At 58.9% G+C, this 49382-nt stretch carries 49 protein-coding genes, 2 tRNA genes and 1 pseudogene (1 of these 52 only partly in view); 29 read left to right on the plus strand and 23 right to left on the minus strand.

From position 1 onward, the window contains the following. From AC1Q6Y_RS12785 to AC1Q6Y_RS12800, 4 genes are all read left to right on the plus strand, one after another. Window positions 1–472: the 3' portion of a LysR family transcriptional regulator gene (locus tag AC1Q6Y_RS12785; RefSeq protein ID WP_349733363.1), read on the plus strand. Its footprint begins 437 nt before the window's first position; only the last 472 of its 909 coding nucleotides appear in the window; its start codon lies off the left edge, out of view; it ends in the stop codon at window positions 470–472. Window positions 473–708: 236 nt separating this feature from the next. Then, window positions 709–1902, plus strand: a complete 1194-nt coding sequence (locus AC1Q6Y_RS12790; RefSeq protein WP_154861774.1) for a CaiB/BaiF CoA transferase family protein — start codon at window positions 709–711, stop codon at window positions 1900–1902. Next, window positions 1899–2825 carry a hydroxymethylglutaryl-CoA lyase gene (locus AC1Q6Y_RS12795; RefSeq protein ID WP_492624646.1) on the plus strand — a complete coding sequence of 309 codons (927 nt, stop codon included), beginning with the start codon at window positions 1899–1901 and terminating at the stop codon, window positions 2823–2825. Before AC1Q6Y_RS12790 ends, AC1Q6Y_RS12795 begins: the two co-directional genes overlap by 4 nt. Window positions 2826–3009: 184 nt before the next feature. After that, the gene (locus tag AC1Q6Y_RS12800; RefSeq protein ID WP_492624647.1) at window positions 3010–4341 is read left to right on the plus strand and encodes an MFS transporter; all 1332 of its coding nucleotides are present in this window, start codon (window positions 3010–3012) and stop codon (window positions 4339–4341) included. A gap of 78 nt (window positions 4342–4419) precedes the next feature. Here the strand turns inward: AC1Q6Y_RS12800 and AC1Q6Y_RS12805 are convergent, their stop codons facing one another. Further along, complete coding sequence (locus AC1Q6Y_RS12805) at window positions 4420–4908, minus strand: DMT family transporter (RefSeq protein WP_492624648.1); 489 nt, start codon at window positions 4906–4908, stop codon at window positions 4420–4422. Window positions 4909–4985: 77 nt separating this feature from the next. On the opposite strand from AC1Q6Y_RS12805, the gene AC1Q6Y_RS12810 reads away from it, so the two are divergent. Beyond that, window positions 4986–5894 (plus strand): LysR family transcriptional regulator, encoded by a 909-nt coding sequence (locus AC1Q6Y_RS12810; protein ID WP_492624649.1) that lies wholly within the window; start codon window positions 4986–4988, stop codon window positions 5892–5894. Window positions 5895–5913: 19 nt separating this feature from the next. Here the strand turns inward: AC1Q6Y_RS12810 and AC1Q6Y_RS12815 are convergent, their stop codons facing one another. Further along, complete coding sequence (locus AC1Q6Y_RS12815; protein WP_492624650.1) at window positions 5914–6198, minus strand: type II toxin-antitoxin system RelE/ParE family toxin; 285 nt, start codon at window positions 6196–6198, stop codon at window positions 5914–5916. Continuing rightward, complete coding sequence (locus AC1Q6Y_RS12820; RefSeq protein WP_492624651.1) at window positions 6188–6427, minus strand: CopG family ribbon-helix-helix protein; 240 nt, start codon at window positions 6425–6427, stop codon at window positions 6188–6190. The genes AC1Q6Y_RS12815 and AC1Q6Y_RS12820 overlap by 11 nt, the downstream gene beginning before the upstream one ends. A gap of 153 nt (window positions 6428–6580) precedes the next feature. Here AC1Q6Y_RS12820 and AC1Q6Y_RS12825 point away from each other — a divergent pair, with 153 nt between their 5' ends. From AC1Q6Y_RS12825 to tam, 5 genes are all read left to right on the plus strand, one after another. Next, entirely contained in the window at window positions 6581–7219 is a 639-nt protein-coding gene (locus tag AC1Q6Y_RS12825; RefSeq protein ID WP_090453620.1) for a LysE family translocator, read from the plus strand. 79 nt (window positions 7220–7298) lie between these two features. Then, window positions 7299–8645, plus strand: a complete 1347-nt coding sequence (locus AC1Q6Y_RS12830) for a sensor domain-containing protein (protein ID WP_407514074.1) — start codon at window positions 7299–7301, stop codon at window positions 8643–8645. 118 nt (window positions 8646–8763) lie between these two features. Then, a complete protein-coding gene (locus AC1Q6Y_RS12835; protein WP_007976786.1) occupies window positions 8764–8922 on the plus strand; it encodes a KGG domain-containing protein in 159 nt (52 codons plus the stop codon). A gap of 72 nt (window positions 8923–8994) precedes the next feature. Continuing rightward, window positions 8995–9498: a DUF4142 domain-containing protein gene (locus tag AC1Q6Y_RS12840; protein ID WP_150814268.1), complete on the plus strand. Its 504-nt coding sequence runs from the start codon at window positions 8995–8997 to the stop codon at window positions 9496–9498. Window positions 9499–9711: 213 nt separating this feature from the next. Next, window positions 9712–10482 carry a trans-aconitate 2-methyltransferase gene (gene tam / locus AC1Q6Y_RS12845; RefSeq protein ID WP_492624652.1) on the plus strand — a complete coding sequence of 257 codons (771 nt, stop codon included), beginning with the start codon at window positions 9712–9714 and terminating at the stop codon, window positions 10480–10482. Between the two features lie 370 nt (window positions 10483–10852). Here the strand turns inward: tam and AC1Q6Y_RS12850 are convergent. Further along, window positions 10853–11107 (minus strand): annotated as a pseudogene (locus AC1Q6Y_RS12850) (type II toxin-antitoxin system HicB family antitoxin); the annotation flags it as partial. A gap of 77 nt (window positions 11108–11184) precedes the next feature. Further along, complete coding sequence (locus AC1Q6Y_RS12855) at window positions 11185–11454, minus strand: hypothetical protein (RefSeq protein WP_057716042.1); 270 nt, start codon at window positions 11452–11454, stop codon at window positions 11185–11187. A 1087-nt stretch (window positions 11455–12541) separates the two neighbouring features. Between AC1Q6Y_RS12855 and AC1Q6Y_RS12860 the strand changes: the two genes are divergently transcribed. Further along, window positions 12542–14755: an AAA family ATPase gene (locus AC1Q6Y_RS12860; protein ID WP_492624653.1), complete on the plus strand. Its 2214-nt coding sequence runs from the start codon at window positions 12542–12544 to the stop codon at window positions 14753–14755. 612 nt (window positions 14756–15367) lie between these two features. Here AC1Q6Y_RS12860 and AC1Q6Y_RS12865 read toward each other — a convergent pair. From AC1Q6Y_RS12865 to AC1Q6Y_RS12890, 6 genes are all read right to left on the minus strand, one after another. Next, complete coding sequence (locus AC1Q6Y_RS12865) at window positions 15368–16888, minus strand: Fic family protein (protein ID WP_492624654.1); 1521 nt, start codon at window positions 16886–16888, stop codon at window positions 15368–15370. Between the two features lie 321 nt (window positions 16889–17209). Then, window positions 17210–17283, minus strand: a tRNA-Gly gene (locus tag AC1Q6Y_RS12870). 181 nt (window positions 17284–17464) lie between these two features. Next, complete coding sequence (locus AC1Q6Y_RS12875; protein ID WP_057716040.1) at window positions 17465–18349, minus strand: alpha/beta fold hydrolase; 885 nt, start codon at window positions 18347–18349, stop codon at window positions 17465–17467. A 313-nt stretch (window positions 18350–18662) separates the two neighbouring features. Continuing rightward, a complete protein-coding gene (locus AC1Q6Y_RS12880) occupies window positions 18663–19355 on the minus strand; it encodes a pseudouridine synthase (RefSeq protein ID WP_102672061.1) in 693 nt (230 codons plus the stop codon). A 34-nt stretch (window positions 19356–19389) separates the two neighbouring features. Next, complete coding sequence (locus AC1Q6Y_RS12885) at window positions 19390–19608, minus strand: cysteine-rich CWC family protein (RefSeq protein ID WP_154947601.1); 219 nt, start codon at window positions 19606–19608, stop codon at window positions 19390–19392. Next, window positions 19595–21088, minus strand: a complete 1494-nt coding sequence (locus AC1Q6Y_RS12890; protein ID WP_340316631.1) for a sensor domain-containing diguanylate cyclase — start codon at window positions 21086–21088, stop codon at window positions 19595–19597. Before AC1Q6Y_RS12890 ends, AC1Q6Y_RS12885 begins: the two co-directional genes overlap by 14 nt. Before the next feature lie 287 nt (window positions 21089–21375). Here AC1Q6Y_RS12890 and AC1Q6Y_RS12895 point away from each other — a divergent pair, with 287 nt between their 5' ends. Next, complete coding sequence (locus AC1Q6Y_RS12895; protein WP_492624655.1) at window positions 21376–21639, plus strand: hypothetical protein; 264 nt, start codon at window positions 21376–21378, stop codon at window positions 21637–21639. Between the two features lie 167 nt (window positions 21640–21806). Then, a complete protein-coding gene (locus tag AC1Q6Y_RS12900) occupies window positions 21807–22259 on the plus strand; it encodes a DUF1517 domain-containing protein (protein ID WP_150814277.1) in 453 nt (150 codons plus the stop codon). A gap of 129 nt (window positions 22260–22388) precedes the next feature. Here the strand turns inward: AC1Q6Y_RS12900 and dspII are convergent, their stop codons facing one another. Next, window positions 22389–23501, minus strand: a complete 1113-nt coding sequence (gene dspII, locus AC1Q6Y_RS12905; RefSeq protein ID WP_057716035.1) for an enoyl-CoA hydratase/isomerase DspII — start codon at window positions 23499–23501, stop codon at window positions 22389–22391. 132 nt (window positions 23502–23633) lie between these two features. On the opposite strand from dspII, the gene ung reads away from it, so the two are divergent. Then, a complete protein-coding gene (ung, locus tag AC1Q6Y_RS12910) occupies window positions 23634–24326 on the plus strand; it encodes a uracil-DNA glycosylase (protein ID WP_218495106.1) in 693 nt (230 codons plus the stop codon). A 102-nt stretch (window positions 24327–24428) separates the two neighbouring features. Here the strand turns inward: ung and AC1Q6Y_RS12915 are convergent, their stop codons facing one another. From AC1Q6Y_RS12915 to AC1Q6Y_RS12935, 5 genes are read right to left on the minus strand one after another with little or no spacing between them, the layout of a single operon-like run. Continuing rightward, window positions 24429–25469, minus strand: a complete 1041-nt coding sequence (locus AC1Q6Y_RS12915) for an AbrB family transcriptional regulator (protein ID WP_492624656.1) — start codon at window positions 25467–25469, stop codon at window positions 24429–24431. Further along, window positions 25462–26976: a tripartite tricarboxylate transporter permease gene (locus tag AC1Q6Y_RS12920; protein WP_492624657.1), complete on the minus strand. Its 1515-nt coding sequence runs from the start codon at window positions 26974–26976 to the stop codon at window positions 25462–25464. The genes AC1Q6Y_RS12915 and AC1Q6Y_RS12920 overlap by 8 nt, the downstream gene beginning before the upstream one ends. A 1-nt stretch (window position 26977) precedes the next feature. After that, on the minus strand, window positions 26978–27436 hold the full coding sequence (locus AC1Q6Y_RS12925; RefSeq protein ID WP_492624658.1) for a tripartite tricarboxylate transporter TctB family protein: 459 nt from the start codon (window positions 27434–27436) through the stop codon (window positions 26978–26980). 58 nt (window positions 27437–27494) lie between these two features. Further along, window positions 27495–28472, minus strand: coding sequence for a Bug family tripartite tricarboxylate transporter substrate binding protein (locus AC1Q6Y_RS12930; protein WP_090453661.1), 978 nt, complete (start codon window positions 28470–28472; stop codon window positions 27495–27497). 39 nt (window positions 28473–28511) lie between these two features. Beyond that, window positions 28512–29801, minus strand: coding sequence for an OprD family porin (locus tag AC1Q6Y_RS12935; RefSeq protein WP_492624659.1), 1290 nt, complete (start codon window positions 29799–29801; stop codon window positions 28512–28514). A 237-nt stretch (window positions 29802–30038) separates the two neighbouring features. On the opposite strand from AC1Q6Y_RS12935, the gene AC1Q6Y_RS12940 reads away from it, so the two are divergent. Both AC1Q6Y_RS12940 and AC1Q6Y_RS12945 read left to right on the plus strand, forming a co-directional pair. Next, the gene (locus AC1Q6Y_RS12940) at window positions 30039–30710 is read left to right on the plus strand and encodes a response regulator (protein WP_007979804.1); all 672 of its coding nucleotides are present in this window, start codon (window positions 30039–30041) and stop codon (window positions 30708–30710) included. Further along, window positions 30703–32091: a sensor histidine kinase gene (locus tag AC1Q6Y_RS12945; protein ID WP_057716029.1), complete on the plus strand. Its 1389-nt coding sequence runs from the start codon at window positions 30703–30705 to the stop codon at window positions 32089–32091. The genes AC1Q6Y_RS12940 and AC1Q6Y_RS12945 overlap by 8 nt, the downstream gene beginning before the upstream one ends. Window positions 32092–32134: 43 nt before the next feature. On the opposite strand, the gene AC1Q6Y_RS12950 is transcribed toward AC1Q6Y_RS12945, so the two are convergent. Beyond that, a complete protein-coding gene (locus tag AC1Q6Y_RS12950) occupies window positions 32135–32956 on the minus strand; it encodes an HDOD domain-containing protein (RefSeq protein ID WP_057716028.1) in 822 nt (273 codons plus the stop codon). A gap of 34 nt (window positions 32957–32990) precedes the next feature. Continuing rightward, window positions 32991–33932, minus strand: a complete 942-nt coding sequence (gene ygfZ, locus AC1Q6Y_RS12955) for a CAF17-like 4Fe-4S cluster assembly/insertion protein YgfZ (protein WP_492624660.1) — start codon at window positions 33930–33932, stop codon at window positions 32991–32993. Window positions 33933–34081: 149 nt separating this feature from the next. Here ygfZ and AC1Q6Y_RS12960 point away from each other — a divergent pair, with 149 nt between their 5' ends. Together AC1Q6Y_RS12960 and AC1Q6Y_RS12965 are read left to right on the plus strand one after the other, a co-directional pair. After that, window positions 34082–34336, plus strand: coding sequence for an FAD assembly factor SdhE (locus AC1Q6Y_RS12960; protein WP_057716026.1), 255 nt, complete (start codon window positions 34082–34084; stop codon window positions 34334–34336). After that, complete coding sequence (locus tag AC1Q6Y_RS12965) at window positions 34320–34772, plus strand: protein YgfX (RefSeq protein WP_492624661.1); 453 nt, start codon at window positions 34320–34322, stop codon at window positions 34770–34772. The genes AC1Q6Y_RS12960 and AC1Q6Y_RS12965 overlap by 17 nt, the downstream gene beginning before the upstream one ends. Here the strand turns inward: AC1Q6Y_RS12965 and nadB are convergent. After that, entirely contained in the window at window positions 34741–36357 is a 1617-nt protein-coding gene (nadB, locus tag AC1Q6Y_RS12970) for an L-aspartate oxidase (RefSeq protein ID WP_090453671.1), read from the minus strand. The two genes, AC1Q6Y_RS12965 and nadB, sit on opposite strands and share 32 nt — an antisense overlap. Before the next feature lie 552 nt (window positions 36358–36909). Between nadB and rpoE the strand changes: the two genes are divergently transcribed. The 4 genes from rpoE (at window position 36910) to AC1Q6Y_RS12990 (ending at window position 40681) form a co-directional block, all read left to right on the plus strand. Beyond that, window positions 36910–37491 carry an RNA polymerase sigma factor RpoE/AlgU gene (rpoE, locus tag AC1Q6Y_RS12975; protein WP_003172477.1) on the plus strand — a complete coding sequence of 194 codons (582 nt, stop codon included), beginning with the start codon at window positions 36910–36912 and terminating at the stop codon, window positions 37489–37491. A gap of 31 nt (window positions 37492–37522) precedes the next feature. Beyond that, entirely contained in the window at window positions 37523–38110 is a 588-nt protein-coding gene (locus AC1Q6Y_RS12980; RefSeq protein ID WP_057716023.1) for a sigma-E factor negative regulatory protein, read from the plus strand. Window positions 38111–38118: 8 nt separating this feature from the next. Then, the gene (locus tag AC1Q6Y_RS12985; RefSeq protein ID WP_489339938.1) at window positions 38119–39078 is read left to right on the plus strand and encodes a MucB/RseB C-terminal domain-containing protein; all 960 of its coding nucleotides are present in this window, start codon (window positions 38119–38121) and stop codon (window positions 39076–39078) included. Between the two features lie 178 nt (window positions 39079–39256). Continuing rightward, window positions 39257–40681: a DegQ family serine endoprotease gene (locus AC1Q6Y_RS12990; protein WP_090453675.1), complete on the plus strand. Its 1425-nt coding sequence runs from the start codon at window positions 39257–39259 to the stop codon at window positions 40679–40681. 76 nt (window positions 40682–40757) lie between these two features. Here AC1Q6Y_RS12990 and AC1Q6Y_RS12995 read toward each other — a convergent pair whose 3' ends face one another. Beyond that, a complete protein-coding gene (locus AC1Q6Y_RS12995; RefSeq protein ID WP_150814285.1) occupies window positions 40758–42191 on the minus strand; it encodes a M48 family metalloprotease in 1434 nt (477 codons plus the stop codon). 98 nt (window positions 42192–42289) lie between these two features. Between AC1Q6Y_RS12995 and AC1Q6Y_RS13000 the strand changes: the two genes are divergently transcribed. Then, complete coding sequence (locus AC1Q6Y_RS13000) at window positions 42290–42529, plus strand: sulfurtransferase TusA family protein (RefSeq protein ID WP_007979782.1); 240 nt, start codon at window positions 42290–42292, stop codon at window positions 42527–42529. Between the two features lie 31 nt (window positions 42530–42560). Beyond that, the gene (locus AC1Q6Y_RS13005) at window positions 42561–43631 is read left to right on the plus strand and encodes an AI-2E family transporter (RefSeq protein WP_057716019.1); all 1071 of its coding nucleotides are present in this window, start codon (window positions 42561–42563) and stop codon (window positions 43629–43631) included. A gap of 143 nt (window positions 43632–43774) precedes the next feature. Here AC1Q6Y_RS13005 and AC1Q6Y_RS13010 read toward each other — a convergent pair whose 3' ends face one another. Beyond that, window positions 43775–44248, minus strand: a complete 474-nt coding sequence (locus AC1Q6Y_RS13010; protein WP_154909696.1) for a peroxiredoxin — start codon at window positions 44246–44248, stop codon at window positions 43775–43777. Window positions 44249–44258: 10 nt separating this feature from the next. Then, complete coding sequence (locus tag AC1Q6Y_RS13015) at window positions 44259–44819, minus strand: glycine cleavage system transcriptional repressor (protein WP_007979776.1); 561 nt, start codon at window positions 44817–44819, stop codon at window positions 44259–44261. 328 nt (window positions 44820–45147) lie between these two features. Here AC1Q6Y_RS13015 and dapA point away from each other — a divergent pair, with 328 nt between their 5' ends. From dapA to AC1Q6Y_RS13040, 5 genes are all read left to right on the plus strand, one after another. Then, window positions 45148–46026, plus strand: a complete 879-nt coding sequence (dapA, locus tag AC1Q6Y_RS13020) for a 4-hydroxy-tetrahydrodipicolinate synthase (protein WP_090453679.1) — start codon at window positions 45148–45150, stop codon at window positions 46024–46026. Between the two features lie 17 nt (window positions 46027–46043). Continuing rightward, window positions 46044–47159, plus strand: coding sequence for an NlpB/DapX family lipoprotein (gene bamC, locus AC1Q6Y_RS13025; protein WP_057716016.1), 1116 nt, complete (start codon window positions 46044–46046; stop codon window positions 47157–47159). 4 nt (window positions 47160–47163) lie between these two features. Beyond that, complete coding sequence (locus tag AC1Q6Y_RS13030; protein WP_057716015.1) at window positions 47164–47922, plus strand: MBL fold metallo-hydrolase; 759 nt, start codon at window positions 47164–47166, stop codon at window positions 47920–47922. A 28-nt stretch (window positions 47923–47950) separates the two neighbouring features. Further along, window positions 47951–48664, plus strand: a complete 714-nt coding sequence (gene purC / locus AC1Q6Y_RS13035; protein ID WP_007944067.1) for a phosphoribosylaminoimidazolesuccinocarboxamide synthase — start codon at window positions 47951–47953, stop codon at window positions 48662–48664. Window positions 48665–48747: 83 nt separating this feature from the next. After that, window positions 48748–48837: transfer RNA gene (locus AC1Q6Y_RS13040), tRNA-Ser, on the plus strand. Window positions 48838–49382 lie beyond the last annotated feature (545 nt).

Genomic DNA, 49382 nt, shown 5'->3' on the forward strand with positions numbered 1-49382 from the left:
CGACGGGGTGGCCGACCTCGGGATCTGTTCCATCGACAGTGACATCAAGGGCCTGCACAGCGTGCTGTATCGCCAGGACAAACTGGTGGTGTTGATGCCGCCGCACCATCCATTGGCGAGTCGCTCCAGCGTGGCGTTCGCCGATACGCTGGAGAGTGATTACGTTGGGTTGCATGCCGCCAGTTCGATCAACATGCGTACCCACGCGGCGGCGCGCCAGGCCGGAAAGGTACTGCGGGTTCGTATTCATGTGCCGGGGTTTGATGCGATGTGTCGGATGATCCAGGCCAACATGGGCATCGGCATTTTGCCGCACAAGGCTTATGAATTGTTTGGCCGGGCGCTGGGTTTGCATGCGGTGCCGTTGACGGACGAATGGTCGGACCGGGCGTTGATTCTGGTGGTGCGCGATGAAGCTTTGTTGTCGCCGGTGAGCCGGATGTTGTTTGAGCATTTGCGGGGTACAGCCTAATAGTTCTCGGCTGAATGGGCGGGCCTCATCGCGAGCAAGCTCGCTCCCACACTGGGTCGGCGCCGCACTGAGGATCCCTGTGGGAGCGAGCTTGCTCGCAATGGCGGACTACAGGTAACGATAATCTCCCCGGGCGTTCGCATTTCGCGAACGCCCGTTGCCAACTGAAGGTTGGATTCCCGAGCTACCTGTCCTCTAGCCTTGGCACATATTCCAAGAACAAGAGGTACCCCGCGATGACTGCCCCTTTGAGTGCGATCAAAGTGATCGAGATCGGCACGCTGATCGCCGCGCCGTTTGCGGCGCGCATGCTGGCCGAGTTCGGCGCCGAAGTGATCAAGATCGAAGCCATGGGCCAGGGCGATCCCCTGCGCAAATGGCGCAAGCTGCACGAAGGCACCTCGTTGTGGTGGTACCTGCAATCACGCAACAAGAAGTCCCTGGCGCTGAACCTCAAATCCCCTGAAGGCATCGAACTGGTCAAGCAACTGGCGACCAGCGCCGATGTGCTGATCGAGAACCTGCGCCCCGGCGCCCTGGAAAAACTCGGCCTCGGTTGGGACGTGTTGCACGCGCTCAACCCCAACCTGACGCTGGTGCGGATTTCCGGATACGGCCAGACCGGCCCGTATCGCGATCGTCCGGGTTTCGGTGCCATAGGCGAAGCCATGGGCGGGATTCGCTACACCACCGGCACGCCTGGTTCGCCGCCGGCGCGGGTCGGCGTGAGCCTTGGCGATTCCCTGGCGTCACTGCATGCGGTGATCGGTGCGCTGATGTCGCTGCTAAGGGTCAAGACCGGGCAGGGCGGCGGGCAAATCGTTGATGTGTCCCTGGCCGAAAGCGTGTTCAACGTCATGGAAAGCCTGGTGCCGGAATACGACATGCTTGGCCATGTGCGCGAACGCAGCGGCGGTGCCTTGCCGGGTATCGCGCCGTCCAACACCTACCTGACGGCCGACGGCGCCTACGTGGTGATCGCCGGCAACAGCGATCCGATCTACAAACGCCTGATGCAAACCATCGGCCGCGCCGATCTGGCCGAGGCGCCGGAGTTCGCCCACAACGACGGGCGTGCAGCCAAGAGCAACCTGCTCGACGCCGCCATCACCCACTGGACCAGCAGTTTGCCCATCGACGAGGTGCTGGCCGCGCTGGAGGCCGCCGAAGTCCCGGCCGGACGCATCTACTCGGTGGCCGACATCGTCGCCGATCCGCACTATCAGGCGCGGGACATGCTGCTCAATGCCGAGTTGCCCGGTGGCGCCACGGTGAAGATGCCAGGCATCGTGCCGAAACTCTCCGAGACGCCCGGCGGCGTGAACTGGTCCGGCCCCGGGCTGGGCCAGCACACCGACGGCATCCTCGCGCAATTGGGCCTGACTGCAACAGACATCGAACGCCTGAAAGTCGAAGGAGTGGTGCAATGATCACCGATTATTCCAACAGCCTGATCGTGCAGGAAGTGTCCCCGCGCGACGGTTTGCAAATCGAGCCGACCTGGGTTGAAACCCACGACAAGATCGCTCTGATCGATCAACTGTCGCTGGCCGGGTTCAGCCGCATCGAAGCCGGTTCGTTCGTGTCGCCCAAGGCGATTCCTGCGCTGCGCGATGGTGAACTGGTGTTCAAGGGCATTACCCGGCAACCGGGGGTGATCTACGTCGCGCTGATCCCCAACCTCAAAGGCGCGCAACGGGCATTGGCGTGCCGTGCCGATGAGCTGAACCTGGTGATGTCCGCCAGCCAGACCCATAACCTGGCGAACATGCGCATGCGCTGTGAAGATTCGTTGGCCGCGTTCGGCGAGATTGTGCAGTTCGTCGGCGACAGCCCGGTGCGACTCAACGCCAGCATCGCCACCACCTTCGGCTGCCCGTTTGAAGGCAAGATCGATGAGGACCGGGTACTGCAAATCGTCGACGCCTATCAGGAGCTCGGCATCCAGGGCATCACCCTGGCCGATACCACGGGCATGGCCAACCCGCGTCAGGTCGACCGGCTGGTGCGCCGGGTGCTGCAAAGGGTTTCCCCATCGGACCTGACCCTGCATTTTCACAACACTCGCGGTCTTGGCCTGTGCAACGTGCTGGCCGCTTACGAGGCCGGTGCCCGTCGCTTCGACGCGGCCCTCGGCGGCCTCGGCGGCTGCCCGTTCGCACCGGGGGCATCGGGAAACATCTGCACCGAGGATCTGGTGAACCTGTGCGATGAAGTCGGCATTCACACCGGCATCGATCTGCCGCTGCTGCTGAAACTGTCCCGGGGACTGCCGGCGCTGCTCGGCCATGAAGTGCCCGGTCAACTGGCCAAGGCTGGGCGCAATTGTGACCTGCACCCCGTGCCCTCCTGAGCAAACTGCCCTCCTGTAGGAGCGAGCATGCTCGCGATGGACGTCAACGATAACGCTGGATGCCAGATACCCCGCGGCGATCTCAGGTTCATCGCGAGCGAGCTCGCTCCTACAGTGAAATCGAACATTTACCAGACAACAAAAACAATCGGACACCCACGGGAAGTCCGCCTGGAGAAACGCAATGAGCCTTAATGCACTGGAGGCCGGCGCGAGCCCGGCCGTTAGCCACGACACCGAAAAAGCCCTGGTCAGCAAAGTCGCCTGGCGCCTGATGCCGCTGATCATGGTCTGCTACCTGTTCGCCTTTTTCGACCGCATCAACATCAGCTTCGCCAAGTTTCAGCTGCAGGCCGACCTGAGCCTGAGCGACACCGCTTACGGCCTCGGCGCCGGGTTGTTCGTGGTCGGTTATGTGATTTTCGAAGTGCCCAGCAACATGATGCTGTACAAGGTCGGCGCCCGGCGCTGGATCGCCCGGATCATGATGTCCTGGGGCCTGGCCACGGCGGCCATGGTGTTCGTCAACAGCGAATGGCAGTTCTACGTGCTGCGCTTCGTGATCGGCGCGATGGAGGCGGGTTTCGCTCCGGGCGTGCTGTATTACCTGACCCTGTGGTTCCCGCAGCACTATCGCGGGCGCATCACCTCGATGCTGTTCCTGGCGTCGGCGTTCGCTGGCCTGGTGGGCGCGCCGTTCTCGGGCCTTGTGCTGCAACACCTTGACGGTGTGCTGCAAATGCGTGGCTGGCACTGGCTGTTCCTGCTCGGTGGCGTTCCGTGTATCGGCCTCGGTTTGCTGGTGCTGACCCTGCTCAAGGACCGCATCGAAGACGCCCATTGGCTGACGCCTTCGGAGAAGACTTTGCTGGCCAGCCGTATCGCTCAGCATGAGCCGCACAAGAGCGGTGGTTCGCTGCTCGCCGCCCTGCGGATTCCGGGCTTCCTGACTTTGGGGCTGATCTATTTCCTGATTCAGGTGGCGTCCTACGGCTTGAATTTCTGGGCGCCGCAACTGATCCGCAGCGCAGGTACCGAGAGTCCGGTGATGATCGGCTTGCTGACCGCTATCCCTTATATCTGCGGCGCCATCAGCATGGTGGTGATCGGACGGCTGTCCGATGCTTCTGGCGAGCGACGCAAGTTTGTCGCCGGTCTGGTGGCGGTCGGTGCGGTCGGGTTCTTCTGTGCGGGGATCTTCGCCAGTCACACGACCTTCCTGATTATTGCGTTGGGCCTGCTCGGTGCCGGGATCATCGCCTCCATCCCGAGCTTCTGGACCCTGCCGCCGAAACTGCTGGCCGGTGCCGGCGCGGGCGCGGCCGGCGGGATTGCGGTGATCAACACCCTGGGCCAGTTCGGCGGCATCGTCAGCCCGGTGATGGTCGGCCGAATCAAGGATCTGACCGGCAGCACCACGCCGGCGCTGTATGTCATTGGTGTGTGTGCGCTGATTGCGGTGGCGCTGTTGTTGTGGGGGTTGCCGCAGAAGTTGCGCACACTCGATAAGTTTTAAAAGATCGCAGCCTTCGGCAGCTCCTGCTCGGACCACGCATCCCCGTAGGAGCTGCCGGAGGCTGCGATCTTTTGATGTTCAAGAAGTCGCTGTCATCGCTTTTCCCGCAGATTCACTAAATTGAATCAACACCACCCCGGCCATCAACAGCACCACCCCGAACACCTTGGGCAAGCTGATCGGCCGCTCCGCCAACCCGAACCAGCCGAAGTGATCCAGCAACAACGACGCCACCACTTGCCCCGCCAGCGCCAATGCCATGAACCCCGCGGCACCCAGCTTGGGCAGCAGCACCAATGCCAGGGAAATGAATATCACCCCAAAAGCGCCACCGGCCCACATCCAGAGCGGCGCCTTGCTGATGAATGCCAGTGATGGCAACGGCAAGCGCATCGCAACGATGATCGGCATCAGCACCACGACGCTCACCAGCAACGAGGCGAGTGTCGCCCACAGCGGATGGCCCAACCCGCGCCCGAGATTGACGTTGATCGCGCTCTGAAACGGCACCACCGCCCCGGCGATCATCGCCAGTCCAATCAGACCGGCCCAATGCAACGTACTCATGATCGATCTCCAACAGGTTTTGCTGGACTCTAGGGTATTCGTCGCGCAGATTTAAATTCCGTTTTGTTATCCAGAACATGCAGCAGATGAATAATCTTCGCCGTATCGACCTCAACTTGCTGGTGATCCTCGACGCCTTGCTCAGCGAGCAACACGTGACCCGGGCGGCCGAGCGTCTGCACTTGAGCCAGCCAGCGGTCAGCCATGCGCTGGCGCGCTTGCGTGACCTGCTCGGCGATCCGCTGCTGGTGCGCGCCGGTGCCGGTCTTGTGCCGACTCCGCGAGCGCTGGAACTCGTGGTACCGCTGGCCGCAGCCCTGGCCCAGGTGCAAGCGCTGCTGGCGCCGAACGCCTTCGATCCCGCGACCACCCAGCGCACCTTCCGTCTGGCGATGTCCGACTACGGCGCCGCCATTGTCTTGCCGGGACTGATCCGAACGTTGCGCCGCGAAGCGCCGGGCATCGACCTGCAAATCAGCCATGGAAGCCGCGAAAGCATGCTCGAAGGGGTGCTCAACGGTGACATTGATGTCGCCGCCGGTGTATTCCCGGAAATGCCCCATGAGTTGCGCAGCACGCCCCTGTTCGAAGAGCACTATGCCTGCCTGGTGGACCGCAACAGCCTGCCCGCCGATGGTGTCCTCGACCTGCCCACTTACCTGGCTCGGCCTCACGTCCTGCTGGAAATGCGCGGCAGCGGCACCCCGGAAATCGAGCGTGCATTGACTGCATTGCGCGAACGCCGGCGTGTGGCTGTCAGCCTGCCGCACTGGAGCGTCGCCCCGCAGCTCATCAGCGGCACCGACCTGATCCTCACCGTCGCGTCGCGCGGCTTGCGCGATATCGATCAGTCTTCATTGGTTGTCGTGCCACCGCCGTTTCACATTCCGTCGTTCACCTTTGTGTTGGCGTGGCATAAACGGCGGGGTGGGGATCAGGCGTTGAACTGGTTGAATCGCAGGATTGGGGAGGGGATCGAACGCTAGAGGCTTTTCCAAATGGCCTTTACCAATTGGAAGGTTGCAGGCGACGCGTATGAAAAATCCGCAGTACCTGAAGCCGACCTTGGCGAACCCGGTAGGGAATCAAATAGGGGCGATCAGGCATGACCCATTCCCGGGTACCGGGTAGGCGTCCTTCACGGCCCGTCGCTGGAAATCGGGCAAGGTGATCGACACTGGCGAGAATTGCCTGGACAAAATCTGCTGCAGCTTTTGGATGCTCGATGGGAATGTACGCGGCTTCGTCATCCAGATTCTTTAACGCCGTACGCAACCACTCAACGCGCATTCGCCGTCCACTTGTCTGCAATTGCGTTCACTTGTTCTTGTGTCGCGAAGTCACCTTCATCGGCTTCTTTCAAGGATTTCTGAATTTCCTCGATTTGCCACGCTTCACGGGCCAGGTACTCACGCAGCGCATCCACGGCCAGAAATGATTTGCTGCGGCCCGTTGCTTTGGAAAGACTCGCGAGAGTATCGGCGATTTCGTCTGGTATGCGCAGGGACATAACTGACATGGTGGTCTCGATGTAGTGGTTTGTAATACAACATGTTACACCGTCATCAGTGAAGCGGGGCCAGCCCGTTCGTCTGTCGAGATGTTTCAGTCGACAGGCAATGACCTGATATAGACTGGCCACCATTCACCAAGCCGTTCAAAAGGACTCCCCATGACCCCATCGTTGCTAATGGCCGTGCTTGCCTCGGGTTTTATCTACGGCATCACCCCGGGACCGGGTGTGCTGGCGGTGTTCGGCATTGGCGCGGCCCATGGGCGACGGGCCGGGGCGGGGTTTCTGTGCGGGCATTTGCTCGGCGATGTGGTCTGGTGCAGCACGGCGCTGATTGCGATTGTCGGTGCGCGGGAGATCGGCAGTACGGCGTTTGACGTGCTCGGTGTGCTCAGCGGCCTGTACCTGTTCTGGCTCGGCTGGCGTGCGGTGCGCGCCCGCCGCAGCAGCGCTGATGCGCCGCAAGGCCCGGCGCGGCAGCCGTTCTGGCACGGCATCCTGTTTGGCCTGACCAATCCCAAGGCCTATCCGGTGGCGGTGGCGACGTTCACGGCATTGCTGTCGAGTCGCGCGGAACTGCTCAACTGGTCAATGCTGCCGGCGCTGATCGCCCTGAGTTTCGTCGGCGGGTTGCTCGCCTACGCTATTCTCATCGGCATCGTCGGTGCACGGCGTGTGCGCACCTTGTACCAGCGTCATGAACTGGCAATCACCCGGTTGTGCGGGGTAATGTTCATCGGTTTCGCCATTAATGCGCTGGTCCATGCGTTGCCGGGGCTGATGCCGGAAAAGGCTTGAATGTAATCACAGGGATGCAAGGCTGACGGGGCAGGGATGATTGAAGAGCGCTGCATTATCGGGGCACCCACGCTGAACCATGGAAAACCGAAATTCCGCGCCGCTGGCGAGTTATATCGATCTGTTGCTGGACGCCGTCTGTGCGGTGGATAAGCAGGGCCGCTTCGTCTTTGTCAGCGCGGCATGCGAGCGCATTTTTGGCTACAGCGCCGATGAGATGATCGGCGAGGCGATGATCGACATGGTGCACCCGGGCGATCGCCAGCGCACCCTCGACGCCGCCCGGGAGATCATGGGCGGTGAGCCCAAGCTCAACTTCGAAAACCGCTACCTGCGCAAGGATGGCAGTGTGGTGCACATCCTCTGGTCGGCACGCTGGTCCGAGGACGATCAACTGCGCATCGCCGTTGCTCGTGACATCACCGAGCGTAAGCAGGCCGAGTCCCGGCAGGCAGCGTTGTATGCGATTTCTGAAGCGGCCCATGCGACAGAGGATCTGCTGGCGTTGTTCAAGCGCATCCACATGATCATCGGCGAATGGCTGCCGGCATTGAGTTTTTCCGTGGCGCTGTACGACCAGCACTGCGCACAGCTGAACTTCCCCTATCACGTCGATGACCACGAGCCACAGCCCGAACAGCCCGGAACCATGACCGGGCGCCTGTGTGTCGAGGTGATCTGCACGGGGCAGCCGATCCTGTTGACTCCGGGCCAGTGCCCACCTCTTGCCGGCTTCGAAATGCTGCAGACCGAACAGAACGCACCCTGTTGGCTGGGTGTGCCGCTGAGTTCGCAAAACGGCACCATCGGCGCGCTGATCGTCAAAAGCATTCCGGGCGGCGAACGCTACACCGAGCAAGACAAGGAGCTGCTGCAATACGTCTGCGCCCAGGTCGCCACCGCCATCGAGCGCAAGCAATTGCACGCCCGCCTGCAACACATGGCCCAGTACGACCAACTGACCCAGTTACCCAACCGCGAGTTGCTGCGCGAACGGCTCAAGGCGTCACTGCAAGTGGCCCGGGAAGGCGGCGGGCGCATGGCGCTGCTGTACGTCGACCTTGACCGCTTCAAGCAAGTCAACGACACCCATGGGCACGCGGTCGGCGACATGCTGTTGCAAGCGGTGGCCAACAGGCTCAAGGGCTGCGTGCGGGAAATCGACACCGTGGCCCGCATCGGCGGCGATGAATTCGTGGTGTTGCTGCACAGCATTCACGCGGCGGACGATACCGACCTTGTGGTCGAGAAAGTCCGCCAGGTCCTGGGTCAGCCCCTGCGCCTGGACGGGCACAGCCTGAATATCCAGCCCAGCATCGGCGTCGCCCGATACCCCGATCACGGCACCGAAGAGAAGCAATTGTTCCGGCATGCCGACGAGGCGATGTACTGCGCCAAACGCGAGCATCACCTGCGACTGGTCTGAAAAACCGCGCACCGTTCGTCGTGGTATCCACGTAATTTTCTAAACCTTTTGGGGCGCGCAAATTCAGATTCTATGCGGGCTACAGCTCGCCGCGACTACCACCAAGAGGAAGAGAATCATGCCTAATTCAAGAAACTCGAACTCGGGGAACTTCGCCAATGATCGAACGAAGGCCTCTGAAGCCGGTCGCAAGGGTGGGAAAACCACCACGACGACTGTCGACAAAGAGCCTGCGAAACCCGACATGGGCCGCAAGCCCGGACAGAAATCCAAGTAATGGATGATGGTGGTTTTGATTGAGAAGCGGGGGCGAAAGCTCCCGTTTGAATTTGAAGAGGAGGGCGCGACCATGAACCGGATGGCCACCCGATTATGTAATGCCAGTCTTGCCACGTTACTGGGCTTGTTTGCCAGCGGCGTCTTTGCCCAGTCGACTGCCGAGTTCATCGACGAGGCCTCGGCAAAAGGTATTGCCGATATTGAAGCAAGTCGCCTGGCGCACCAGAAAGCCGAGTCCAAAGAGGTCAAGGACTACACCATTATCGTCATCAACGACCGCACCAAGGCGAACCAGCACCTGGCGAAAATCGCCAAACAACTGGATATACCGGTCGCCCCCCGGGAAGAAATTGTCGAAAAGGCCAAAACCCTGATGCCACAAGTCCTGGATGGGGCGACCTACGACGAGGCCTATACAGCCAGTCAGGTGAAGACCACGCAGGAAGCCATCGAACAGCTGCAACAAGAGGCGCAGACCACCGACGTGCCGCAAATCAAGGCGTTCGCCGAAGAAACCCTGCCTAAATTGCAAAATCACCTGGAAATGGCCAAGGCGTTGCAAGCCAGTCGTTGACCTGAAGGTTTGAACACAAACGGCGCGGGGCTTCAGTCACGCGCCGTTTTTCTGTTCAGCACTGGTCCAGATGCGGCTTGGGGTTATGCGTTGGATTCAGGCCATTGAGGTCAAACACTCGACGTGATCGAAAAGGTTATTTTCTGAAACCTTTAGCGGTGCTCACCGCGGTATCGTAGCGTCCCGAGGACAACGTACCGACAGGAGAACGCAATGAGTTGGTCCGCCAAACAGTACGTCGCTTTTGAAGATGAACGCACCCGTCCCGCCCGTGACCTGCTGGCGGCTGTCCCCGCCGGGGACGTGCGCTTGGCCATCGATATCGGTTGCGGGCCCGGCAACTCCACCGAGTTGCTGGTGGAGCGCTTTGCCGATGCCACGGTGCGTGGGCTGGACAGTTCCAGCGACATGATCGACGCCGCGCGCAAGCGCTTGCCGCAGGTGCAATTCGACATCGCCGACATCGACACCTGGAATGACAGTGGCCCGTTCGATGTGATTTTCGCCAACGCGGTGTTGCAGTGGGTACCTGATCACGCCACGTTGCTACCGTCGCTGGTGAGCAAACTGGCGCCGGGTGGCAGCCTGGCCGTGCAGATGCCTGACAACCTGAATGAACACTCGCACCGCTTGATGCGTGAAGTCGCCGCTGATGGTCCATGGGTCGGCAAACTGGCAGGTGCCGCCGGGCAGAGGACCGAAATGGCCGATGCCAGTGGCTACTATTCGATTTTGAAAGCCTGTTGCACCCGCGTCGATGTGTGGCGCACCACTTACCATCATCCGCTCACAGGCGGTGCATCTGGCGTGGTGGAGTGGTTCAAGGGCAGTGGCTTGCGACCGTTTCTCGATCCGCTGGACGAGGCGGAGCGGGCGCAGTATCTGAAGCAATATCAGACTGCTATCGAGCGGGCGTACCCGGCCATGGCCGATGGTTCGGTGCTGTTGCCGTTTCCGCGACTGTTTATCGTCGCGACCCGCTGAAGCAAAACAGGGACAGTTGATGAGCGTCATCTGCCCCTTTTTATGGTTTTGAAAAATCACTGTGGCTTGTTCTTTTTTGAGCGCCGGGCACTCAAACACTCAAAGGCAAAGGACGCAAAGCCGAACAACCCGATCAATGAAATGATCATGATTCCCAACTCTGAATTGTGCATATTGATCTCCAGGCGAAGGATGAGCCGGGAGAATAAGGGAACTGTTGCTGGGCTCAACGCAGCTCTACGGCTTCTTTACTCGCTTGCGGTGATCTATACGCAAAAGATATGAGCGTCCAGGTGGCAGGGTCACATTCAGCGCTGAACACCAACCCACTGTTTTGAGTCATATCAGGGGCTCCAATCAGTTACTCGATCACGTCGATTTCCACCAGTGCCCACGTACAGCCAGCGTACTTTGGATTAGATGTGTGCAGGGTAACGCTGCTGGCTGAGGGGAAGGGTGCACCGTTCTCGGCGAGCATCTCGAAATACCCCTCAATGGCTTGTTGAACCATGGCTATTGCATCTTCCAGATCTTCACCGGCGCTAAAACAACCTGGCACATCCGGGACTTCAACACCCCACGCATGTTCGTCGTCGTCCATGAAAATCGCAATCGGGTAAAACATGTTCATGGTCCTCCGTGAACACAGCGGGTGAGGTTATGAACCCCAAAGGGCGCCCCCGAAAGGCGCCGGGTGGACTGTCAGGAGGGTTCTGCATCCATGCGTCGAGCGATAACGTCCAGCACATCGCAACCATCGCGCAATGGCACGCAGCAGAGCAATGCGAAGTCGCTGAGTACAACTGTGTCAGAGGTCAGGTCGCCGCGCATCGCGAGGTTTTCAAGAAGCTGCGTCACGGCGCGAATTCTGTAGCTGGCGGTGCTGAGCAGGGAGTGCAGGGGTTGGGTGGTGTTGACGTAGAGGGAGGGGAGGTCGTCGGCGTTGCTGGTTAAAGCCATATATTCATTCATGAGTGAGTACCAATTGTAGGTGGAAGACCTACCACTCAATTGTCGCCAAACAATAGGGTGGTAGCTGTACGCGGGTTGGCGAACCGGACAATGGTGAAACCGGCAGACCCGGAGGTCTCCCACGCACAGCTACCGAAAAGCAGCCAAGCGTGATCAAAAGCGCTCCGAAAAATCCTCGGAGCCCTCTGTACCGTTGTTACCGAGTCGCCAAACCCGATACGCCATTTGGGCGCGTTCGGACTATAGGTCTCATGACAAAGGCACAGCAATGCGCAAGTCTACGGACATTTCCCAGTGTCGTGTAGGACGTTGCTTTTTCGAGTGTTGCGCTCTGTTGATCCATTAAAAATGGGCCGTTGCCCGACTTCGGTAGGCCCATCACCAAATCCCGCCCCCGTCGAAACCGCCTGACGTGAGATCAAAATTCGATTGGAGCGGGTGAAGGGAATCGACCCATTACTCCGGTCGATTCACTTAGTATTGTGTAGTTGTGTAAAGATCTACATCAATTTTTACAATATAAATCAGTGAATTATTGCGTCTGCATCGAATGTCGGAGGCCGTATTGAATGCGCACCTAGGTATAGATTGAGTAGCGGGCAATGGGCCGAATACGGTGCTTCTTGTATCGGCCTACCCTAATGCAGACCACGCGATCAATGCGTAACTGGAATCCCTAGCTTGAGGTCGCTGGAGGTCGCTTCAGTGAAGGGTTTCGTTACTAGCGTTAGCTGAAATGCTGGTGGGATGGCTAACTTGCTGAGACAGAGGCATTTGTGGAGCGTGTATAGGAATCGAACCTTTGGGAAAGGTGCGTGGGCAGGTGGGGGGGGGGATGCGCGATATACCTCGTACCCATAACCACCGGCCATGCGCCCGGTAATCTTATAGCCCGCCATCAATCGCCTGGCGTGCGAAGACGAGGCGCTGGTACTTGTGATCTGCGATCTCATTACTCCCTCCTGTATCTGATCTGAGGGCCATGTTCACCCGAATGACCTCCGCCCGTAGGAATGGGCTATGAAATGGCCACTACGCTGATATAGTTTGGTAGCAAATTGACACTCACCTGCCAATGGAATGCTCGATGATTAATAAAATTTCAATAAAAAGCGTTACCAGCTATCCCGATGATAAATTTGCCGATCTTGGCCCGTTGAAACGTATCAACCTTGTTTACGGTCTCAACGGATCCGGTAAGTCAACCGTTGGGAATTATTTGCAGGATCTGACGGGCAACCGTTATCAGAAGTGTCAAGTTGATCCGCAAATCAAGCAAGAACAAGTTTTCGTATATAATCAAAAGTTTGTCGAGAAGAATTTTCATCAGGAAAGTCATCCTGGTATCTTTACGTTGAACGAAGGCAATATTGACGCAAAAGAAAAAATTGCTGAACTGCAACAGAGCTATGACGCGGCTGCTGACGAAATCGAACGCATAAATAAGAAGCGGGCGGGAATCGACGACGGCAATGCTAAAGCTGCTACGGCTTATAAGGATGCGCTCTGGGAGATCAGGCTAGAATTCGAAAAGGGGGATCTAGGCGCTTGTTTTAAGGGCGTGAGGCAGAAGGAGAACTTCAAGGATCAGTTGGAGAAGATACCGCTGCCGACAGGCGCGATCCGTTCGAAGAAGGAGCTGTCTGAAGCGGCAAAGTCACTTAGCTCATCCGATGAGCAACCATTGCCGGCGCTACCGTATATAAATTTCAATGCGGAAGAGTTTGAACGCGATGAGATTCTGGCGAAAGTCATTACGCCTTCAGGCGATTCCTATCTGGCTGACCTGATCCAAAAGCTGGGCAATTCTGATTGGGTTAAAAATGCCTTGCCCTATTTGGAACAGTCCGAGAATACATGTCCGCTTTGCCAGCAGAAGCTTCCTCATGAGTTTCAAAGCCATGTAAAGTCGTTATTTGACAAAAGCTACGATGAGGAAGTTGCTAAGGTCGTTCAGCTCAAAAATCGATATACCAAAGCGGCTGATGTATTAGAGGTTGATTTGGAGTCAGCGACTTATCTCGCCTCAGCTATCCAGTCGGATGCCGATTTCATCAAAGCTAAGGGTGATTTGAAGCGGTTACTCACAATCAATCGCACAAGGCTAGCTGATAAGCTCGGGTCAGTATCTAAAGCTGTTTCATTAGAGTCGACTAACGATGCGCTAGATCGCTTGAATGCTGCAATCAAGGCGCAGAAAGTCAAAGACGACGATTATAATCTCAGATTGACCAAGAAGGATCAGCTGTTTGCTGAGGTGACTTCAGAAGTCTGGCAGTTGATGCGGAAGCAGGCTGATAAAATCATCACAGCCCATAAAGGCGCAGAAAAAATATACTTTAAAAGCGCCGCAGATTTGGATGCAAAGAAAAAAGAGTTAAGTGATCAAAAAGATAAAGATTTTGAGGCCATTGCTGAATGCCAGAGCCAGATGACCAATGTGGAGGAGTCGGTTAAGAAAATCAATTCCGCTATTGCGAGTATCGGTATCAGTGGTTTTACTCTTAAAAAAACTGATGGGGAAGGTACTAGCTACCGTCTGGTTCGTGAGAAGAACTCCAACGACGTATATAAGTCCCTGAGTGAGGGTGAGAAGACGCTCATAACCTTTTTGTATTTCCTGGAGCTCTGCACCGGTAGTGTCGACGCTGACAAGCCTGTGGTGCTCAGCGACAGGGTAATTGTGATCGACGACCCTATTTCCAGCCTGTCGCACAATTATGTCTATGAGGTTGCGGCGCATATTTATCACCGCGTTCTGTGTTCCACTGTAGGATTCAAGCAAGTCATTGTTCTTACCCATAATTTGTTTTTCTTCCATGAGTTGTTAAGAAATGCACCCAAGGGGGTGACCAAGAAATACGCCTGTTTTAGGGTTTCAAAAGGAACCCATAGTGCGTTTGCCCAGCTAGGGCATGAGGAGATCAAAAACGATTACGAAACCTATTGGCAGGTGATCAGGGACGCACGCGATTCGAAAGTGCATGCTGCGGTGCTTCCTAATATGATGCGTAATATTCTAGAGCACTATTTTGGCTTCATACACAAAAGCGATGACCTGCTGAAGGCGCTTGAGGCACTGGAAAAAGATGATCTGGAATTTAAACCACTCTATCGGTACATAAACAGGCAGTCACATGGCGGCGCAATTAATGTCACTGACTTCGGTGGTTGGGGCGCAGACAAAATGATTGAGAAATTTGAAGGCGTCTTTGCGAAATCCGGATATCCCGAGCATTACGCCGTCATGATGGGCGGCACAGCGGTGGAAGAAGAGGGCGTTAATCCTGGGGGCGCATGACGGCCAATCAGCCTTAAACAGCTTCAAACCCGGCCCAGACATGGGTGGCGGCAATGTGCCACCAAACTCTTCCATTCACCATAGGTCGCTGCTAGGATAGCCTGGCAGCTACCACCAGCGACTCCTTTCCATCCTGCCTGACCCTCCAAACCGCATGAGCTTTGCGCAAGGGGCGCAAAGGCTATCAGCGGCAGTGCTGAGAAAAAATGGAGGGTTTGTCCATGAGCAATCATGAGAAAGTCGTACCTGTACGACAATACGAACGTTTCCGCTTTGGTCGTTGGGAGCAGGTGTGTAAACACCTTCGTTCCCTGCCACAGCGGTAATGGATGAGTTTGGTGGTAGCTGTGCTATTTCTCGCCTCCTCCAGTGCAACTCCGCCGTATCCAGCTCACACATCCGAATGCCAGTACTGGCTCACCGTCGACTTTGAAAGCCCCAGAGCGCGCCTCGCCTCGACGGAAAAGGTGGCGGATTTATTTATCAAGGAAAAAAGGAAAAGGTGACGGACTTATTTATCCACGTAGAGCTGGATCGGTCATGATTCGACCAAATTCCGGGTACAAAAAACGGCTAAAAGTGCTTTTTTTTACTTAATCCACCTCCCACCTCTCAATCCTCAAACGCAGAACGCACAGCCTCCACAACGCGCTCTGCCACGCGCTCATCTTCAAGTTGCGGATACCCTTTCTTCAGCTTGCCCGACACCGTCCAGCCATTCTCCTTGATAGAGCGAATGATGCGATTCGCGTCCTGGTCTGGCATTTCCAATACCTCTTTCAACTGTTCCTGTGCTCGCTGAAAGATCACCAGTACTCTGGCTTCATCCGCCATTTCCTTTTTAATCGTGTGCTCGATAACGCGTGCGGTGTACAGGACGTGTTCGGTCAGATCGGGATAGCGCCAGGCAAAACGCGCGTCCTCATATTCATCGAAGATGAAGTTGCTGCGAGTACCGTCCTCGTAGGTCACGAGTTCGCCGAACCGATGGGCCGTCGCGTAACGTCGCATGAACGGTCGCGAGAATACTTCGAGCGTACGATCGTAGCCGGCCCTGAAGTCGATCGAGCTTGTGATTGTGGCAGAGACCGGCAATATCACGCCGTCGGGCACTGCCTTGTCCCGAACCAGGGTGTCGTTGATCAGGAAGCGGTGAATCCGGCCATTTCCGTCGCGCATGGGATGGATGTACACGAAGCCAAATGCCAACACTGCGGCACGTGCCACTGACTCAGCACCACGGGTTGCGACCTCAAACTCGTTGAGGCCTGCCAAGAGCTGAGCGAGGTCTGCGAAATGGGGGGCAATGTAATGCACGATGTCCTCGCGCATCGTGGCTTGCCCCACAAATACGGGAGAGCGCCGCAAGCCCAGTCCGATGGCGTCATGTCCAAGAATGCCAGCTTGCAGGGAATGCAGGCTGTCGTTGCTCAACGGGTCTTTGATATGACCGCAGTGCTGGGCAATGACATGGGCAAACCGCTGGATGCGATCCGCCTGGCCGGCTTCCTTTTCGATGAGAAAACTCGCGCGCGATTCCTTGAACGTCAGCCAACTGGCCGTACGCATCAGGATGTCGGCACCAAAGGCCTGATCCAATTCACCCAATGCTTCGCGCAGATTGAATTGCAGAGCTTCCTGCACTGGCACCGTACGACGAACCAAGGGGCAGAACTCAGCTGTCCCCGGCAGGTTGTTGTTGATGCGCCAACGACGAGTTCGCAGAGCGTCGCGACGAGTCAGATAGTCTTGGGGCGAAAGTACATCAACATAGCCGCCATTGGTCACGTCAGGCACATCCAGGCGTTCGCCTGTCAGCCATTCGTAGAGGAACCCCGTGCGGCGGGCGTATTGACCGAAAGGCTCCCGTCGACACCACTCTTCGACAGGCAGCGGGCCTATGGCTGCAAACAGGCGGGCGAAGAACTCGAGGTGGATCTCCTCGTACTTGAGGCCGAATTCGAAATGTCCTGCGAAATCGTCTGCGGGCCGATAGCTTGTCGGGTATCGGTTCTCCACATTGCCGTCAGTTTCGCGATTGACACGTACAGTGCCGATCATGGATTCGACGCGCAGAGGCTGTGCCAGTGCGATGTCGTAACGGGTCGCGAGGGTCTTGAAACCGACTTGCATTGACGAAATCCTTTACTGGGACAAGAAAAACGCTAACAGAACCTTGATCTTATGCGAAAACGTTAATTTCGAAACGGTGAAAACACTAATGTCGGATTGAATTTGATAACAAATCCGTGCTTTTCGAAAAAAACGCTAACAGGTCTCAGGATAGACGCTATCGCCCAAGGGCACTTGCTAATCGATCAGGGAAAATGGCGGAATGGCTGAAGAAGCAAAATCCACCAAATCCCGGACACAAAAAAACCGGCCATCAAGGCCGGTTTTTTCTGTCTCTGCATCCCCCGTCAAAACAACCCTGACGTGAGATCAAAATTCGATTGGAGCGGGTGAAGGGAATCGAACCCTCGTTATCAGCTTGGGAAGCTGGAGTAATGCCATTATACGACACCCGCTCAGAGCGCTGACTTTGTACCAGATACGGCCGGCGATTTGAAGTTTTTCTTTACGTGGGGCGGGTTTAACGCAGATGTGACAAAAAAACCCGGACCGCATGACGGTCGATCGCGGGCAAGCCCCGCGCCTGCGCAATACGTTTAACGCAGCAGGGCGGGGCTTGCTCGCGATGACGCTACTTCAGCCTGCCAATGCATGGTGTTCCTGGGCGTTGTGGTAACGCGGTCGGCTTTCGAGTTGCGCTGGTTTCAGGAAGCCCATCAGTGCGTTGCGGCTGTCTCGGCAGGCGGCCTTGTGCTCCATGTCGAGAAAGTGGCCGGTGGCCTGAATGGTGCTGAACGTGCTGTGTTGCACGTGGCCGGCGAACAACCGGGCGTCGTCGGCGGCGGTGTATTCGTCCCATTCGCCGTTTAGGAACAGCACCGGCACGTCGATTTTCTTCGCCGCGTGCAGGTAGCACTGGCGATCGCTGTGCAGCACGTCGCTGATGTGGAAGTGCATCTGCCCGTACTCATGTTCGGCCAGGGAGCTGACGTGGCGATAGTTGAAGCGCTTGAACAACGACGGCAGGTGTTTGCCGATGGTGTCGTTCACCAGGTGCCCGACCCGGTCGCGATCCAGGTTGCCGAGGTGTTCGACGCCGCGCTCGAGGTAGTCGAGCATGTGCGCGTTGATCACAGGGGAGAACGAGCTGATCACGGCTTTTTCGATGCGCCGTGGCCGTTGCGACAATGCCATCATGGTCGCGGCACCGCCCCAGGAAAACGACAGCACGTGCTCGGCGGCGAAGTGGTCGATCAGCTCCAGCAGGATCTGTCCTTCGATTTCCTTGGTGAGCATTTTTTCATGCAGGTTGTGGGCTTTTGACCGGCCCGCGTAGGGCTGGTCGTAGCAGACGACGTTGAACTGCGGATGGAGGTTTTTCACGGTTTGTGCAAACGACGCAGTCGTGGCCATCGAGCCGTTGACCAAGATAATGGTCTTCTCTGCGGCGTCTGCGCGATAGAACTCCGTGTAAACCCGATACTGACCCTGTATATCCAGCACAGCGATTTCTGGCCTCATGTCATAAGACTCCTGGCAAGCGGGTATGCGCGCAAATGAGATTGCACGAGCTTTGTGACAGGTAGGCATACGCCTGGAATTTGAGAGGCCCATGTCGATCCATTGCAGTCCGGTCGACGGGTATTGTTATTGGCGGGCAGTCTGCCGGATGAGGCCGGAACCCTTGGGTTCCTACCGGCAAAAAGTTTCTTAGAAGTATGGGGTGACTCGTCGGTCACATTTCGGCCGACGTCCTGATTCAAGCAGGGGTCACATCATTGCGCAAGTGCCGTTGGTAAATTGTTCGACAACTTTCTGCTGAGCGGTCGCGCGCTTAGATCGATCCGATCTCTTCGTCGGTCAGCGGGCGGTATTCGCCCGGTTTCAAGGTGTCGTCGAGCACCAGTGACCCCATGCGTTCGCGATGCAGGCGCATCACCTTGTTGTCGAAGTGGCCGAACATGCGCTTGACCTGGTGATAGCGGCCCTCGACGATGCTCAGGCGTGCGCATTTTGGCCCGAGCAGCTCTAGCCCGGCGGGTTGCGTGGTGAGGTCTTCGAAGGCGAAGTACAGCCCTTCGTTGAATTTGATCGCGTATTCGGGGCCGATGTCCTGCTCGGTTTCGACGTAATAGACCTTGGGCAGTTTGGTCTGCGGTTGGGTCAGGCGCCGCGACCAGCTGCCGTCGTTGGTGATCAGCATCAGGCCGGTGGTGTTGAAGTCCAGGCGTCCGGCGATGTGCAGTTCGTCCTTGTCCGGTTCATGGATCAAATCGAGCACGGTCGGGTGCTGCGGATCCCGGGTGGCGCTGACGCATCCGGCGGGCTTGTGCAACATGAAATGGCGCAGGGGTTTACCGACTTGCAGCACCTCGTTGTCGACTTCGACGCGGCTGAATTCGCGGACTTCGCTGTGCGGGTCGCTGACGACTTTTCCGTCAACCCTGACGCGTTTTTCCACCAGCAACAGGCGTACCTGCTTACGGTTGAAGCACGGCAGGTTGCTGAGGAAACGGTCGACACGCATGACTTAAGGATCGGTAAGGACAGGGGCGCGCATCTTACTTGATCGACCCGGACGCTGCTTGCAACTGCGCCTCGACCTCAGCGCAGCGCGGGCACAGGCACGAGGCGTCGCGCAGTTCCACCGGCAGCGCCTGGAGCACAGCCGGGTCGATGCTGACGCCGTAGCACCAGCAGGCGCGGTCGGCGGTTCGCGGGTCGGCCAGGGTGCAGTCGTTGGGTGCACCGCAGGCCGGGCAGAAGTCAGGCTGGTTCATAGCTGAAGTGAGGTTTTTCCACGCAGGTTCGGTTACGGCCAGTTTGCTTGGCCCGATACATCGCATGATCCGCCCGTGACAGCAGGCTGTGCAAGGTATCATCGGGCTGCTGGGTGGTGATGCCGATGCTGACGGTCACATGCAAGGCCTGACTGTTGTAGGCATAGCGCTGTTCCTCTACGTGCTGACGAATTTTCTCGGCAATCATCAGACCTGTCTTACCGTCGGTGTCCTTGAGCAGCACGATGAACTCTTCACCACCCCAGCGGCAGACGATGTCGGAGTGCCGCAGGCAACTTTCCAGATCCCGGGCGAAACCGATCAGTACCTGGTCGCCGGCCAGGTGGCCGTAGGTGTCGTTCAGCGCCTTGAAGTGGTCCAGGTCCAGCAGCAAAGCGGTCAGCGGCTTGGGCTCGCGCCGGGCTTCGTGCATGGCCTGCGCGGCCAGCAGGTCGAAGCCGCGACGGTTGGGCAGTTCGGTCAGGCTGTCGAGGATGGCCTGGGCCTGGATCTTGTCCTGATAGCGTTTGATCACCCGGTTGAGCAGGGCCAGCACGATCAAGGTGACCAGCAGGCAGATCAGCAGGTTGAGGTACAGCGACTGGCGGATTTCACCGAGGGCGCTGTCTTCGCGTTTGTCGACGAACAGGTACCAGTTCAGCTCCGGGATAAACCGCACGTTGAGGAAATGTCCCTGGCCCTGCACGGAGTATTCATAGCTGCCGCTGTGGGGTTTGGGCAGCCGGCTGACCAGGTCTTTCATGCTGTCGAGTTCACTGAGTTTCTGCCCGATGTGCGCACCCTGCGGACCCCCTTCGGCGCCGGTGAGCACCAGGCGCCCGAAGTTGTCGACGAAATACACACTGCGTTGATAGCGCTGCTGGTACTTGTCGATCAGCTTGATCACGGCATCGACGGTCAGGCCAACCCCGGCCGCGCCGATGAATCGGCTGTTGTAGTCGTAGACCTTGTAGTTGATGAAGAAGGTCAGGTTGTCCTTGTTGGCGAGGTCCGGGTCGACGTTGATCTCGTACGGATCCTTCATGTCCCGCACACGGAAGTACCAGGCATCGCGGGGCTCGGTGGTCTTGACCTGCTTGAGCACACCCTTGGCGTGGTAGTAGGTCAGGCTGGTGTTGGAGACGAAGAACGCGGTGTAGGCGCCGTAGTGGGTCATGACCTCGTTGAGGTAACGGGTCATCTGGTCGGAGTCCTTTTCACCATTGACCACCCAGTCGCGCATGAAGGTGTCGCGGGCCATCATCGAGGAAATCAGGATTGGCCTGACGAGGTCTTTCTGGATTTCCGAGTAGACCGTATCCGATGTCAGCGGCAGTTCGGTGTTGACGATGTTGTCGCGGATCGAGGCCCGGGAGGCGTAGTAACTGAGGAAGGAGGTGGCGAGGAAACCTGCGCCCAGCAATGCGACCAGCGTGAGCACCAACGAACGTTGAGAGTACAGCGGCGAGCGAAGCGGCATGGCAGTTCCATTGGCAGTCATCCGATGGTCGCATTCTAATGGCACTGCGGGGAAATAACTGCTCTATGTGTGCCGCGAATGGTCGTTCCCACATTCCACGAAGGGTTACGCCCGCCGCCAGCGTGAATGAGGCGGCACTTTGATGGTGCTCGTGTGCACCGCATTGGAACCTGTCCGCCGCTGATCAGACGGTGGGTGTGACGTCGCACTTGGCAGGGGATTGCCAGTCAAAACAGGTGTAAGTCGGAGCGTGCCGACTGCTGTTACAGGTCTTTACGGAGGCCGCCATGTTGCGTCGATTATTGTTAGGTGCAGTACTGGGTCTTGGATTGTCTGGCTGCTACTACTACGCCGGTCCTGCCGACGTCTACGGGGGACCTTATTACTACCCCGGCTACTACTCGCCCTATTACTACGGTTACTACGGTCCGCGTTATTACGGTGGTTATCGCGCCTATTACTACGGTGGGCATGGTTACTACCGTGGCCACGGCGGCGGACATCATGGCGGCGGACATCATGGTGGTGGACATCGAGGTGGTCACCGTTAATCAGGGCGCGAATGGATGAAAAACCTTTCATCGGCCAGATGTTTCCACTTGTTTCAAGGGCGCACCAGATTCCGAATTCGGTGTCTGATCTTTCGACAGTCACCGAACATTTGTCTGTCGCCTGCCAGCGTCGCTGGTGTGGCTTACCCGCGGTCCAGGAGGCCGCCATGCTCTGTCGAATTCTTCTGTTAGCTGTGTTGGGATTGTCCCTTGGTGGGTGCGTGCCTTATTACGATGAAGGAGGCAGTTACTACAGTTCCGAGGTCTATACCTCGCCATCGCCAACCTATTACGCCGGGGGGAGTTCCTACTACTCCAATGGTGGCGGTTACTACACACCGCCGCCCCGGTACTACGTGCCGCCAGCGCGGTATTACCAGCCGACACCGCGCTATTACTCACAGCCACGGATCTATCAACCGTCGCGCTATTACTCGCAGCCGCGGATGTATCAACCATCGCGCCATTACCAGTCGGCCCCTCGTTACTATCAGCCGTCGCGTGGCGACTACCGCACGCATCACAACCATGGCTGGGACGGCCGTAACCGCGGGAACTGGAACAACGACTATCGCGGTAACGGTCGAGGCTATCGCAGCGGGCGGGGCGGCCACCGATAGCTTTGTACAAAACACAACTCTGAATGTGGGAGCGAGCTTGCTCGCGAAGGCGGAGTGTCAGTCAACATCAATGTTGCTGAGATGACGCTTTCGCGAGCAAGCCCGCTCCCACAGTGTTGTGTGCAGTTTTCAGTATTCGGACAAATCCGCCAGCGGATGCCGACCTTCCCAAGCCTTGTGAAAATGCGCCTCTACCACCGCGTCCGGCACGTTGTTGATGTCCGGCCAGTGCCAGTGCGGCTTCTGGTCCTTGTCGATCAGCCGGGCACGTACGCCTTCGCTGAATTCCGGATGCCGACAGCAGTTGAGGCTCAGGGTGTATTCCATCTGGAAGACTTCGGCCAATGACAGGTGTCGGGCTCGAATGATCTGCTCCCACACCAGACGAGCGGTCAGCGGAGCGCCTTCGCTCAGGGTCCTGGCGGCGCGGCTCAGCAACAGGTCGGTGTGATCGCGCAAGGCGCTGATGGCCTTCCAGGCGCAACGCACGTCGCTGACATCCAGCAGTTCGTCGATCTGCTGGCGGCGCGGCAGCCACTGGGCTTCGGGCATCTGCGCCACGGCTTCCTGCTGCAAGGCCTTGAGCAGGCTGTTGAGCTGCATGGGTGTCTGTTCCTGCCAGTTCAATTGCAACAGGCCTTCGATCAATTCCGGCTGCTGCTCATCGAGCAGGAAACGATCGGCCAGGTCCAGGTCAATGGCATCGCGGCCGTTCATGTGCGCACCGGTCAGGCCCAGGAACAACCCGAGCTTGCCGGGCAGGCGCGACAGAAACCAACTGGCGCCAACGTCCGGGTACAGGCCGATGCTGATCTCCGGCATGGCCAAGCGGCTGCTCGGCGTGACGATGCGAATGCCTGCCCCTTGCAACAGTCCCATGCCACCGCCGAGCACATAGCCGTGGCCCCAGCAGATCAGCGGTTTCGGGTAGGTATGAAGTTTGAAGTCCAGGCGATATTCCGCAGCAAAGAACTGCGCGGCCAGTGGCGGTACTTCGCCCGGATGGACGCGACAGGCTTCCACCAGGCTGCGCACTTCGCCGCCGGCGCAAAAGGCCTTGGCACCATTGCCGCGCAACAGAACGCAGACGATCTGCGGGTCCTTGGCCCAGGCCCCCATTCGGTCGCGCAGGGCGTTTATCATCGGCAGGGACAGGGCGTTCAGGGACTTTTCGGCATCCAGGCTGGCGATGCCGATGCGCGCGCCGTCGGTGCCGGTGAGTTCTTCGAAGTGCAGATTCATCGTGACCTCGATCGGGAATTTGAGGGTTAAGTATGATCGCTGTGTGGGAAAGTGCCGGATCTGCGTCAGATCAATTGACAAGCGTGATGCGCTTTCCTAGGGTTCGCCCCATTGTTTTTGCCGGATGTAACCATGACTGCTGACGACCGTATCAAACTCGAACCGGGCTGGAAGGAGGCACTGCGTGCCGAATTCGACCAGCCCTACATGGCAGAGTTGCGAAACTTCCTGCAACAGGAGCGGGCGGCCGGTAAGGAGATCTATCCGCCGGGGCCGATGATTTTCAACGCGCTCAATTCCACGCCGCTGGACAAGGTCAAGGTAGTGATCCTCGGGCAGGACCCTTATCACGGCCCGGGCCAGGCCCATGGCTTGTGCTTCTCGGTGCAACCGGGCGTGCCGGCGCCGCCGTCGCTGGTGAACATTTACAAAGAACTCAAACGCGACCTGAACATCGACATTCCCAGCCATGGCTACTTGCAAAGCTGGGCCGAGCAGGGCGTGTTGATGCTCAATACCACCATGACCGTGGAGCGTGCCAACGCCAATGCGCACAAGGACAAGGGCTGGCAGTTTTTCACGGATCGAATCATTGAAGTGGTCAGCCAACAGCAACCGCACCTGGTCTTCATGCTGTGGGGCGCCCATGCCCAGAGCAAGCAGAAGCTGATCGATGCGACCAAGCATCTGGTGTTGACCTCGGTGCATCCGTCACCGCTGTCGGCCTATCGCGGCTTTCTCGGTTGCGGGCACTTCAGCCGGACCAACAAGTTTCTGGAACAGAATGGCGAGACGCCGATCGAGTGGCGGTTGCCGCCGGTTTGATGGGCTGAGCAAGAGGGCCCCATCGCGAGCAAGCTCGCTCCCACAAGGATCACGCGAACCCTGTGGGAGCGAGCTTGCTCGCGATGAAGGCAACTCGGTCTATCAGACTGAATCCGGACCCCGGTTCCAGTACTTGAACAACGGCTCCGCCAGAAACAACACAAACAACAGCCGCATCACCTGCATCGCCGTCACCAGCGGCACCGACAGTTGCAGGGTTTCCGCTGTCAGGCTCATCTCGGCAATCCCGCCGGGCATCATGCCCAAGGTCAGTGAACGCAGATCCAGATGGGTCAGCGCACTCAAACCCAATGCCGCCGCCGTGGCGATCAGCATGGTCAACACCGTGCCGATCAGGGTGCGCCCCATGAACGACGGCGCACGCCGGAAAAACTGCCGGTTGAAGTGACAGCCCAGACCGCTGCCGATCAACCATTGGCCAATCTGGCTACCGCCGTCGGGCAAGCCGATGTGCAGGTCCCCGCCGATGCTGACGGCCGCACTGACCAGCAACGGCCCGAACAGCCAGGGGTTGGGTTGACGCAGGCGCTCCCAGATCCAGGCCGCCAACGCGCCAGCGGGAAACAACACCGCCAGCCAGCGCCAATCGATGCTGCCAGCGTGGAAAGTCGGCGCACCGTCGCCCAACAAATACTTGAAGGCTGCCGGTACGCACAGCACCACGACCAACACCCGCAAACTCTGCCCCGCCGCCACACGGCTGAGTACCGCACCATTGCGGGCGCCGAGGTTGACCATCTCCCCGGAACCGCCGGGCATGCTGGAAAAGAACGCCGTGGCGCGATCTTCTCCGGTACGGCGCATCAGCCACACGCCGACCACGGCGGACAGGCTGGTGACCAACGCACCAAAGAAAATCAAACCGAAATGACTCAGCACCTGCTCCATCACCACCGGGGTGAAGTGCAGGCCAATGCCGATACCGACGATCCACTGGCCGCACTTGCGTCCGCCAGGGATTTCGGCCAATTGCCAGGGTGTCAGGCAGCGCACGAGGATGATCGCCAGCAACGAGCCGACCATCCACGGCAAAGGCCAGCCGACCTGGCTGGCGAGATAACCGCCCAGCAGGCCGACCAGCGGGGTTCCCCACCAGAGTTTGAAGGGGGACCGATCAGACATCGGCGACAACGCGTTGCGCCACTGAGCGTTTACGCCAGATCCGCACAATCGGCACCAGCAGCATGACCACGATCAACCCCCAGACACCGACGGTGATGCCGCTCGACCAGAGGATGTCCAGCGAACCGTTGGAGATCGACAGCGCCCGACGCAGGTTCTGCTCCATCAAGCCGCCAAGAATGAAACCCAGTAGCACCGGCGACAGCGGGAAGTCGAGCTTGCGCAGGATGTAGCCGAAGATGCCGATACCGATCATCAGGAACAGGTCGAAGGTGGTGGCATGCACCGCGTACACGCCGATAGCGGTGATGATCGCAATCATCGGCACCAGCGCCCAGTTCGGCACGGCGAGGATTTTGGTGAAGATGCGGATCATCGGGATATTGAGGATCACCAGCATGATGTTGGCGATAAACAATGACGCAATCAGGCCCCAGACGATGTCCGGTTGCTGTTGGAACAGCAGGGGGCCGGGTGTGATGTTGTACAGCGACAGCGCACCGATCATCACCGCCGTGGTACCCGAGCCGGGAACGCCGAGGGTCAGCATCGGCACCAGCGCGCCGCAGGCTTCGGCACCGATGGCGGTTTCCGGGGCAGCGAGGCCGCGTTTGTCGCCCTGGCCGAATTTGCCGCTTGGGCCGGCAATGCGTTTCTCGGTCATGTAGGCCACCGCACTGGCCAGCGTCGCTCCGGCACCCGGCAGTACGCCCATGATGAAGCCGAGCACGCCACAACGCATGTTCACCCAGAACACCGAAGCGGCTTCCTTGAAGTTGAACAGCATGCGCCCGGTCGCCTGGAAGGCTTCCTGGCCACGGTGGGTTTTTTCCAGCAGCAACAGGATTTCACTGATGGAGAACAGGCCCAGCACCAGCACTACGAATTGAATGCCGTCGGTGAGGTGGATGTTATCGCCGGTGAAGCGGTACACACCGCTGTTGGCATCAATGCCGACCGTCGACAGAAACAGCCCGATCAGCGCGGCGATGAAGGTCTTGAGCGGGCGGTCGCCGGCCATGCCGCCGAGACAGACAATCGCAAACACCATCAGCACGAAGTATTCCGCCGGGCCGAAGGCAATCGCCCATTTCGCCAGTATCGGCGCGAACACCACCATCCCGCAGGTGGCAATGAAAGCGCCGATGAACGAACTCCAGGCCGACAGCGACAGGGCAACACCGGCCAGGCCTTGACGGGCCATCGGGTAGCCGTCGAGGGTCGTCATCACGGTGGAGGCTTCGCCGGGAATGTTCAGCAGGATCGAACTGATCCGGCCGCCGTATTCGCAACCCAGATACACCGCCGCCAGCAGGATCAATGCCGACTCCGGCGGCAGGCCCAGTGCGAACGCAATCGGGATCAGCAATGCCACGCCGTTGATCGGCCCCAGCCCCGGCAGCAGGCCGACGACGGTGCCGATCAGCGTGCCGCTGAGGGCGGTCAAGAGGTTGTAAGGGGTTAGTGCGACGCCGAAGCCGTGACTCAAATAACCAAGCGTATCCATATCAGTTCTCCAGAACGTCGAGCAGGCCCAGAGGCAGTGGCACGTCCATGACTTTGTCGAACAGCAGGTACAGACCGACGCTCATCAGGCTGATGATTATCGCGCCCGGCAGCCAGCGTCCGCCGTACAGGCGAGCCATCGGTATGCCAACCAGCATGCTGCTGAGAATGAAGCCCAGCGGTTCGAACAGCCCGGCGAAGACCAGCAGCAACAGTACGCAAACACCAATTTTGGTCAGGGTTTCGCGATCCAGCGGTGGCTCTTCATCGGTGTGCTTGATCGGCGAAGGGCTATACACCATGTACACCAGCGCCAGGCCCATCAGTCCCAGCATCAGCAGGGGGAAGGCTCGCGGGCCGATCGGTTCGTAGGAAAAAGGTGCCTGGTAGGGCCAGGCCATCGCCACCAGGCTGAGGCAGGCCAGCAACAGCACCGAAGCAAAAATGCGTTGTAAGAGCATGGGGAACTCCTGTGCCGCGACTCCGCCAAACGGAGCCGCGGCCGCTAGACAGAGGCGATCACTGGATCAGGCCGAACTCTTTGGCCAGCACTTTGTAGTCCGCAACCTGCTTCTTCACGTAGGTGTCCAGTTCCGGGCCGGTCATGGCGAACGGGAACAGTTCACGCTGGTCGCGCAGCTTGGCGAACTCGGGGGAGGCCAGCAGCTTGTCGAAGGAATCCTTCCACCAGGCATAGTCTTCATCGCTGACTTTTGGCCCGAGGTAGAAGCCGCGAACCACCGGCCAGACGATGTCGTAGCCTTGCTCGCGGGCTGTCGGAATGTCCTTCATTTCCGGCTCGTCCAGGCGCTTGTCGGAGAACACCGCCAGCAGGCGCATGTCGCCACTCTGGATGTGCGGCATGGAGTCGGAGATGTCGGTGCTGCCGACCTGGATGTGGCCGCCGAGCAGGGCGGTAGCAATCTCGCCGCCACCTTCGAGGGCAACGTAACGCAGGTCACGGGGGTTGATCCCGGCGGCCTTGGCGATCAGCGCGGTTTGCATCCAGTCCTGGCTGCCGACGGTGCCGCCGGAGCCGATCACCACTTTGCTCGGATCTTTCTTCAGTGCCTGGACCAGATCGTCGAGGGTCTTGTAGGGCGAATCGCTTTTCACCGCGATGGCGCCATAGCTGGTGCCAACGGCGGCCAGCCAGCGCACGTGGCTTTCATCGAAACGACCGAACTTGCCCTGGGCCAGGTTCAGCAGCGAACCACTGGACCAGGCTACCAGGGTGCCGGCATCGGCCGGACGTTGGGCGACCACTGCGTTGTAGGCCACTGCGCCAACGCCGCCGGGCATGTAGGTCACGCGCATCGGTTTGGTCAGCAGTTTTTCGTTGATCAGCGCGCTTTGCGCCAGTTTGCAGGTCAGGTCGAAACCACCGCCGGGCGAGGCCGGGGCGATGCATTCCGGGCGTTTGGGTTCGGCAAGCGCATGGCCGGTAAACAGCAGTACGCTGGCCGCGAGGGCAATTTTACGCATTGACAGGTTCATTCAAGTCTCCTTGGGAGTTGTTGTTATGGACGCACTGAATTACCAAAGGGCAACGCTATAGCTCACCAGCAGACGCACTTCATCGGCATCGCGAGCAGAGTAGTTGGAGCGGTAGGTGGCATTGCGCAGGCGCACGGCGACATCCTTGAGCGCGCCGCTTTGTACAACATATTTAATCTCGGAGTTGCGTTCCCACTCTTTGCCTTCGTCACCGTTCTTGAGCTTGATGTTGTCACCGCTCACGTAACGGCTCATGAAGGTCAGACCGGGGACGCCGAGGGTGACGAAGTCGAAGTCATAACGCGCTTGCCAGGAGCGTTCTTCGGCGCCGGCAAAGTCGTTGATCTGCACGAAGTTCACCAGGTACGGGTCGGCGCCATCCACATACGGGAATGCGCTGTCGCCGGACATGTGCTGGTAGCCCGCGCTGAATTTGTGGCCGCTCAAGGCGTAACTCACCAGGCCGTTGAGGGACTTGTTGTCGATCTTGCCGCCACGGGCCTCGCCCTGGTCATCGCTGATGGCAAACCGCAGGTCGGTGCCAAAAGTGCCGGGGCCAAATGGCTGCGAAGCGATCAAACCGAGGAAATGCTGGTTGTAGACTTCATCGAGTTGCGCGAAGTGGTAGCTGCCGGTGATCTTGTCGGTGAGCTTGTAGTCCAGGCCGCCAAAATCAAAGTGCTTGCCGGCCACGGTGCCAGCGAAACGGCCGTTCTTGTTGTTGAGGGCAATGTCCTCGAAGTCGGTGCTGTCACGGTCCTTGGCTTTATCCAGACGCCCGCCGGTGAAGGTCAGGTTCTTGATCTCTTTGGAGGTCAGCATGCCGCCCTCGAAGGTCTGCGGCAGGATGCGCCCGTCATTGGGCTTGAGGATCGGCAGTTCCGGGATCAGGGTGCCGATTTTCAGCTCGCTGGCGGAGATTTTCATTTTGCCGGTCAGGCCGAGCTTGGAGTATTCGTCGACGGCGCGCCCATCGTCGGTCGGCAGCAGGCCGGTACCGGTACGGTCCGGGCTCGAATCGAGCTTGACCCCCATCATGCCCAGCGCATCGACACCGAACCCCACGGTGCCGTCGGTGTAGCCTGATTTCAGATTGAGCATGAACCCCTGGGCCCACTCGTCACGCTTGGACTGTTGGGCGCTGGTGCCGTCGCGAAAGTCGCGATTGAAGTACATGTTGCGGGTTTCGAAAGTGGCCGAGCTGTCTTCGAAGAATGCGGCCTGGCTCAACGGCGAAAAGCCGGCAAGGGCGGCAGCGCTGGCAAGCGCAGTGTGGCTGAAACGGGAGAGGCGGGCAGGCGCGATAGCCTGGGTCTGCAAGGACTGCATGGATGACTTACTCCGTTTATTGTTCTTATTTGTCGAAAACGCTTCGAGGCGTTTTTCGTATCGCTGTGTGGCTGCAGCGACGGCAGTCGAAACTGTCCGTGGCTGGACTGTAACGGGCTAACCTTTCGCTAACCTTTCAGCTGACTTTCACGGTTTTCGGGCTTCACAGCGGCGGTTGCGGCTGTAAACTTCGCGCCAGAGAATGGCGTCGACCATCCCGGAATGAGGTAAAGATCCATGCGTGTTCTGCTCGTCGAAGACCATTTGCAGCTCGCCGAAAGTGTCGCCCAGGCGCTCAAGAGCACCGGGCTGACCGTGGACGTCCTGCACGATGGCGTGGCGGCCGACCTGGCGCTGGGCAGCGAGGAATACGCCATGGCGATCCTCGATGTCGGCTTGCCGCGCATGGATGGTTTCGAAGTGCTGGCGCGTTTGCGGGCGCGGGGCAAGAACCTGCCGGTGTTGATGCTGACCGCCCGCAGCGACGTCAAGGATAGGGTCCACGGCCTGAACCTCGGCGCCGACGACTACCTGGCCAAGCCGTTCGAACTGACCGAACTCGAAGCCCGGGTCAAAGCCTTGTTGCGCCGCAGCGTGCTGGGCGGTGAGCGCATTCAGCGTTGCGGTGTGCTGGCCTATGACCTGGAAACCCGGCGTTTCACCCTCGGGGAAGAATTGCTGACCCTGACCTCCCGCGAACAGGCCGTGCTCGAAGCCCTGATCGCGCGCCCCGGTCGGGTGATGAGCAAGGAGCAGCTGGCGTCGCAAGTGTTCGGCCTCGACGAAGAAGCCAGCCCCGATGCCATCGAAATCTACGTGCACCGCCTGCGCAAGAAACTCGACGGTCAGCCGGTCGCCATCGTGACCTTCCGCGGCCTCGGTTACTTGCTGGAAAGCCGCGATGCATAAGCCCAGCAGCCTGCGCTGGAGGTTGCTGTGGAACCTGGCGCTGCTGCTGGTGGTGTTGATGCTGGCCAGTGGTTTGAGCGCCTACTGGAACGGACGCGAAGCTGCCGATACGGCCTATGACCGGACCCTGCTGGCGTCGGCGCGAACCATCGCTGCCGGCGTCTCCCAGCGCGACGGCACCCTGAGTGCCGACGTGCCCTACGTGGCCCTCGATACCTTTGCCTACGACAGTGCCGGGCGAATTTTCTACCTGGTCAACGACATCAATCAGAAGCTGATTTCCGGTTACGAAAACCTGCCCGCGCCACCGCCGGGAACGCCGCGCACCGATGACTATCCGGCGCTTGCACGTTTCTACAACGCCCAGTACCGCGGGCAGAACGTGCGCGTGGTGAGCCTGCTCAAGCCCGTGAGCGAGCCGAACATGAATGGCATGGCGGAAATTCGCGTGGCGGAAACCGATGAAGCGCGCGTCAGCATGGCCCGCAGTCTGGCGGCGGATACTTTGCTGCGCCTGGGCATGCTGGCAATCGGTGCGTTGATGCTGGTGTGGTTCGCGGTGAGTGCTGCGTTGCGCCCGCTGGAGCGCTTGCGCACGGCGGTGGAAGAGCGCCAGCCGGACGATCTGCGCCCCTTGCCTTTGGTGGAAGTGCAGCGCGAATTGTGGCCGCTGGTGCGCGCACTCAATCACTTTACCGAGCGCTTGCGTGGCCAGTTCGAGAAGCAGGCACAATTCATCGCCGACGCCGCCCACGAACTGCGCACGCCGCTGGCGGCACTCAAGGCGCGCCTGGAGCTGGGCCAGCGCTCGGCTGAGCCCGATGTCTGGCGCAGCACCCTGGAGAATGCCGCCCAGAGCACTGATCGATTGACTCATCTGGCCAATCAGTTGCTTTCCCTGGCGCGGGTCGAAAATGGTGCCCGGGCGATTGCCGAGGGCGGCGCGCAGTTACTCGACCTGAGTCAGTTGGCACGGGAACTGGGCATGGCCATGGCGCCGTTGGCCCACAAGCGTGGTATCGCGCTGGCGCTGGAGGCGGATGAACCGGTCTGGCTGCGGGGCGAGCCGACGTTATTGAACGAACTGCTGAGCAATCTGGTGGATAACGCACTTGCCCACACGCCGCCGGGTGGCAACGTGATTCTGCGGGTCTCGGCGCCTGCCGTGCTGGAAGTCGAAGATGATGGCCCCGGCATACCTCTTGAAGAACGCGATCGGGTATTCGAGCGCTTTTATCGGCGCAATCAGCAAGTGGCCGGTTCCGGATTGGGGTTGGCGATTGTCGGTGAGATCTGCCGCGCGCATCTGGCCCAGATCAGCCTGCACGATGGCGAGCGGGCGGGGTTGAAGGTGCGGGTGAGTTTTATCTCCGGGGAGTAACACAACATCTGTGGCGAGGGGGCAAGCCCCCTCGCCACAAGGATCAGTAAAACATCGTGCGCGTTTCTTCCAGGTCGGCGCACATCGCCTTGTCGTCAAAATCGATTCCAAGTGCTTTGTAGGCCGGTACGTTCAACGCATCGGTACTGGCGAGCGGGTGATCGGTGTCCTGCAGGCAATACAGGCTGGCCACCTGCACCAGATCCACATAGTCGACCTGCGCAGACTGGCGCTTGAAGTTCAGGTATAGCCGCGGCACTTGCACCAGCATGTCGGGAAATTCCCAGACCCTGAGCAGTTTTTCGCCGATTAGCGGATGAATCCGGTCGATCACATGGTTGAGGCTGACCGGGTCGGACAGCAGCTCGTAGTGATCTTCGGCGTAGGTCAGGATCGGCAGCACGCCGATCTGGTGCACCAGACCGCCAAGGGCCGCCTGATCGGGCTTTAGTCGGGTGCAACTGCGGCACAAGGCGTAGCTGACGCCGGCGATTTCCAGGCTTTTACGCCAGACATCGCGCATTTTCTGTTCCACCACGTCGGAGCGGGCATGGAAAATCTGCTCCATGACCAGGCCGATCGCCAGGTTACAGCTGTAGTTGATGCCCAGGCGGGTGATCGCGGTATGCAGATCGGTCACTTCCTGGGTCGCGCGCAACAGTGGGCTGTTGACCACTTTGATCAGGCGTGCCGACAGCGCGGTATCACGGCCGATCACTTTGCTCAGGGTACTGACGCTGACTTCCGGGTTTTCCGCGGCCTTGCGAATCTGCAGGGCCACTTCCGGTAACGTTGGCAGAACCAGGTCATCGTTATTGATGGCCTCAACCAAATCCTGTTGGACCTTTTCCGCCAGCTTGCTCATTTAGTCTCTCTAGGTGTCGCGCCAAGTGCTGCCGTTATTGCTGGATTTCGCGGTCGCGGTCCAGTTCATAAGGCAGGTCGAGCAGCTGCAAGGACGGCCCTTCGAGCGCGCCCAGGTGGATTTCTCCACTTTCTGCTGCTTCGGCTTGCAACACAGCCAGGAGTTCAATGTTCTGTCCGGCGCGGGCCGCCAGCACCACTTCGCCGATGGCGCTGCCGTGGGTCGGGGAAAACAGCGGGGTACCCGGTTCAGGCAGTTCGCCGGCAGCCAGTTGCAGGCGATACAGGCGGCGCTTGAGTTTGCCCAGGTACTGCATCCGCGCGACGATTTCCTGCCCGGTGTAGCAACCTTTCTTGAAACTCACGCCACCGACCGCTTGCAGGTTGAGCATCTGGGGGATGAACAGCTCGCGGGTACCGGGCATGACCTGGCCGATCCCGGCGCGGACCTGGCCCAGCAGCCATTGATTCAGATCGCCTTCGCTCAGCACAGCCGAAAGCTTGCCTTTGACCGCATCGGCTTGACCGGCGGCAACCCACAGTTCGGCACGTTCAGGCGAGACGCGTATGGCAATCAGTCCATCGTTGCGCACGACGCTGTCGGTTTCTGCCGGCAGGTCCAGGCCGAGGCTGACCAGCGCGGCGTCGCCATGGTCGATGCCGAAGCGGACCCAGGCGGCACTTTCGTCGGTCAGTTTCGACTTGGAAAATACTGCGTATTTTTTCAGGTCCGCCAGTTGCGGTTCGAGCAATTCGGTGGCCATGGCCAGGACCACGCCGTCACCTTCGAGCAGGATGCGGAAACTCGATTGCATCCGGCCTTTTTGCGTGCAGCGGGCACCGAGGCTGGCCCGGGAATCGCTCAGGTAGTTGAGGTTGCAGGTCAGTTGGCCTTGCAGGAATTTGCTGGCGTCCGCGCCGCGGACCGCGAGAACACCTTCATGAGAAAGGGTGCAGAAAAAAGCAGAATCGGCCATGGGTCATCGCAGGGTAAAAAGTCTGATGGACATCATAAGGGGCCGCCTTCGAAATGGGTAGTTAACAAAGGCTCGACGGTGGCCGACCAAAGCCGACTGTTCGACGGGGCGCGGGCCTGTATACTTGCGGCCTATTTGAGGAGCGCTCCATGGTCGAAGATGTTGAACTGAACCGCCTCTACTGGCACAGCCGCCGCGGCATGCTTGAGCTTGATGTGTTGCTGGTGCCGTTTGTGAAAGAGGTTTATCGGCACCTCAACGAGGTTGATCGCGCCTGCTATGTCAGGTTGCTCGAATGCGAAGATCAGGACATGTTCGGCTGGTTCATGGAACGCAGCGAATCGGAAGATCCTGAGCTGCAACGCATGGTTCGCATGATCCTGGATCGTGTCCAGCCCAAGTAATGGGTTCGAATGCCGCTGGCATGCCTCACGGCAGTTGCTGGCGGCCTATCTTCTGGCCCAGCTGTTCGCGTTGGGTTCGTTGTTTTTACTGTCGATTCCGGTCTGGGCCAGCTTGCTCGGCGTCGTGCTGTGCGTGGCTCATGGAGCCTGGCTGTTGCCCCGGCAGATCCTGCTGACGCACCCGCAGGCATTTTGCGGCTTGCGGCACGATGCCGATGGCTGGCAGTTGTGGAGTCGTGCCAAGGGCTGGCAGCCCGTGCAACTAAGGCCGGACAGCCTGGCGCTGCCGTTGGTGGTGGTACTGCGTTTTCGATTACGGGGCGAGCGCCGGGTCAGGGCCATTTGCGTACCCTGGGATACGCAGGCGGCGGATGTGCACCGACGCCTGCGGGTGCGGCTCAAATTCAGCCGACGTAGGTGGGCGGTACCAGAATAGTGTCCAGCGCGACCGGCAACATGTCCGGGTAGTCGAGGGTGTAATGCAGGCCACGGCTTTCCTTGCGTTCCATGGCTGACAGAATCATCAGCTCGGCAACCTGGGCCAGGTTGCGCAGCTCGATCAAGTCCCGGCTGACCTTGTAGTTGCTGTAGAACTCGTCGATTTCATCCAGCAACAGCTGCACGCGATGTTGCGCCCGTTGCAGGCGCTTGTTGGTGCGCACGATGCCAACGTAGTCCCACATGAATCGCCGCAGCTCATCCCAGTTGTGCGCAATGATCACGTCTTCATCGGAATCGGTGACCTGGCTCGCATCCCAGGCGGGAAGGGGCGTTGGCATCGGAACCCGGGGCAACTGTTCGAGAATGTCCGCGGCCGCCGAGCGGGCATAGACGAAACATTCCAGCAGCGAGTTGCTGGCCATGCGGTTGGCGCCGTGCAGGCCGGTGAAACTGGTTTCGCCGATGGCATACAGCCCCGGCACATCGGTGCGACCCTGTTGATCGACCATCACGCCGCCGCAGGTGTAGTGCGCCGCCGGGACCACCGGGATCGGTTGTTTGGTGATGTCGATGGAAAATTCCAGGCAGCGTTCGTACACCGTCGGGAAGTGCGTCTTGATGAAGGCTTCGGGTTTGTGGCTGATGTCCAGATAGACGCAGTCGACGCCCAGGCGCTTCATTTCATGGTCGATGGCCCGGGCGACGATGTCTCGTGGGGCCAATTCGGCCCGTGGATCGAAGCGCTGCATGAAGCGCTCGCCGTTGGGCAGCTTCAGATGGGCACCTTCGCCTCGCAGGGCTTCGGTGACCAGGAAGCTCTTGGCTTGCGGGTGATACAGGCAAGTAGGGTGGAACTGGTTGAATTCCAGGTTCGCCACCCGGCAGCCCGAGCGCCAGGCCATGGCGATGCCATCGCCGCAGGCGCCGTCAGGGTTACTGGTGTAGAGGTAAACCTTGGCCGCACCACCGGAGGCGAGGATCACAAAGCGGGCGCCGTAGGTGTCGACTTCGCCGGTGCCGCGATTGAGCACATAGGCGCCGAGGCAGCGATCACCTTCGAGTCCCAGGCGTTTCTCGGTAATAAGGTCAACCGCAACCCGCTGCTCCAGCAGTTCGATGTTCGGTCGTTTCCGGGCCTGGTCGAGCAGGGTGGTGAAAATGGCAGCGCCGGTGGCATCGGCGGCGTGGATGATGCGCCGATGGCTGTGACCGCCCTCGCGGGTGAGGTGGAACTCGAACCCGCCGTCTTCGTTACTCGATTGTTCATCGCGGGTAAAGGGCACGCCTTGGTCGATCAGCCATTGAATCGCTTCCCGGCTGTGCTCGACGGTAAAGCGCACGGCGTCCTCATGGCACAGGCCGCCGCCGGCATTAAGCGTGTCATCGACATGGGACTCAACGGTATCGGTGTCATCGAGAACGGCCGCAACGCCGCCCTGGGCCCAGAAAGTCGAGCCATTGGCAAGGTTGCCCTTGCTCAGAACGGCAATGCGCAAATGACCGGGCAAGGTCAGCGCAAGGCTCAAGCCGGCAGCACCGCTGCCAATTACCAGAACATCGTGTTGAAACTGTTGGCTCATTTCAGGATTCCGCTCAAAGCGACCCGGGTCGGGGGTGGCGCAGCTGGACTTTCGAGTCAATGCAGCCGCACTGCCCACTAGTATATAGAGGGGGGGAGCGGCACAATACCCGAGCTAGCATGGCATTGTGAAACTACCGTGACGCAAAACATCGGTCGCTTCGTCGGATGTTTTTCTGCCCGTTGGGCGCGAGAATGACTGTATCGCCGATTTAACAGTCTTTTTCCCTTCACGGTTGCACAATGTCGGGTTGGTACGGCTATAAATAATTGGAACTTTTGCCAAAGGGCCAAGATCAATAGACGGTTGCCTGAAACAAGGGACAGTGTCGGCTTCAGTGCCGGATTGCAGTTCGATCCTTGCTGAAGAATCCGATGACAAGATTATCCGCGCAGCCGGGTCAACTCGTGCTGCGCTTTTCGTGCGTGCCAAATCAGAGCCCGCAGGAAACTTGCCTGGAGGGGGAGAACTTTTGCGAAAAGCCCGAGTCTATGTTTGCAAGTCTGGTGGTTTACTTCTGCAAGCCTCCTCCGAGCTCATCGAGGAGTGTTCATGCTAACCCAGGAAGAGGATCAGCAACTGGTCGAACGCGTTCAGCGCGGCGACAAGCGTGCTTTCGATCTGCTAGTGCTGAAATACCAGCACAAAATTCTCGGGTTGATCGTGCGTTTCGTGCACGACACCCATGAAGCCCAGGATGTGGCACAAGAAGCCTTTATCAAGGCATACCGTGCACTTGGAAATTTTCGCGGAGACAGCGCGTTTTATACGTGGCTTTACCGCATCGCCATCAACACGGCGAAAAACTATCTGGTTTCACGCGGCCGTCGGCCGCCGGATAGCGATGTCAGTTCCGAGGATGCAGAGTTCTACGATGGCGATCATGGCCTCAAGGATCTCGAGTCGCCAGAACGGGCTTTGCTGCGGGATGAGATCGAAGGCACCGTCCATCGAACCATTCAGCAACTGCCGGAAGATTTGCGTACGGCTTTAACTTTACGTGAGTTTGATGGTCTGAGTTACGAGGACATTGCGAGTGTCATGCAATGTCCGGTAGGCACCGTGCGCTCCCGGATTTTCCGCGCCCGGGAGGCCATCGACAAAGCCCTGCAGCCGTTGTTGCAGGAAAACTAAAGACAGCGGCGACAGCCAAGAGAGGAACGCCATGAGTCGTGAAGCCCTGCAGGAATCGCTGTCCGCAGTGATGGATAACGAAGCGGACGAATTGGAATTGCGTCGGGTATTGAATGCCTGTGACGATGTTGAAACCCGTGAAACCTGGGCTCGTTATCAGATCGCTCGGGCAGTGATGCACAAGGATCTGCTGCTTCCACGCCTGGACATCGCCGCGGCTGTTTCTGCTGCCCTGGCTGACGAAGCCGTACCGGCAAAAGCTTCCCGTGGTCCATGGCGCAGCCTGGGTCGTCTGGCGGTCGCTGCCTCGGTGACCCTGGCGGTGCTGGCCGGTGTGCGTCTGTACAACCAGGATGAGATCGCCGGTGTCGAACTGGCCCAGCAATCCGCTCAACCCGGACTGGCTGCTCCACAAGTAAAAGGCCCAGCCGTTTTGGCAGGCTACAATGAGAGTTCGGATGCTACTGGCCCAATGGCCAACGGCGTACTGCAAGGTCAGCCAGGCTGGCACGATCAGCGTCTGCCAGGTTACTTGCGCCAACACGCACAACAGGCTGCATTGAAAGGCACTGAGAGCGCTCTGCCTTACGCTCGTGCCGCAAGTCTGGAAAACCGTTAAGGAGGATCATGCGCGCCATACCTCTACTTTCGCTTCTGCTCAGCGGCTGGTTCATCGTTCCAGCCCAAGCCGGTGAAGCCCAGGACTGGTTGACCCGCCTGGGCCAGGCAGAGCAACAGCAAAGCTTTCAGGGTACTTTCGTCTACGAGCGTAACGGTAGTTTTTCTACCCATAACATCTGGCACCGCGTCCAGGATGGGAAGGTCCGCGAGCGTTTGATCCAGCTCGACGGTTCCGCTCAGGAAGTCGTTCGCATTGATGGGCAAACCCAATGCGTCAGCGGCACACTGATAGCAGGGCTTGGGGACTCCCCGAACTCCGCCGCCCGTGCACTCGATCCTCAAAAGCTCAAGAATTGGTATGACCTGGCCGTCATCGGCAAGTCGCGTGTCGCCGGGCGTTCGGCGGTGATCGTATCGCTGACACCCCGTGATCAGCACCGCTATGGTTTTGAACTGCATCTGGACAAGGAAACCGGCCTGCCTCTGAAGTCCTTGCTACTGGACGACAAGGGGCGGTTGTTGGAGCGCTTCCAGTTCACGCAAATGGATACCGCTGACGTCCCTTCCGAAAAAGACCTGCAGGCCAGTAATGATTGCAAGCCGGTCAATCTCGAAAGTGACAAGGCCTCTGCCGTCAAGGCTGCCCAGGTCTGGCGTTCCGACTGGTTGCCGCCCGGCTTCGAGCTGACCAGCAGCACCGCTCGCAAGGATCCGCAGACCAAGACCCAGGTCAATAGCCTGATGTATGACGATGGCCTGACGCGTTTTTCGGTATTCCTCGAGCCGTTGAATGGCGCAACAGTCACCGACACCCGTACTCAGTTGGGGCCGACCGTTGCGGTTTCCCGGCGCCTGGCCACGGCACAGGGCGACATGATGGTGACTGTCGTTGGCGAGATACCGGTCGGTACTGCTGAACGGATAGCGCTTTCAATGCGCACCGACGCCGCTGCAACCAAGCAGTGAGCTGAATTTGAAATGTTTCGTGAGCATTTCAGTTTGCAAAAATCCCGTAAATTTTTTATAGGTCAGAGCCCCTCGGCTCTGGCCTTGTTTGTTGTTCCCGGAACAAAAATACCGGCGTATTGTTCCCGGTGTTCCTTGCTCCATATCGCTTAACCATGCTCGTCGTAACGGGAGCCGTATGTCGATACCACGCTTGAAGTCCTACCTTTCCATTATTGCCACCGTGCTGGTGCTCGGTCAGGCGGTCACCGCCCAAGCGGTCGAATTGCCTGATTTTACGCAACTGGTCGAACAGGCCTCGCCTGCGGTCGTAAACATCAGTACCACGCAAAAGCTGCCGGATCGCAAAGTCAACCAGCAAATGCCCGACCTCGAAGGCTTGCCACCGATGCTGCGCGAATTCTTCGAACGGGGCATGCCGCCACAATCGCGCTCACCTCGTGACCGTCAGCGCGAGGCAACCTCCCTGGGTTCGGGTTTCATCATCTCTTCCGATGGCTATATCCTGACCAATAATCACGTGATCGCCGATGCTGACGAAATCCTCGTCCGCCTGGCCGATCGCAGCGAAATGAAAGCCAAGCTGATCGGTACCGATCCACGTTCCGACGTGGCGCTGCTGAAAATCGAAGGCAAGGATCTGCCAGTGCTCAAGCTCGGTAAATCCCAGGACCTGAAGGCTGGCCAATGGGTTGTCGCGATCGGTTCGCCATTCGGCTTTGACCACACGGTGACCCAAGGTATCGTCAGTGCCGTCGGTCGCAGCCTGCCGAACGAAAACTATGTGCCGTTCATCCAGACCGACGTGCCGATCAACCCGGGTAACTCCGGTGGTCCGCTGTTCAACCTCAACGGTGAGGTGGTCGGGATCAACTCGCAGATCTATACCCGCTCCGGTGGCTTCATGGGCGTGTCGTTTGCAATCCCGATCGACGTGGCCATGGATGTTTCCAATCAGCTGAAATCCGGTGGCAAGGTCAGCCGTGGCTGGCTGGGCGTCGTGATTCAGGAAGTGAGCAAGGACCTGGCCGAGTCGTTCGGCCTGGAGAAACCGGCCGGTGCGCTGGTCGCCCAGATCCAGGACGATGGTCCGGCTGCCAAGGGCGGCCTGCAAGTTGGCGACGTGATCCTGAGCATGAACGGTCAGCCAATCGTCATGTCGGCCGATCTGCCGCATCTGGTTGGCGCGTTGAAGGCTGGCAACAAGGCCGATCTGGAAGTGATTCGTGACGGCAAGCGCAAGAATGTCGAATTGACGGTCGGCGCGATTCCGGAAGAAGGCAAGGAGCTGGATGCGCTGCCAAAATCCAGCATTGAGCGCAGCAGTAATCGCCTGGGTGTTTCCGTGGTCGAGCTGACTGACGAGCAGAAGAAAACCTACGACCTCAAGGGTGGTGTGCTGATCAAGGAAGTGCAGGACGGCCCTGCTGCCATGATCGGCTTGCAGCCGGGTGATGTGATCACCCATCTGAACAACCAGGCCATCGGTTCCACCAAGGAGTTCGCGGACATCGCCAAGGCGCTGCCAAAGAACCGTTCGGTGTCGATGCGGGTACTGCGTCAGGGGCGTGCGAGCTTCATCACCTTCAAACTGGCTGAATAACCCGGTTGTTGGTTGCATAAAAAACCGCCTCGTAAGAGGCGGTTTTTTTGTGTCCGGACCTTTTGTCGCCGGGGCGTCAGCCCATCATGTCCTTGATCATGCGCTCTTGTTCCATCAGCTCGCGTTGCCGCGCGTCGATCCGCGAAGACAGCGGGAAGTTGCTGCCAGCCCTGCGTTTGGCGAAGTCCAGTTGCTGAATGGCCTGTTTGTAGTCACCGACCAGCGCAAAGTATTCGGCGCGAGCCTGATGCAGGCCGATGATATTGCCCGACAGGCCGCGCGTCTCGGCAACCTGATACCACACGTCCGGGTCATCCGGGCGGGACTTGAGCAGGCTTTCGAGGGCTTTCTCCGCATCCGCAGTACGGTTTTGTTTGAGCAGCAGGTCGACGCGAATCTGGTTCAGCGGGTAGTTGCCAGAGTACTGGCCCATCAACCGGTCAACCCGGGACTGGGCATCCGCCAGGCGATTATTGGTGATATCCAGATCGACCTGAGCCAGGTTGTAGATGATTTCGTTGGGTGACTTGGCCAGCAACTGCTTGAGGTTTTCCCGTGCTTCGTTCAGATGGCCGCCCTTGATCTGGGCGATCGCCAGGCCGTAGCGTGCCACGTCGTTTTTCGGGTTCTCGTCGAGCTGGGCGCGGAAGCGCTTGGCGCCAAGCCCCGGGGTTTCTTCATAGATCAGCTGTACGCGTGCGCGGATCAGTTGGTAGCGCATGCTGTCTTCGATACCGCCCTTTGGAAACTGTTCGGCGCGGTTGCGGGTGTCGGCGATACGCGATTCGGTGACCGGGTGGGTCAGCAGAAATTCCGGTGGCTTGGCATCGTAGCGGTACTGACGCCCCAGCCGTTCGAACATGGTTGGCATCGAGCGGGGATCGTAACCGGCCTTTTCCAGATTGAGGATGCCGATACGGTCGGCTTCCTGCTCGTTCTGGCGGGAGAATCGCCGCTGTTCCTGAATGGCTGCGGCCTGTGTGCCGGCAATGGCCGCGATCCCGGCGTCACCGCCACCGGCGGCTGCCAGCACGATACCCGCCAGCAATGCAGCCATCATGGGTACTTGCATGCGTTGCTGCGCTTCGACGCCCCGGGCAAAGTGGCGCTGCGACAAGTGAGCCAATTCGTGCGCCAGTACCGAAGCGTATTCGCCCTCGGTCTGGGCGTTGAGGAACAAACCACCGTTCACCCCGACGATCCCGCCCGGCGCTGCAAAGGCGTTGAGCTGCGGGCTGTTGATCAGGATGAATTCCAGGCGTCGGTCAGTGACCTGGCTGGTCTCGACCAGTCGGTAAACGCTGGATTCCACGTAATTCTTGAGCTGAGGATCGTTGAGCTGCGAAACCTGACTGCGCAACATTGCCAGCCAGGCGCGACCGAGCTGGTATTCCTGTTGCGGTGAGACAATGGCAGAACTGGCGTCGCCGAGTGACGGCAGGTCGTCGGCAAAGCCCGGTGAGGCGAGCAGGCAAGCGAGCGTCAGCAGGGTGGGGCGCAAAAAAGTCATGCACAAAGCCTTAGTCGACAAAGACCTTACTGTAGCCGGACACCGGCGTTGCGACCAGATATTCTAGGCAACACAACCACCTGACCCGGAGTGATGCAATGACCGACGCTGTAGAGCATGACGTTGAACTGGATGCCAGCGGCCTGAATTGCCCGTTGCCGTTGCTCAAGGCCAAGATGGAGCTCAACCGGCTGGCCAGTGGCGCGGTGCTCAAGGTCATCGCCACCGATGCGGGTTCGCAACGCGACTTTCGCACCTTTGCCCGATTGGCCGGTCATACCCTGCTTCGTGAAGAAGATGAGGCGGGTGTTTACCGCTACTGGTTGAAAAAAGCCTGAAATCGGCTGCGTTTACTCCTAAGGATTATTGATGTTCAAAGTGTTGCGCGACTGGATTCAGCGCTATTTCTCCGATGAAGAAGCGGTGGTGCTGGCTGTCCTGCTGTTTCTGGCGTTCACCGCCGTGCTGACCCTGGGCGGTATGCTGGCGCCAGTGCTCGCCGGGATGGTGCTGGCGTACCTGATGCAGGGGCTGGTGGTGACCCTCGAGCGCCTGCGGGTGCCGGGCGGGGTCGCGGTGGGGCTGGTCTTTGCGTTGTTCATGGGGCTGTTGCTGGTGTTTATCGTGGTGGTCGTGCCATTGCTCTGGCATCAACTGATCACCCTGTTCAACGAGTTGCCCGGCATGCTCGCCAAGTGGCAGTCGCTGTTGCTGCTGCTGCCCGAACGCTATCCGCATCTGGTGTCCGATGAGCAAGTACTGCAGGCCATCGAAGCGGCACGGGGCGAAATCGGCAAGTTTGGTCAGTGGGCACTGACGTTCTCGCTGTCGAGCCTGCCATTGCTGGTGAACATCATGATCTACCTGGTGCTGGTGCCGATCCTGGTGTTTTTCTTCCTCAAGGATCGGGCCATGATCGGCCAGTGGGTGCGCGGTTACCTGCCCCGTGAGCGGGCCTTGATCACCCGGGTCGCCCATGAAATGAACCGGCAGATCGCCAATTACATTCGCGGCAAGGTCATCGAAATCTTCATTTGCGGTGGCGTGACCTACATCGCCTTTGTTGTCCTTGAACTCAATTACGCGGCGCTGCTGGCACTGCTGGTGGGGATTTCGGTGGTGGTGCCTTATGTCGGCGCCGTGGTGGTGACCGTACCCGTGTTTCTGATTGCGCTGTTCCAGTGGGGCTGGAGCGATCAGTTCATATACTTGATGGCGGTCTACGGGATCATTCAGACGCTGGATGGCAACGTGCTGGTGCCATTGTTGTTCTCGGAGGCGGTCAACCTGCACCCGGTGGCAATCATCTGCGCAGTGCTGTTGTTTGGCGGGTTGTGGGGGTTCTGGGGGGTGTTCTTCGCGATTCCCCTGGCGACGCTGTTCAAGGCCGTGCTGGATGCCTGGCCGCGCAAGGAGCCGGAGGTGGCGCCGCTGCTTTAATTCACGAAGTGGATTTATGAGCTGAAGCGACGAGCCTCATCGCGAGCAAGCTCGCTCCCACATTGAACCGTGGATGCCCGGGCAACTCGGTCAACTGTGGGAGCGAGCTTGCTCGCGATGGCGTCCGAAAGAACGCCCGGAAATCAGGCCTTATTCAGAGCCTGGGCCGCGGCCAATACCGCATCAACATGCCCCGGCACCTTCACGCCGCGCCATTCCTGGCGCAGCATGCCGTTGGCGTCGATCAGGAACGTGCTGCGATCCACGCCCATGTATTCCTTGCCGTAGAGCTTTTTCAGCTTGATCACGTCGAACAGTTGGCAGATGGCTTCGTCCTTGTCGCTGATCAGCTCAAAGGGGAATTCCTGTTTGCACTTGAAGTTCTCGTGGGATTTGAGGCTGTCGCGAGACACGCCGAACACTTCGGTATTGGCGGCCTTGAACGCAGCGTATTGATCACGAAAGCCCTGCCCCTCGGTCGTGCAGCCCGGGGTGCTGTCCTTGGGGTAGAAATAGATCACTACCTGCTTGCCTTTCAGGCCGGCGAGGCTGACGGTTTGCCCGCTGGTGGCGGGGGCTTGGAAATCGGCAACCGGTTGGTCGATGGCAACGGCCATGAAAGCTTCCTTACATTGGGTTCTGTGGGCGCCAGGGTTCGATCAGGGCATCGAGGTTCAGCGCGTCGGCAAAATCCAGGAACTGATCGCGCAGCCAGCTGATTTGCACGCCGGCCGGCAAGGTCACGGTAAACGTGGCGTTGAGCATGGTGCCGCCGGTCTGCGGAGCCTGATAAGTGTCGCAGGTCAGGTTTTCCAGCTCGACATTGTGGTCCATGAAGAACTGGCACAGCTCGTTGATGATGTCCGAGCGGTAGGCCGAGCTGACATAAGCGACGTACGGCAGGGCCTGAGGGCGGTTTTCCAGGGCCGCGCTGCGCACCACGTTGACCGTGAACGCATGCCGCTTGGCCAATACCGGCAGGCTGCCTTCCAGGCGTGCCAGGGCATCCCAGCTACCGGAGATTTCCAGCACCAGGGCACTGCATTCGCCATGGCGGGTCAGGCGAGAGGTGACAACGGCGCAGCGGTTTTCATGGCTGGCGCGGCACAGGACGTTGGTCAGCTCCATGGGGTTGGCGCCGAGGGCACTGATAACAAGGAATTGTTCGCGAACTGTGGGGGTGGACATGCAGCATTCCTAAAGCGATGAGCGGTCGGTACGTCCAGAGGGCGTTTTGCCGGGAGCGAGCCTGCGGATGCGAATTCAGTAAACCCCAAGCGGCAGGTCGCGACGTGCTCCGGCAGGGCGGGAGCGAGAGGCGGCAACGCTGGATCAGGGCTTGTGATGCCGTAAATGGAGGCTGAAACCCGACGCGCGAGCTTGTCTGTACCGATCAAAGTCTGAAGGGTAGCGAAAACCGGCGCCAAGGGGAATGGCGGCAGCACAGTACTTCGCTTGTGCAAGCATCTTGGCGCCAGTACCATTACGGCTCTCTTTTTCCGGCAGGAGCGGTTTCATGATTGCGGGCAGTATGGTGGCACTGGTCACACCCATGGATGCACAGGGGCGTCTTGACTGGGACAGCCTCAGCAAACTCGTGGACTTCCACCTTGAAAACGGCACCCATGCCATTGTCGCCGTCGGCACCACCGGCGAGTCGGCAACGCTTGATGTAGACGAACACATTGCCGTCATCAAGGCCGTGGTCAAGCAGGTCAACGGTCGCATTCCGGTCATTGCCGGTACCGGCGCCAACTCGACCCGCGAAGCCGTCGAATTGACCCGTAATGCCAAGGAAGCCGGCGCCGATGCCTGCCTGCTGGTAGTGCCGTACTACAATAAGCCGACCCAGGAAGGCCTGTACCTGCACTTCAAGCACATCGCCGAATCGGTCGACATCCCGCAGATTCTCTATAACGTTCCCGGCCGCACCTCCTGCGACATGCAGGCCGAAACCGTGATCCGCCTGTCCACCGTGCCGAACATCATCGGTATCAAGGAAGCGACCGGCGACCTCAAGCGCGCCAAGGCCATCCTCGACGGCGTAAGCAAGGACTTCATCGTCCTTTCCGGCGATGATCCGACCGCGGTCGAGCTGATCCTGATGGGCGGCAAGGGCAACATTTCCGTTACCGCCAACGTCGCGCCGCGTGAAATGGCCGATCTGTGCGAGGCCGCCCTCAAGGGGGATGCCGAGACTGCACGGGCAATCAACGAAAAACTGATGCCGCTGCACAAGGACCTGTTCATCGAAGCCAACCCGATTCCGGTGAAGTGGGCTTTGGTTGAAATGGGCCTGATGCACGAAGGCATTCGCCTGCCGTTGACCTGGCTGAGCGCACCTTGTCACGAAACGCTGCGTACGGCCCTGCGCCAGTGCGGCGTCCTGGTTTAATTGAGGAAGTACAACGCATGAAGCGAATGGCCGGACTTTCCGCACTTGCCTTGATTATCTCCAGCACCAGTGGCTGTGGATGGATCTGGGGCCCGGAAGGTTATTTCCGTGACCGTGGTAGCGATTACCTGGAAGCGCAACAGACTGCACCGATGCAAATGCCACCGGATGTCCGTACCGCCAAGCGTCTGGATCCGCTGTTGCCGATCCCGCGCAACGTGGCCGATGACACCGCCAAGGGCGAATACATCGTTCCTCGGCCGCAGCCGCTGACCGCGGGTGCTGACGCCGGTGCCTACTCCCTGCAGAAGAGCGGCGGCTCCAGCTCCATCCTGGCGCAGAATCCGCCGGCTGAAGTCTGGCCCGTGGCCGTTCAGTTCTTCCAGGACAACGGTTTCCGTCTGGATGAACAGCGTCCGCAAACCGGTGAATTCACCACGACCTGGCAGCATTCCGATGAACTGTCTGCGGCCATGGCCAAGCGCCTGAGCGCGGCCGGCGTCAGCACGGACAGCGAAACCCGCGTGCGGGTGCGCATCGAGCCGGGCGTGCAGCGCAATACCAGTGAAGTCTATGTGGTCAGCGCCGAGCGTCCCGCCGGCAGCACCGCCGACGTGGCCTTCACCAACCGTTCGGTCAACACTGGCCTGGACGCGGCACTGGTCGACGACATGCTCGCGAGCATGAGCCGTATCTCCGAGAAGGGCGGTTCGGTTTCCATGCTGGCTTCGCGTGATTTCGACGCACCAAGTCGTGTCAGCCTGAGTGAAGACGGCAGCGGTAACCCTGTGCTGAACGTCGGTACCGACCTGGATCGTGCCTGGTCGAGCGTCGGTCGTGCGCTGGAACAAGGCGAATGGCGTGTTGAAGACATCAACCGCAGCCTGGGCCTGTACTACATCAACCTGGCCGAAAAAGCCGAGAGCAAAGACGACAAGCCAGGCTTCTTCAGCAGCCTGTTCGGCAGCGCGCCGAGCAAGGAAGAGCTTGAGGCCCGCGCCGAACGTTATCAGGTTCGCCTGAGCAAGGTTGGCGAGAACGTCCAGGTCACCGTAGAGAAAAACATCAACACCGTGGCGCCGGCCGATGTGGCGCGTAAAGTGTTGAGCAAGATTCAGGACAACCTGGGCTGATCCTATGCGTTTTGCCGTTCTCGGCAGCGGTAGTCAAGGGAACGGCACGCTGATAGCCAGCGCTGATACGTACGTATTGGTGGATTGTGGTTTTTCCCTGCGGGAAACCGAAAAACGCCTGCTGCGCCTGGGTGTGAACCCTGCGCAGCTGAGCGCGATACTCGTGACCCACGAACATGCCGACCACGTGCATGGCGTGGGTTTGCTGTCTCGGCGCTACAATCTGCCTGTCTACCTCAGTCGCGGGACCTTGCGCGGGATGCGCAAACCTATTGAGCCCGCAGGCTTTCTGGCCGGCGGCGATCAACTGCAAATCGGCGACTTGAGCATCGGTGTCATTGCCGTGGCCCACGATGCACAAGAACCGACGCAATATGTTTTCAGTGACGGTTTGCGGCGCTTCGGCCTGTTGACCGACCTGGGCTCGTATTGTGACAAGGTGCTGGACGGCTATCGGGACCTCGATGCGTTGATGATCGAGTCCAATCACTGTCGTGACATGCTGGCTCGCGGTCATTACCCGTACTTTCTCAAGCAGCGGGTAGGCGGTGAACTGGGGCATTTGAACAACCACCAGGCGGCATTCCTGGTGGCCGAGTTGGGCTGGAAAGACCTGCAACACCTGGTCCTGGCCCATCTGAGCAGCAAGAACAACCTGCCGCGGCTGGCCCGGCAATGTTTTGTCGACACCCTTGGGTGCGACCCGGACTGGCTGCAACTGGCCGATCAAGATTCAGGGCTCGACTGGCGACATATCGCCTAGCCCATCTACTTAGCAAGCGGAGCCCATCATGGAAAAACGTGAAGAACTCTACCGCGGCAAAGCCAAGTCGGTTTACAAGACCGACGACGCTAACCGCTTGATCCTGCTGTTTCGTAACGACACCTCGGCGTTCGACGGCAAGCGCATCGAGCAGCTCGACCGCAAAGGCATGGTGAACAACAAGTTCAACGCCTTCATCATGCAGAAGCTCGAAGCGGCCGGCGTGCCGACCCAATTCGACAAATTGCTGGGCGACAACGAATGCCTGGTGAAGAAACTCGACATGATCCCGGTCGAATGCGTCGTGCGTAACTACGCCGCCGGCAGCCTGGTCAAGCGTCTGGGTGTCGAAGAGGGCATGAAGCTCAACCCTTACACCTTCGAACTGTTCCTGAAGGACGACGCCAAGGGCGACCCGTTCATCAACGAATCCCACGTCGTGGCCTTTGGTTGGGGCACCGCCGAGCAACTGGTGCGCATGAAAGAGCTGTCGCTCAAGGTCAACGAAGTCCTGAGCAAACTGTTCGACGACGCCGGCCTGCTGCTGGTCGACTTCAAACTGGAGTTCGGCGTGTTCCACGATGGCTCCATCGTGCTGGGCGACGAATTCAGCCCGGACGGCTGCCGTCTGTGGGACAAGGCCACCGGCAAGAAAATGGACAAGGACCGCTTCCGTCAGGGCCTCGGTGACGTCATCGAAGCCTATGAAGAGGTCGCCAATCGTCTGGGCGTACCGCTTTAACCGACGCAAGCATCTGATAGCACAGAAATATTTCGCTTAGGGGGTTCGCTTCCTGCGAAAGTGTTGTTATGATGCGCGCCGTTGGAGAGATGCCAGAGTGGCCGAATGGGACGGATTCGAAATCCGTTGTACCTTCACCGGTACCTAGGGTTCGAATCCCTATCTCTCCGCCATTATTGAACAAGATGAAGCCCCTGAAGTGGTTAAACATTTCAGGGGCTTTTTCGTTTCTGTCGTATTGGTCGGGGAGGGTATTTCGTGTCCCGGCATTTTTGACGTGATGCCCGTCATGCTCTTGGGATCCCCTGGGTATCCATTTGCCGTAGGGCTTTCTCACCATTGTTGTATCTATATGTCCAGGTGATGTGGTTTGGGTTCGTTGCTGTCCCAGTGCTTTATATAGATGCTGGAGGTTCTCATGGTGGCGGCCCGGGTGCTCTGGTAAGGAAGAAGAATTTTCAGGTGGGGGGTTGACCACGTATTTTAATACTGTATTATTCGCCTCCCGCTAACGAGCAGTTTGATGTGGCTCTTGGTTTAAGTAGTTGATTTTGTTGAAAAATCATAAACTTTTAAGGTTGCAAATTGAAAAGATGCGCTGTAAGATGCGCACCTCGGTTGAGACGAAAGATCTTAACCAGCCGCTCTTTAACAACTGAATCAAGCAATTCGTGTGGGTGCTTGTGGAGTCAGACTGCTAGTCAACAGATTATCAGCA

Source organism: Pseudomonas sp. GW823-FHT06E10 (assembly GCF_058794995.1).

Excerpts from the sequence above, each read along its gene's own strand:
- AC1Q6Y_RS12790 (WP_154861774.1), top strand. The coding sequence starts at position 709 with ATGACTGCCCCTTTGAGTGCGATCAAAGTGATCGAGATCGGCACGCTG.
- AC1Q6Y_RS12795 (WP_492624646.1), top strand. The coding sequence starts at position 1,899 with ATGATCACCGATTATTCCAACAGCCTGATCGTGCAGGAAGTGTCCCCG.
- AC1Q6Y_RS12800 (WP_492624647.1), top strand. The coding sequence starts at position 3,010 with ATGAGCCTTAATGCACTGGAGGCCGGCGCGAGCCCGGCCGTTAGCCAC.
- AC1Q6Y_RS12805 (WP_492624648.1), bottom strand. The coding sequence starts at position 4,908 with ATGAGTACGTTGCATTGGGCCGGTCTGATTGGACTGGCGATGATCGCC.
- AC1Q6Y_RS12810 (WP_492624649.1), top strand. The coding sequence starts at position 4,986 with ATGCAGCAGATGAATAATCTTCGCCGTATCGACCTCAACTTGCTGGTG.
- AC1Q6Y_RS12815 (WP_492624650.1), bottom strand. The coding sequence starts at position 6,198 with ATGCGCGTTGAGTGGTTGCGTACGGCGTTAAAGAATCTGGATGACGAA.
- AC1Q6Y_RS12820 (WP_492624651.1), bottom strand. The coding sequence starts at position 6,427 with ATGTCAGTTATGTCCCTGCGCATACCAGACGAAATCGCCGATACTCTC.
- AC1Q6Y_RS12825 (WP_090453620.1), top strand. The coding sequence starts at position 6,581 with ATGACCCCATCGTTGCTAATGGCCGTGCTTGCCTCGGGTTTTATCTAC.
- AC1Q6Y_RS12830 (WP_407514074.1), top strand. The coding sequence starts at position 7,299 with ATGGAAAACCGAAATTCCGCGCCGCTGGCGAGTTATATCGATCTGTTG.
- AC1Q6Y_RS12835 (WP_007976786.1), top strand. The coding sequence starts at position 8,764 with ATGCCTAATTCAAGAAACTCGAACTCGGGGAACTTCGCCAATGATCGA.
- AC1Q6Y_RS12840 (WP_150814268.1), top strand. The coding sequence starts at position 8,995 with ATGAACCGGATGGCCACCCGATTATGTAATGCCAGTCTTGCCACGTTA.
- tam (WP_492624652.1), top strand. The coding sequence starts at position 9,712 with ATGAGTTGGTCCGCCAAACAGTACGTCGCTTTTGAAGATGAACGCACC.
- AC1Q6Y_RS12855 (WP_057716042.1), bottom strand. The coding sequence starts at position 11,454 with ATGAATGAATATATGGCTTTAACCAGCAACGCCGACGACCTCCCCTCC.
- AC1Q6Y_RS12860 (WP_492624653.1), top strand. The coding sequence starts at position 12,542 with ATGATTAATAAAATTTCAATAAAAAGCGTTACCAGCTATCCCGATGAT.
- AC1Q6Y_RS12865 (WP_492624654.1), bottom strand. The coding sequence starts at position 16,888 with ATGCAAGTCGGTTTCAAGACCCTCGCGACCCGTTACGACATCGCACTG.
- AC1Q6Y_RS12875 (WP_057716040.1), bottom strand. The coding sequence starts at position 18,349 with ATGAGGCCAGAAATCGCTGTGCTGGATATACAGGGTCAGTATCGGGTT.
- AC1Q6Y_RS12880 (WP_102672061.1), bottom strand. The coding sequence starts at position 19,355 with ATGCGTGTCGACCGTTTCCTCAGCAACCTGCCGTGCTTCAACCGTAAG.
- AC1Q6Y_RS12885 (WP_154947601.1), bottom strand. The coding sequence starts at position 19,608 with ATGAACCAGCCTGACTTCTGCCCGGCCTGCGGTGCACCCAACGACTGC.
- AC1Q6Y_RS12890 (WP_340316631.1), bottom strand. The coding sequence starts at position 21,088 with ATGCCGCTTCGCTCGCCGCTGTACTCTCAACGTTCGTTGGTGCTCACG.
- AC1Q6Y_RS12895 (WP_492624655.1), top strand. The coding sequence starts at position 21,376 with ATGTTGCGTCGATTATTGTTAGGTGCAGTACTGGGTCTTGGATTGTCT.
- AC1Q6Y_RS12900 (WP_150814277.1), top strand. The coding sequence starts at position 21,807 with ATGCTCTGTCGAATTCTTCTGTTAGCTGTGTTGGGATTGTCCCTTGGT.
- dspII (WP_057716035.1), bottom strand. The coding sequence starts at position 23,501 with ATGAATCTGCACTTCGAAGAACTCACCGGCACCGACGGCGCGCGCATC.
- ung (WP_218495106.1), top strand. The coding sequence starts at position 23,634 with ATGACTGCTGACGACCGTATCAAACTCGAACCGGGCTGGAAGGAGGCA.
- AC1Q6Y_RS12915 (WP_492624656.1), bottom strand. The coding sequence starts at position 25,469 with ATGTCTGATCGGTCCCCCTTCAAACTCTGGTGGGGAACCCCGCTGGTC.
- AC1Q6Y_RS12920 (WP_492624657.1), bottom strand. The coding sequence starts at position 26,976 with ATGGATACGCTTGGTTATTTGAGTCACGGCTTCGGCGTCGCACTAACC.
- AC1Q6Y_RS12925 (WP_492624658.1), bottom strand. The coding sequence starts at position 27,436 with ATGCTCTTACAACGCATTTTTGCTTCGGTGCTGTTGCTGGCCTGCCTC.
- AC1Q6Y_RS12930 (WP_090453661.1), bottom strand. The coding sequence starts at position 28,472 with ATGAACCTGTCAATGCGTAAAATTGCCCTCGCGGCCAGCGTACTGCTG.
- AC1Q6Y_RS12935 (WP_492624659.1), bottom strand. The coding sequence starts at position 29,801 with ATGCAGTCCTTGCAGACCCAGGCTATCGCGCCTGCCCGCCTCTCCCGT.
- AC1Q6Y_RS12940 (WP_007979804.1), top strand. The coding sequence starts at position 30,039 with ATGCGTGTTCTGCTCGTCGAAGACCATTTGCAGCTCGCCGAAAGTGTC.
- AC1Q6Y_RS12945 (WP_057716029.1), top strand. The coding sequence starts at position 30,703 with ATGCATAAGCCCAGCAGCCTGCGCTGGAGGTTGCTGTGGAACCTGGCG.
- AC1Q6Y_RS12950 (WP_057716028.1), bottom strand. The coding sequence starts at position 32,956 with ATGAGCAAGCTGGCGGAAAAGGTCCAACAGGATTTGGTTGAGGCCATC.
- ygfZ (WP_492624660.1), bottom strand. The coding sequence starts at position 33,932 with ATGGCCGATTCTGCTTTTTTCTGCACCCTTTCTCATGAAGGTGTTCTC.
- AC1Q6Y_RS12960 (WP_057716026.1), top strand. The coding sequence starts at position 34,082 with ATGGTCGAAGATGTTGAACTGAACCGCCTCTACTGGCACAGCCGCCGC.
- nadB (WP_090453671.1), bottom strand. The coding sequence starts at position 36,357 with ATGAGCCAACAGTTTCAACACGATGTTCTGGTAATTGGCAGCGGTGCT.
- rpoE (WP_003172477.1), top strand. The coding sequence starts at position 36,910 with ATGCTAACCCAGGAAGAGGATCAGCAACTGGTCGAACGCGTTCAGCGC.
- AC1Q6Y_RS12980 (WP_057716023.1), top strand. The coding sequence starts at position 37,523 with ATGAGTCGTGAAGCCCTGCAGGAATCGCTGTCCGCAGTGATGGATAAC.
- AC1Q6Y_RS12985 (WP_489339938.1), top strand. The coding sequence starts at position 38,119 with ATGCGCGCCATACCTCTACTTTCGCTTCTGCTCAGCGGCTGGTTCATC.
- AC1Q6Y_RS12990 (WP_090453675.1), top strand. The coding sequence starts at position 39,257 with ATGTCGATACCACGCTTGAAGTCCTACCTTTCCATTATTGCCACCGTG.
- AC1Q6Y_RS12995 (WP_150814285.1), bottom strand. The coding sequence starts at position 42,191 with ATGACTTTTTTGCGCCCCACCCTGCTGACGCTCGCTTGCCTGCTCGCC.
- AC1Q6Y_RS13000 (WP_007979782.1), top strand. The coding sequence starts at position 42,290 with ATGACCGACGCTGTAGAGCATGACGTTGAACTGGATGCCAGCGGCCTG.
- AC1Q6Y_RS13005 (WP_057716019.1), top strand. The coding sequence starts at position 42,561 with ATGTTCAAAGTGTTGCGCGACTGGATTCAGCGCTATTTCTCCGATGAA.
- AC1Q6Y_RS13010 (WP_154909696.1), bottom strand. The coding sequence starts at position 44,248 with ATGGCCGTTGCCATCGACCAACCGGTTGCCGATTTCCAAGCCCCCGCC.
- AC1Q6Y_RS13015 (WP_007979776.1), bottom strand. The coding sequence starts at position 44,819 with ATGTCCACCCCCACAGTTCGCGAACAATTCCTTGTTATCAGTGCCCTC.
- dapA (WP_090453679.1), top strand. The coding sequence starts at position 45,148 with ATGATTGCGGGCAGTATGGTGGCACTGGTCACACCCATGGATGCACAG.
- bamC (WP_057716016.1), top strand. The coding sequence starts at position 46,044 with ATGAAGCGAATGGCCGGACTTTCCGCACTTGCCTTGATTATCTCCAGC.
- AC1Q6Y_RS13030 (WP_057716015.1), top strand. The coding sequence starts at position 47,164 with ATGCGTTTTGCCGTTCTCGGCAGCGGTAGTCAAGGGAACGGCACGCTG.
- purC (WP_007944067.1), top strand. The coding sequence starts at position 47,951 with ATGGAAAAACGTGAAGAACTCTACCGCGGCAAAGCCAAGTCGGTTTAC.